We start from the raw sequence: 57,043 nt of genomic DNA, 5'->3' as shown, positions 1-57,043 counted from the left end.
TGCAGGCCGGTGCAGATGGCGTCGGCATCGCGCACGTTCTCGGGCGTGGCGGCGCCGTACAGCGCCAGCATCAGCCGGCCCACGGGGTTGGCCGAGCGCGAGCAGTAGTCCAGCAGCGTGGCGTAGTCGTCGTAGCGCTTGACCTGCACGTCCTGCTCGAAGGCGGACAGCAGGTCGAAGAACGGGGTGATGGGCAACTGGTGGCGCGCAATGGTGGCGGCCAGCGGTTCGAAGATGTGCGCCAGTTCGGGCGCGGGGCGGGTGGGCGCGCCGGGTTCGGCGCCGATGCGATGCAGTTCGGCGCGCAGCGCGCCCAGCTTGGCCAGCCGCTGCTCGTCGGAATCGTCGCCTTCGTCGGCGATGTCGTCGGCGGTGCGCGCGTAGCGGTAGATGTCCGTCACCGCGGGACGCAGGTGACGGGGCAGCAGCAGCGAGGCGACAGGAAAATTCTCGTAGTGATCGACGGCCATACGGGGGTGCGTAGCGAGGGCGTTCGGACCGCTGGAAGGCGGCCCCGCCCGACCGGGCCATTGTAAGGAATGCCGGCGCGCGGTTTGCAGGCTGTCGATACCGCTTGTGTCAGGGTTTGTGCAGATCTCCCAATCCTACTTGCGCCGTTCCGGACGGATCACCGCGCCACTGCGCGAACCCGTGCCCGTCCCCTGATGCCAGGCCAGTTCCCCGTTGACGAACACGGCGTCGATGCCCTGGGCCTGGCGCGTCGGCGACGACCAGGTGGCGGTGTCGGCCACGGTGCCGGCGTCGAAGATCACCAGGTCGGCATGGCAGCCGGCCTGCACCAGGCCGCGCCCCGGCAGCTGGAAATAGGCGGCGGTCTTGCCGCTCATCTTGTGCACGGCCTCTTCCAGCGAGAACAACTGCATGTCGCGGCAGTAATGGCCCAGCACGCGGGGGAAGGTGCCCCACAGGCGCGGATGCGGCGCGGGATCGTGCGGCATGCCGTCCGAGCCGATCATGGTGCCGGGGAAGGCCAGGATGCGTTCGACGTCCCGCTCGTCCATGATGAAGTAGATGGCGCCGGCGGGTTGCAGCCTGTCCACCGCGTCCTCTTCCGACACGCCCATGTCGCGCGCGATGTCGTCCAGGTTCCAGCCGGCGTACTGCGGATAGGGCACCGACTTGCTGACGATGACGCGGCTGGAGACGGCCAGGCGGTCCTTGCGCAGGATGGTCGAGCCGGCCACGTAGGGATAGCAGTCCAGCGCCACGGGCTGCTGCTGCATGGCGTCGGAAATGTGCGCCAGGGTCTGCACCGAGCGGCCGTGGTTGCGCGGACCGATCAGCTTGTGGTGCGACACCAGCACGGGCGCGTCGCCCGCGCGGCCCACGGCGAAGGCCTCGTCCAGCGCCTCGAAAATCTTGTCGCCCTCGTCGCGGATGTGGCTGGCGTACAGCCCGCCGAATTCGCGCAGCACCTCGGCCACCGCGATCAGCTCGTCGGTGGTCGCCGGCATGGCGGTGGGATAGGCCGTGCCGGTGGACAGCCCGATCGCGCCGCTGGCCATGGCCTCGCGCAGCAGTTCCCGCATGCGGGCGATCTCGTCTTCGCGCGCCGGCCGATCCAGGTCGTCCATGGCGGCCACGCGCAGCGAGGTGTGACCCACCAGGCAGGCCGCGTTCACGGCGGGTGGGTTGCGGTCCAGGTTTTCCAGATAAGCGCCGAACGTGGCGAACGGGAAGTTCGCCGTCTCGGTGCCCAGCAGGTTCACGGGCGCCGGCACCTCGTCGCGCCGGCCGGGCAGCCAGGGCGCCTGGCTGATGCCGCAGTTGCCCGTCACCACGGTGGTCACGCCCTGGCTCAGCTTGGCCGGCATCTCCGGGGTCTGGACGAGGTAGCGGTCGTCGTGGGTATGCGAGTCGATGAAGCCGGGGGCGACGATGCGCCCCGTGGCGTCGAAGACGCGGGCGGCATGGGCCTGCGACAGGTCGCCCACCGCGGCGATGCGGCCATCGGCCACGGCCACGTCGGCGCGCACGCGGGGCGCGCCCGAACCGTCGATGACGGTGCCGCCGCGGATGATGAAGTCATAGCTTGTCATGCCACCCTCCTCGATATCAGTCGATGTTGACCTTGGCGTCCTTGATCACCTTCGCCCACACCGGACGTTCCTTGTTGGCGCGGTCGGACAGGTCCTGGCGGGGGCCGACGTGCGGCACGTAGGCCATGGCCTTCAGCTTGTCCTGCACTTCCTGCGAGGACAGGGCCTTGTTCATGGCGCCGTTCAGGAAATCCAGGATCTTCGGATCGGTGCCGGCGGGCGCGACGTAGCCGGTCCAGGCCACGGCCTGGTAGCCCTTCAGGCCCAGTTCGTTCAGCGTCGGCAGGTTCGGCAGGATGGGGTCTCGTTCCGAGCCGGTGACGGCCAGCGGAATGACCTTCTTCTGGTCGATGAAGGACGCGATCGACGAGATGTTCTCGAACACCAGGTCGGCTTCGCCGCGCAGCACGGCCAGGTCGGCCTCGACGCCGCCCTTGTAGGGCACGTGCATCAGGTCGACGCCCGCCATGCTCATGAACATGGCCGCGCTCAGGTGGCCCGTGGTGCCGTTGCCGCCCGAGGCCACGACCAGCTTGCCCGGATCCTTCTTGGCCATGGCGATCAGTGCTTCCACGCTCTTGACGCCCAGGCCGGGACGCACGGCCAGCACGTTCTGCACCGAGCCGGTCAGCGCGACGGGCGTCAGCTGCTTGTCGGCGTCGTACGGCAGTTTCTTGTACAGCGACTGGTTGATCGCCATCGTGGCCACGTTGGCGAAGCCGATGGTGTAGCCGTCGGGGTCGGCGTTGGCGACCGAGGCGGTGCCGATCATGCCCGAGGCGCCCACGCGGTTGAGCACCACGAAGTTGCCGCCGGTGGCCTTGCCCATTTCCGCGGCCAAGAGGCGCGTGACGAGGTCGGGCGTGGTGCCGGTGTTGAAGGGCACCACGATGGTGACGGCGTGTTCGGGGTACTGGGCGTGGGCGGCCTGCGAACCGAGCAGCAGGGCGGCGGGGAGGGCGGCGCGAGACAGCAGGCGCGCAGCGTTCTTGAGCAGCGAGGACATGGTGATTTCCTTCCTTGGACTGTTATAGGAGTACTGAAGATCACGTGGGCAGGCCTGCCTGCCCACGGTACTGCATGCGTTCCGGTTCTGTGCCGGACTCGTTGTTACTGCCGTCTCTCTCGCTGGGTTGCCATGGGTAATGCGGGGCCGCGGTGGCGGCTTATTGCGGTTGCGCCAGCCGGGCCAGCAGCGGCAGGTCGATGTTGCCGCCCGACAGCACCACGACGCTGTCGCGTCCCTGGGTGTCGATGCGGCCGGCCAGCAGCGCGGCCAGCACCACCGCGCCGCCGGGCTCGACCACCAGGCGCAGTTCTTCCAGCGCGTAGCGGATCGCGGCGCCGACTTCTGTGTCGCTGACCGCCACGGCGCCGGCCAGGCAGCGGCCGTTGATGGCGTAGGGCAGTTCGGCGGGCGTGGCGGCCTGCAAGGCGTCGCACAGGGTCTTGGCGTCGGGCGCGTTCTGTTCGCGCTTGCCGCTGGCCAGCGAGCGCACCGTATCGTCGAAGCCCTCGGGCTCGGCGGCGATCAGGCGGGCCTGCGGCGCCAGCGCGCGCACGGCCAGGCTGCAGCCGGCGATCATGCCGCCGCCGCCGCACGGCGTGGCGAACAGGCCCAGGTTGGCCAGGGCGTCGGCGGGCAGGTCCAGCAGCGCTTCCACGGCCAGCGTGCCTTGCGCGGCCAGCACGTCGGGATGGTCGCCGGGCGGCACCAGCGTCGCGCCGGTTTCCGCCAGCAGGCGCATGCCGATCTCTTCGCGGCTTTCCTTGGTGCGGTCGTAGCGCACCACGCGCGCGCCGTAGCGTTCGGCCTTCTCCACCTTGTTCTGCGGCGCGTCGACCGGCATGACGATGGTGGCGGGGATGTCCAGCGTGTGCGCGGCCCAGGCGATGGCCTGGCCGTGGTTGCCCGTGGAATAGGCGACCACGCCGCGCTTGCGGGCGTCGGTGTCCAGGTTCAGCAGCGCGTTGAACGCGCCGCGCGCCTTGAACGAGCCGGTGATCTGCAGGTTCTCCAGCTTCAGCCATACGGGGCCGCCGGCCAGCGCGTCCAGGCGCGGCGAGCGCAAGAGCGGCGTGCGGCGCACATAGGGCGCGATGCGTTGCGCGGCGGCCAGCACGTCGTCGTACGTGGGTACGCGCAGGCGGCCCAGCAGTTCGTGGTCGATGGCGTCGGGCAGGGCGGTCAGGGTCGGATTCATGGCGTTCATCGGCAAGGGATCAGCGGGACGGCGTCCAGACGGCGGGCGGCACGCTGCCGGTCTGCTCGACGATGCGGCCGTAGGCTTCGGGACGGCGGTGCTTCTCGAAGTTGAAGACGGTGGTGCGGCCCAGTTCGCACAGGTCCAGGTTGCAGTCGGCGACGATCAGTTCGTCGTCCCAGGTGGCCGCCAGCGCGATGATCTCGCCCTGCGGGTTCACGATGATCGAGTGGCCGAACAGCTCGTGTCCGTCTTCTTTGCCGGCCTTGGCCACGGCCACGCCGAAGCAGGCGTTCTGGTAGCAGCCGGACTGGATCGCCAGTTGCGAATGCAGCACGCGCAGGTGATGCGCCTCGAAGCCCTTGTTGTCCTGGTTCATGGCGGGCGTGTTGTAGCCCAGCATGACCAGTTCGACCTGCTGCAGGCCCAGCACGCGCCAGGCTTCCGGCCAGCGGCGGTCGTTGCAGATCAGCATGCCCATGTTGACGGGCTGGCTGGCCGCGCCGACCGGCGCCTGCACTACCGGGAAACCCAGGTCGCCCACTTCGAAATAGCGCTTTTCCAGATGCTGCACCGCGCGGTGCGAGGCGTATTCGGCGTGGCCGGGCAGGTGCACCTTGCGGTACTTCAGCACGATCTCGCCCGACGGGGCGATGATCACCGAGGTGTTGAAGCGGCGCTTCTTCACCACGCCCTGCGCATCGGTCTCGTTGATCAGTTCGGCATAGCCCAGGTAGACCGTCAGGCCGTATTTGCGGATGGCGTCGAACAGCGGCTGCGTGGCGGGGCTGGGCAGGCTGGTCTCGTACCAGTGATCGGCCTCGTTCAGATCCTCGTGGTACCAGCGCGGGAAGAACGTGGTCAGCGCCAGTTCGGGGAACACCACGACCTCGGCGCCGCGCTGGTGGGCGCGCTCCAGCAGGCGAAGCATGCGGGGGACGACGACGTCGCGGCCCTCGGCCTTCTGGATCGGGCCAAGCTGCGCGGCGGCAACGGTGATGGTGCGGGACATGACGGCATCCTGTCAGAGGGGGATTCGATGGCTGAAGGATGCGGCGCGGGCGAGGGGAAGTAAATCGTTCCGGGCGGAATTCGGCCGTGTTTTTTCGCCTTGCGAATGTTTTTCAAGTTTTTGATTTAAATGGATATTTGTTGTTGTTGGCGGGTGGGTGCACTGTTTTGGAGCGTGCATTTAGTTATAGGCGCTATGCAAAACAGCATGGCCGGCACTATCCTTTTCGCCACACTGTCCGGCCATCATCCGGACCCCGCGCGATCCCGCCGCGTCTCCATCCGCTCCTATCGCGTTCTTCACATGGCCAGCATTTCCCCGCCCGGCGTCGGCCGGCTCAGCCTGCGGCAGATCGAAGTCTTCCACGCCATCATGGTCACCGGCTCGCTCAGCGAAGCCGGCCGCATGCTGTTCGTCACCCAGCCGGCCATCAGCCGCGTGCTGGCCTCGGCCGAGAACCGCCTGCGCTTCGCGCTGTTCGAGCGCGTCAAGGGCCGGCTGCATCCCACGCCCGAGGCGCGCCGCCTGTTCGCCGAGGCCGAATGCATCTTCGACGGCGTGCATCGCCTGAACGCGCTGGCCGCCAACCTGTCGACCGGGTCCGAGGGCATACTCAGCATCGTCTCCAGCCCCAGCTTCAGCGAATGGCTGATTCCGCTGGTCATCCAGCGTTTCCGCGAGCGCCATCCGGGCACGCAGATCCGCTACCGCCCGCTGGCCTTCGACATGCTGCTGCCGCACGTGCTGCTGGGCCATGCCGATTTCGGCATCGCCTCGATGGCGCCGCCCGCGCATGCCCACGTCGTGTCGGAAGAGATCGGCCACGGCTGGCTGGCCTGCGCCATTCCGCGCGGCCATCCGCTGGCCAGCCTGACCCGCATCCGCGCGGAAGACCTGCGCGGACACCTGCTGATCGGCTACGAGCCCGATACCCCGTTCGGCCGCCTCGCCAGCCGTTTCCTGGATTCGGGCGAGGTGCCGGTCAAGCCCGACATCGAGGTGCGCGCCACGCCCGAAGCCGTGGCGCTGGTGCGGCAGGGCGTGGGCGTGGCGCTGATCGAGTCGTTCGGCTATCACCCCGAGTCGCGCCAGCACTTCGTGCTGCGCCCCATCGAACCCCTGCTGCCGCACAAGATCCAGTTGATCCATGCCGCCAACAGCCCGCTGTCGGCGCCGGCGCGGCGCTTCGTCTCGGCCTTGCGGCACGTGCTCAAGCGCTGGCCCAAGGCGTTCACGGGGGAGCTGGGCGAACCGGCCGGCGATGCCTGAAGGCGTCCCCGAAACCCGGCCGCCCCGGTAAAATCGCGCCTTGCGTGTTTCCTGTTTCCTGGAAGTTCTGCCATGCCGCGTCCCATTTCCGCCTCGGTTTCCGTTTCCGCGCTGCGTCATAACCTGGAGGTCGTGCGCCGCCTGCTCGACCAGGACGCCGAGGGCGCGGGCGCCCCGCCCGCGTCGATCTGGGCCGTCATCAAGGCCAACGCCTATGGCCACGGCATCGAGCGCGCGGTGGCGGGGTTCTCGGCGGCGCAGGGCCTGGCCATGCTGGACCTGGACGAGGCGGTGCGCTGCCGCGAAGCCGGCTGGGGTGGCCCCATCCTGCTGCTGGAAGGCTTCTTCCAACCCGCCGACCTGGAAATCGTCGATCGCTATCACCTGACCAGCACGGTGCACACGCACGAACAGCTCGACATGCTGGCCACCGCCCGGCTGTCGCGCCGTGTCGACGTCATGGTCAAGCTCAACAGCGGCATGAACCGTCTGGGTTTCGCGCCGCACGATTACGCGCAGGCCCATGCGCGCGCCGTGCAACTGCATGCCAAAGGCGTGCTGGGTTCGGTGGGCCGCATGACCCACTTCGCCTGCGCCGATGGTCCCGAGGGCGTGGCGGGCCAGCTCGATGTCTTCGGCCAGGCCACCCGCGGCCTGGCCAACGGACCGGTCAGCGTCTGCAACTCGGCCGCCACGCTGCGCTACCCGGAGATCGCGCGGGGCGATGCCAGCACGCAGCACTGGGTGCGGCCAGGCATCTGCCTGTACGGCGCCTCGCCGTTCGACGACGCGTCCGCCGCCTCGTACGGTCTGCGGCCCGCCATGTCGCTGCGTTCAGAAGTCATCGGCGTGCAGAGCGTGCCGGCTGGCCAGGCCATCGGCTACGGCGCCACCTACCGCACCGAGCAGGCCATGCGCGTGGGCGTGGTGGCCTGCGGCTATGCCGATGGCTATCCGCGCCATGCGGGCACCGGTACGCCCATCACCGTGGCCGGCGTGCCGACGCGCCTCTTGGGCCGCGTCTCGATGGACATGCTGATGGTCGACCTGGGACCGGCCCCGTCTGCCGGCGTGGGATCGCCGGTGGCGTTGTGGGGCGAGGGCGGCCCGTCGGTCGACGACGTAGCCCGCGCGGCCGGCACCATCGGCTACGAATTGCTGTGCGCCGTGGCGCCGCGCGTGCCGCAGACCACGCGGCCCTGACCGATCCGCCTGGGCTGACAGGCCGCCGAACGTCGAGGCCGCAAGGGTCTTATTGACGCGGATTCGATGCGCGACGGGTTACTGTCCCGCGTGGTTGGTGCGCGGGATTGTCACGCAAAGAGCATGACATCCGCCCCGGGCTTGGTGTCTACTGGGCAGATGGCGTGGCGCCGCGCTGGCGCGCGCCGAGGCCGTGAATAATGATCAACGTTAAAGGGTTGCATCCATGAAGGACAAATGCGTGCTGGTGACGGGAGCCACCAAGGGTATAGGCTGGGCACTGTCGCAGCGCCTGACCGACCTGGGCTGCCACGTGGTGGGCATCGCGCGCAATACCGCCGATGTGGATTTTCCGGGCTATCTGTACGCCTGCGACCTGACTGATGCGGGCCGCACGGAAGAAGTGCTGCGCGAGATCCGCGACAAATTCCCGGTTGATGCGGTGGTGAACAACGTGGGCGTGGTGTCGCCGCAGCCGCTGGGCGAGATCGATCTGGCGACGTTGTATCGCGTGCTGGACCTGAATGTGCGTGTGGCCGTGCAGGTCACGCAGGCGTTTGTCGAGTCGATGAAGGTGCGTCGTACGGGGCGTATCGTCAACATCACCAGCCGGGCTATTCATGGTTCGCTGGATCGCACCAGTTATTCGGCCGCGAAGAATGCGTTGGTGGGCTGTACGCGGACTTGGGCGTTGGAATTGGCTGAGTATGGGGTGACGGTCAATGCGGTGGCGCCGGGGCCGATCGAGACGGAATTGTTCCGCGAGAATCATCCGGCGGGTAGTGATGCTGAGAAGCGTACGCTGAGCTCGATTCCCATGAAGCGGCTGGGCACGCCGGCGGAAGTGGCGGCGGCGGTGGCGTTCCTGTTGTCCGACGAAGCCGGCTTCATCACCGGCCAGGTGCTGGGTGTGGATGGCGGCGGGTCGCTGGGCGGGCGGTAAGCCGGAGCTTTCCGGGGCGGCAGCCCCTTTTGATGGTTGATGCGAGGGCGTGTCAGGCCGATGCCTGATGCGCCTTTGTTATTTGCGTCATTGCAGCCGTTGACTGCGTATGACCCCGCGTATGACCCCGCGTATGGCCTGATGCGAACCGCCGCTTACGAATAGCCGGTTCGCCCGTGATCCGGGATACGTTACGGGCTGCCGTCTCCTGAATCGGTTATCCTCTGGTCCGCCGGTTTGCGGCATCACTCCTATGCCCTCGCGGCCCTTCTCTGCATGATCCGGTTTCAGCAAGTCTCGCTGGCAAGAGGCGTCAAGCCCTTGCTGGAAAAAGTCGACCTCATCCTCAACCCCGGCGACAAGATCGGCTTGATCGGCGCCAATGGCGCGGGCAAGTCCAGCCTGTTCGCCCTGCTGCGCGGCGAACTGCACGCCGACCAGGGGGATCTGAGCTACCCGCCGAACTGGCGCGTGGCCTACGTGGCGCAGGAAACGCCGGCGCTGGATCGCTCGGCCATCGACTACGCGATCGACGGCGATGTGGGACTGCGCCGCCTGGAAGCCCGGCTGGCCGAGGTGGAAGCCGCTGCCGATACGCCTGAAAACGGCCTGTTGATCGGCGAGCTGTACGGCGCCCTGGCGGATGCCGACGCCTATACCGTGCGCTCGCGGGCGGAACAACTGCTGACTGGCCTGGGCTTCTCGATGGCGCAGATGGACCAGCCCCTGACCAGCTTTTCGGGTGGCTGGCGGATGCGGCTGAACCTGGCGCAAGCGCTGATGTGCCCGTCTGAACTGCTGCTGCTGGACGAGCCCACCAACCACTTGGATCTGGATGCCATCCTGTGGCTGGAGGACTGGTTGAAGCGTTATCCCGGCACGTTGCTGGTGATTTCGCATGACCGCGATTTCCTCGACGAGGTGGTCAACGTGGTGGTTCACGTGGATGAGCGCAAACTGAAGCGCTATGCGGGCAATTACTCCGCCTTCGAACGCCAGCGCGCCGCGCAACTGGAACTGGCGGCCGGCGCCATGGAAAAGCAGCTGCGCCAACGCGCGCATCTGCAATCGTTCATCAATCGCTTCAAGGCCCAGGCCTCGAAAGCGCGCCAGGCGCAAAGCCGGATCAAGGCGCTGGCGAAGATGGAAGAGTTGGCCCCGTTGCGCGCCGCGGCAGAGTTTTCCTTCGAATTCCGGGAGCCGGACCGCGCCCCCGATCCGCTGCTGCGCATGGACGCCGTCCAGGCCGGTTACCCGGCCGCGGACGAAGGCGGCGCCGACAAGATCGTCATCAGGGACATCAAGTTTTCGCTGCAGGGCGGCCAGCGTATTGGCCTGCTGGGCGTGAACGGAGCGGGCAAGTCCACCTTCATCAAGACCATCGCCGGGGAATTGCAGGCCCTGGGCGGCGAGGCAGTTTTCGGCAAGGGCCTGTCGATCGGGTATTTCGCCCAGCATCAGGTCGAGATGCTGCGCCACGATGAATCGCCCTTGTGGCACATGGTCAAGCTGGCCCCCGGCACGCGCGAACAGGAACTGCGTAATTTCCTGGGCGGTTTCAACTTCGCGGGGGCGATGGCAACCAGCAGCATCGCGCCTTTCTCAGGCGGCGAGAAAGCCCGCCTGGCCTTGGCGCTCATCGTCTGGCAACGGCCCAATCTGCTGTTGCTGGACGAACCGACCAATCACCTGGACCTGGAAACCCGCGAAGCGCTCACCATGGCCCTGGCGCAGTTCGAGGGCACCCTGGTGCTGGTGTCGCACGATCGCCACTTGCTGCGTGCCACCACCGACCAGTTCGTCATCGTGGCCGACGGCAAGGTCGAACCCTTCGACGGTGACCTCAACGACTACCGCGACTGGCTATTCAAGACCAAGCTGAACGCCAAGGCCAACGCGGCCCTGCAATAAAGCGCGTCGCCTGCGGCAATTCGTTGGTGACACACCAACTGGCCGGCTAGCCCTGTACGTGGCTGCCTCGCCGCCGAGAAGCTTCAGCGAGGCGCACCGTCGTTTGGCAGCAGGCCACGCAGATCCCGCGGAATCTCATATTCCGGCCATGCCTGTCGCAGCGCTTGCAGCGCCTGCACGGCTTCCTCGTGCTTGCCTGCCTTCAGCATGGCGCGCACGCGTTCGACCTGCTGCTCGGCGGTGGCTGCCACTTTGCGTGGGGCCAGCGACCGTGTCGTCTTGCGTTCGTCCTGGACGGCTTCGGCGCGCTGGGCATTTTCCGCCTGAGCTTTCTGCATGGCCCGCGCACGGGCGTCATCCGGCGCCTGCATGGCGCCCGCCGCGCTCGAACCGCGCATCGTAGCGGCGTCTGCCTGGGATGCGGCGGATTCCGCTTGCCGGGCGGGCGCGGGGCGAGACGGCGCTGCGGGTCGGGTCGGTTCGGCCGGCACCGCCGGCGCGTCGGGCCGAACCGACTCGGCGGCTTGGGCCGGTGCCGCCTGCCGAGGCGGCGCATAGCTTCCATACGGCGCGGGCGCCAGCGAAGGCGGCGTCAATGGCCGGAACGAGGGCGCCACGGCATCGGGCGTGATGCCCGCACCGGGCTTGGGATCGGGCCTGGGAACGGTTTCTGGTGCGGGCGGCGGCGGTGGCGCCTCACTGCGCCGCATCCGCAATTCAGCCTGCCCCTGAGGTTGCCCGCCACGCTGCAACGCCGCAGGCGGCGCCGGCGCGGGCGCAGGCACCATCTCCTGCAATTGCGGCGGCTGTGCCAGCTCGGCGTTGATTCCCGGCGCGGCAGCCTGCCCGGCCTGGTCCGCCTGCTGCGGCAGATCCGTCATCAAAATCAGCCCACTGGCCAACAACACCGATGCCGCAATCGCCCACCCCGGATGAATCCGGCGCGTCTTGTTCCGCACCCGCTGATCACCCTGCGCCGCCGCATGCGCCTGCGAACGAATACGCGCATCCAGCGCCGCAGGCGGCTCAGCCGCGGGCAGCTTGCCATACAGCGCCCGCAGGTCGCTGTCATCGTCCAGAAAATCGTCATCCGGGGGCAGTGGCGCATTCATGATTCGCTCCTGGCGTTGGCGCCCAGCGCATCGCGGATGCGGCCGACGGCGTAGCGCAGCCGTGACTTCACCGTTTCGCGCGGCGCGCCGGTGATCTGTGCGATGTCTTCCACGCTGAGGTCATGCTCCCATTTCAGCAGCAGCGCCTGGCGCTGCTCGTCGGGCAGTTGTTCGATGGCCAACTGCAGGCCGCGCCGGGCCTGGAATTGCGACACCTGCTGCTCGGGCTGTTCGTGCTCGGGCGCGGGCAGGGCCGCCAGCACCTCGTCGGCATCGTCGACCGTGGCGCGGGATGGCTGGCGGCGATAGAAGTCCACCACCAGATTGTGCGCGATCTGCAGCAGCCAGGTCGAGAAGCGGGCCTCGGGGCGGTAGCGGGCGCGCGCATCGATGACGCGGCTCCAGGTTTCCTGGAACAGATCATCCGCCACCTGGGCATTGCGCGTGCCGCGCAGCAGATAACGATACAGACCGGCGCGATGCCGTGCATACAACGTGTCGAACGCCGCCGTGTCGCCTCGGGCGCCGTAGGCGAGCATCAGCGATTCGTCGTCGGCGTGCGTCGTGTCCATGGCCGGGCAGTGTATCTCCGGATGGAAACCGGCGCATGGCGCCAGGGGCGGACAGGCGGCGGACGACAGGGACTGGACGGCGAACGACATGACGAATCCGATTTTCTTGCGCGGAGCCGTCCAGGGGCGCGAACTCCCGGACGGCTTTCCCGCGCAACCGATCAACGCACGGCCGGGGTGCCCAGCGTGCCGGCCAGTTCGACCAGGTTGGCGAACTCGGCCTGCAGGCCATACGGATCGTTGCCGCGCGCACCGCGGGCCAACGTGGCGATCTGGGCCGGCGTGTAGCCATCCAGATACTTGCCGCCGCGCAGCCACTGGGCAAAGGCCGCCGCCGACGCCGCGCGCTGCAGGCGCACGCTGGGCGCGGCGCTGGCATCGGCCGACACGGCCTGCTCGACCTGCTTGCTCTGGTCCTGGCCCGGCAGCTTGTAGCGCAGGCGCAGATACGCTACTTCCGAGGCGCCGCGCGGCTTCGCGCCGCTGCCCAGCGCCGGCATCTCGCGCCCCTGCGCCGCGCCGTAGCGCAGCGGCTCCACGCGCGATGCCTCCGCGCCCACCGGCGTGATCTCGTAGAGCGCCGTCACGCTGGCGCCCGCGCCGATCTCGCCGGCATCCACGCTGTCGTTGTTGAAGTCCTCGCGCGCCAGGGCGCGCTTCTCGTAGCCGATCAGGCGGTAGTCGGCCACGGCGGCGGGGTTGAATTCCACCTGCACCTTCACGTCGCCCGCGATGGTCAGCAGCGTCGCGCTCAGTTCGCGCGACAGCACCTTGCGCGCCTCGGTCAGGTTGTCCAGATAGTGATAGCTGCCATTGCCGGCGTCGGCCAACTGCATGGCCAGCGCGTCGTTGTAGTTGCCGCTGCCCACGCCCAGCGTGGTCAGCGCGATGCCGCGCTTGCGCTGCGCGCCGATCTTGTCCTTCAGCGCCTGCAGGTCCACCGTGCCCACGTTGAAATCGCCGTCGCTGGCCAGCAGGATGCGGTTCACGCCGTTCTTCACGAAGCCCTGCGCGGCCTGCGCATAGGCCAGGTCCAGGCCCGCCGCGCCGTTGGTCGAGCCGGCGGCGCGCAGCCCGTCGATGGCGGCCAGGATGCTGGCCTTGTCGCGCGCCGGGGTCGAGGGCAGGGCCACGCCCGCAGACCCTGCATACGTCACGATCGCCACGCGGTCCTCGGGACGCAGATTGTTCACCAACTGGCGCAACGCGGCCTTCAGCAGCGGCAGCTTGTTCTTGTCCGCCATCGAGCCCGAGGTGTCGATCAGCAGCACCAGGTTCGAGGCGGGAATGGCCTCGGGCGCCACTTTGTAGCCCTGGATGCCCACCATCAGCAACTGGCGCTTCGGGTTCCACGGCGCGGGCGCCAGTTCGGTGGTGACGGCGAATGGCTGCTCGCGCTTCTCGGGCACGGCGTAGTCATAGTCGAAGTAGTTGATGAAGGCCTCGCTGCGCACGGCATCCTGCGGCGGCAGGCGGCCTTCGTTCAAGAGGCGCCGCACGTTGGAGTACGAGCCGGTGTCCACGTCCACGCCGAAGGTCGACACGGGCTGCTCGGCGGCCAGGTGAACGGGATTGTCCGTGTAGGCGCTGTAGCGTTCGTTGTCCGGTTCGGCGGGCAGCATGTCGGGGACTGCGATGCCGCCGGCGGGGGCGTAGGCCGAGACCGCACTGTCCATCTTCATGCGTTGCGCGGCGCTGGCGGGCATGGGGCTGGGCGGCGGGGGCGCGACGGGTTCGACCAGCGGCTGCCTCGACGCGGCGGGCGAGGCCTGCCGCTCGCGCTGTTCGGGCTGCGCGCCAGCAGAGGGCGTCTGCGCAGCGCCGTGGGACGAGGCTTGCGCGGCGGGCCGCGGCGCCGAGCCCGAAGACGCGCCGCCAGAGGGCAGGCCGGACTGGTTGCAGGCGGCCAGCAGCGCGGCCATCAACGTGGTGCAGACGAAGCGTACGGAGCGGGACGAGACGGTCATGGCGGTTTCCTTTTTGGTTGGGCCGTATTCCCTTGAACGCGCGGCGGGACAAAAAGGGGTTAAGCGAAGGTGCAAGCAAACGTATCGGGCCGCCGCGGCGCGGGCAGCCGATCCCGGTAAACTGCCGCCATGGCCAAGTCACGAACCGTCTACATCTGCGCCGAATGCGGCGGCGTCTCCCCCAAATGGCTGGGACGCTGTCCTCACTGCGAAGCCTGGAACACCCTGGAAGAAACCGTCGAGAAGCCGGCCTCCGCCGCCGCGGCCTCGCACCGCTATGCGCCCTTGGCCAATTCCGCGCCGGTGCGCAGCCTGTCCGACATCGAGGCGCGCGAAACCCCGCGCCAGCCCACCGGCCTGGATGAATTCGACCGTGTGCTGGGCGGCGGCCTGGTGCCCGGGGCCGTGGTGCTCATCGGCGGCGACCCCGGCATCGGCAAGTCCACGCTGCTGCTGCAGGCCCTGGCCTCGCTGTCGGCCAGCGTGCGCGTGCTGTACGTCACCGGCGAAGAGTCCGCCGAACAGGTGGCGCTGCGCGCGCGCCGGCTCGAACTGGCCACCGGCCAGGTCGACCTGCTGGCCGAGATCCGGCTCGAGGCCATCCAGGCCGCCGTGGCCGAGCAGAAGCCTTCCGTCGCCGTCATCGACTCCATCCAGACGCTGTACAGCGGCGAACTGACCGCCGCGCCCGGCTCGGTCTCGCAGGTGCGCGAGTGCGCCGCGCAGCTCACGCGCCTGGCCAAGCAGACCGGCATCACCATCGTGATGATCGGCCACGTCACCAAGGACGGCGCGCTGGCCGGCCCGCGCGTGCTCGAGCACATCGTCGACACCGTGCTGTATTTCGAAGGCGACACGCATTCGTCGTTCCGCCTGGTGCGCGCCTTCAAGAACCGCTTCGGCGCCGTCAACGAACTGGGCGTGTTCGCCATGACCGACCGTGGCCTGCGCGGCGTGGCCAATCCCTCGGCCCTGTTCCTGTCGCAGCATGCGCAGCAGGTGGCGGGCTCGTGCGTCATGGCCACGCAAGAGGGCACGCGGCCGCTGCTGGTCGAGATCCAGGCGCTGGTCGACAGCTCGCATGCGCCCAATCCGCGCCGCCTCACCGTCGGCCTGGAAGGCAACCGGCTGGCCATGCTGCTGGCGGTGCTGCACCGGCATGCGGGCGTCTCCACCTTCGACCAGGACGTCTTCGTCAACGCGGTGGGCGGCGTGCGCATCACCGAGCCCGCGGCCGACCTGCCGGTGCTGCTGTCCATCATGTCGTCGCTGCGCGACCGGCCCTTGCCGCGCGGCCTGGTCGCCTTCGGCGAAGTGGGCCTGGCCGGCGAGATCCGGCCCGCGCCGCGCGGCCAGGAGCGGCTGCGCGAAGCCGCCAAGCTGGGCTTCGGCATCGCGCTGATCCCCAAGGCCAATGCGCCGCGCCAACCGATCGAAAGCCTTGAGATCTGGGCCGTCGACCGCCTCGAAGACGCCCTGGAAAAACTGCGATGAGCCTTGCCGTCGTCACCGCCTGCCTGGCCGGCGGCGCTTCCATCGGTTTCCTGGGCGGCGTGCTGGGCATCGGCGGCGGGCTGATCGCCATTCCGGCATTGGCCCTGCTGCTGGGCATGTCCCAGCAGGAAGCCCAGGGCACCGCGCTCATCATGGTGCTGCCCACCATCATGGTGGCGGTGCGCAAGTATCACCAGCAGGCGCGCTTCGACCTGCGCGTGGCCGCGGCGGGCGCCGCCGGGGCCGTGGCCTTCACCTGGGTCGGCGCGCGGCTGGCGCTGGGCATCCCTTCCAGCACGCTGCGGCAGAGCTTCGCGGCATTCCTGTTCTGCGTGGGCCTGTTCTATCTGTACCAGACGTGGCGTAAAGGCCGTCCCGCGCCGGCACGGGCCACGCCGCGGCCGGCGGCGCCCGAGTTCACGCCCGCGCGCGCGGCGGCGCTGGGCGTGGTCGCGGGCACATTGGGCGGTTTCTTCGGCGTGGGCGGGGCCATCCTGGCCGTGCCCATCATCACCACGGTATTCCGCCTGCCGCAGACCACCGCGCAGGCTTTGGCGCTGTCCATGGTCATCCCCGGATCCACCATCGCGCTGGTCACCTATGCCTGGGCCGGGCAGGCCGACTGGACGGTCGGCGTTCCGCTGGCGCTGGGCAGCCTGGCGCTGGTGCCGGTCGGCGTGCGGCTGGCCTATCGCCTGCCCGAACGCAGCCTGCGCGCGGCCTTCGCCATCATGCTGTTCGCCACGGTGGCGCTGCTGATCTACGAATCGTAAGTCCGCGCCACCGGCATCCGGAAAAGTCAGCGCGCTGACAGCGTCGCAACCATCCGTAAAAGTGCGGAGATTTCAGGATTTTTACGCGGCGCGCGCACTCCAACGTCATGCACACGCACCAAGGCACTTCCGCCTGCCGTGTGATTGGAGAAGGAGTTCCCACCATGACGACTCAATCGCGTATTGCCGCGTTCCTGTCCACCTCGGCGCTTTGCCTGGGCCTGGCGGCCGCGCCCTCGGCCTTCGCCGCGCCTTCGAGTGCCGACGGCGCGAGCCACGCACAGGCCAAGTCGGCCAAGCACAAGGCGCATGCCCACAAGGCCAGCGCCAAGAAGGCCACCCCGGCCGCCACCCCTGCCAAGTAACCCCCTGAACCGAACACGGCAGGCCGGCCTTCCGTCCTGCAAGACCTTCGCCGGTAGCTGTTGTATGCGGAGGGCCGGCATGCCGTGTGCCGTGCGCTGTCCCTTGGATATGCCCGCATGACCCGTGTCCAGCGGACAGCGCACGGGATACTCTCGATTGCCGCATCGCCCGATCGATGGCGACACTTCCCGAGCGGGGATCAGCGCAACGCGGTCGCCGCTGGCATCGTCCGGCGCAGCGTGCGCCAGTACCAGGCGTGCAGCAGCAGCGCCGACAATCCCAATCCCACCATCGCCATCAGCCACATCGTGCCCGCGCCTTGCGGCGAGTCCGGCATGATCGCCAGGCGCAGCCCGTCCAGCCCGCCGCGGCCCGGACCGAAGCCCAGCCACCATCCCCCCAGCAGGCCCACGATGCCCAGGGCCAGCACCTGCAGCAGCAGCGGCACCACCGCCACCTTGTAGGCGCGCAGCAGGTACGAGTTGATGCATTGCATCGAGTCGCACAGGTGGAACAGCGGAATCATGGCCAGCAGGCTGCCGGCCACCGCGGCGACCTGCGCATCGCTGGTGTAGGCGGCCAGGATGGGCTGGCGGCCGACCAGCAGCACGGCGGAGGTCAGCAGCGCGCCGATCAGGCCCAGGGCCAGTCCGGCCAGGCCCGTGCGCCGCGCTTGCACCGGATGGCCCGCGCCGATGTTCTGCGCGGCCAGCGCGCCCGTGGCCACGCCCAGCGCCATCGGCATCATGTAGCACAGCGCGGCCAGGTTCGACATGATCTGGTGGCCGCCCAGCACGTGCGTGCCTTCGCGCGCCACCAGCAGGGCCATGAACGTGAAGGCCGAGACTTCGACCAGGTACGAGCCGCCCATGGGCAGGCCCAGGCGCAGCAGTTCCTTCTGCTGCAACCAGCGCGGCCGGCCCAGCCGCAGATGGAAGCGGCGGTAATAGACGTCGTGCCGGATCACCCACAGGCCGATCATCAGGCTGGTCCAGTAGGTGATGGCGGTGGCGATGCCGGCGCCGGTGGCGCCCAGCGCGGGCAGGCCCAGCTTGCCGTAGATCAGCAGCCAGTTGCACAGCGCCTTCAGCCCGATGCCGCCCAGGTTGATGGACATGACGATCTTGGGCCGCGACACGGCCGCGCCCAGGGCATAGATGGTGCGGAACATCAGCGAAGCGGGCAGGGCCACCACCAGCGCGCGCAGGTAGGCGGCCATGCGGTTGCGCACGTCCTCATCCACCGGGCCCGACAGCGACAGCCACATGTCCGGAAACAGCATCAGCACTGCGCCCAGCACCGACAGGCCCAGCGCCAGCCAGATGCCCTGGCCCCATGCCCGGCCCACCTCGTCGTGGCGCCCGGCGCCGAAGTGCTGGGCCTGGATCGGGATCAGCGCGTGCACCACGCCCATCAGGCCGACGAACACGGTGATGTAGACCGACACCGATAGCGACATCGCCGCCAGGTCTTGCGCGCTGGCGTGGCCGGTCATGGCGGTGTCCAGCACGCCGAAGGCGATGCCGGCCCACTGGCTGACCAGCACGGGCCAGGCCTGGCGCACGATGTGGCGCATCGTGCCCCCGAAACTCATGAGGGAACTGCCGGCAGCCATGGGACGTTACCGGTTGGGCGGCACGCGCAGCAGGCGGAAGACTTCGTTGCGGTCGGCGCGGCGGCCACCGCGCCAGAGTTCCTCGACGTCCGGGTCGCTGTAGGCGGCGGTGCCGTCGCGCAGGCTGTTGTTGGTGGTCTGCTGCAGCACCAGCGTGCAACGGCCGTCGTAGGGGAAATTGACGTTGTTGAAGATCAGGAACGACGCGCGCTGGCCGGCGCCCAGGCTCAGGCCGCGCACGCATTCGCCGGGCCGCATGTTGGCTTGCAGCGCTGCCGTCAGTTCGCCCGACACGGTGCGGTAGCTGCGCGCGTAGTCGACGGCCGGCTGCCACAGCAGCACCAGCAGGATCCAGGTGGCGGTCAGGCCGCTGGCCGACAGCACGGTGCCGCGCCACAGGGCCGCCGGACGTTCGCGCAGGCGCCATTTCACCAGCAGCACCCAGGCCCCCGTGATGGCCAGCGACAGCAGCACGGCGATCCAGCCGATGGAGGGCTCGTAGCCGGTGGTCTGGCGGGCGATGTTGTGGGCGATCTTGGGCGGCCAGCCGAAGTGCAGCGCCACCCAGCCCAGCCAGGCGGTGGCCAGCGTCAGCGAAAAACACATCACGGCGAACCAGTCCAGCGTGTTGATCACGCCGCGCCGCAGCGTGGGCAGCGAGAACGCGGCCAGCGTGGCGCAGGGCACCGCCAGCAGCACGTATTCGGAATCGCTGGGTTCCTCGAGGAAGAACAGCAGCAGCAGGGCGCAGATCAGCTGCATCATCGCCAGCCAGATGTGCGGCGAGTACAGCCAGTTGCGCCAGCGCCAGACGGCCAGCAGCGCCAGCGGCCAGGCGGGCCACAGGTACCAGGGCAGGTCGCGCAGCGTGCGCATCGACAGGGCCAGGATCGGCATCGAGAACGAACTGATGTTCCAGGCCTTCCAGTTGCGGATCCAGTATTCGCTGGTGTTGGAGGCAGGAATCCACCATGCCAGGATCAGGGCGGCGGTCAGAGCGATGATGGCGGGCAGCCAGCGCACGCGCAGCCACAGCATGCTGCGTGGGTGGAAGGCCAGCAGCGCGGACAGCATGATCGGGATGGCGCCGACCCATCCGCGCGTCAGGAAACTGCCGGCCAGCGCCAGCACCAGCGTCAGAGACCCGGTGGCGGGCCGGTCGATCATGCGCGCCAGGGAATAGAACGCCATCGCGCCGCAGGCCATGATGGGGGGCACGACCGAGGTTTCGTGGATGCGCTGCAGGATGCCGACCATGGCCAGCAGCAGCAGCAGTGCGGCGTCGGCCAGCATGCGGCCATAGTCGCGCGGTTCGGGCTCGCCGCCGAACGGCAAGGCCAGCGGCTGCGCTTCGGCGCGGCGGCCCAGCAGATAGGTGCCGTACCAGATGCCGGCGGCGGTGATGCCGAACCACATCACGTTGGGCAGGCGTCCGGCGGTGATGTCGCCGACCAGCGGGCCGAACAGCCAGACCGAAATGGCCCCGACCCAGGTCAGCAGTGGACCTTCCTCGGCGTGCGCCAGATTGCCGACCTGGGGCAGCAGCCACGCCACGCCGCCCTCGCGCAGCGCGGTCAGCATGGTGGCCAGGCCCACCGCATCATCCGTCTTCCAGGGGTCGCGCATGAACAGGCCGGCCACGATATAGGCCAGCGACAGGCTCAGCAGCACCAGGCGGGGCAGCTTGGCTGCGCCCGGAATGGTCAGGCGGGCAGGGGTGGATCGCGAAATGGGAGGCACGGAGCTAAATGTAATCGACGCGAGCGGGTGTGTTGATGAAAAAAGAGGACGGACCGGGATGGCGCGGAGAAAAAAAAGCAGCCCGCCTGGGCTGCTTTTCTTGCCGGTTCGCCGCAGTGGCGCGCGGGGCGCGCCGATTGGGCGGAAATCCGGGGCCGGATGTCCGGATCAGGAAGCCGACTTGACGGTGCCAGCGGTGCGGGCGAAACGGGCGCGGAACTTCTCGACGCGGCCGGTTTCGACGATGCGGGTCTGGGCGCCCGTGTAGAAGGGGTGCGATTCGGACGTCACGTCGCACTTGAACAGCGGGTACGTCTTGCCGTCCATTTCGATGGTTTCGCGCGTGGTCACGGTCGAGCGGATGATGAACTTGCTGCCCGTTTGCAGGTCAGCGAACACCACGTCGCGGTAATTGGGGTGAATGTCGGCTTTCATGATGAAAATCCTTGGGGGTTGGTGGGTCGCCAGCCGACCCTGCCAGCGCGGTGCAAAGTGCGCATCCAATTGCGGCAGGCCAGCCACGTATCCAAAAAAGGTAACTCGGCATTCTAACAATGCCTGTGGCCAGCCTGCAAGCCCGTTACAGCTCGGTACGCAGCCGCCAGATCTCGGGGAACAGCACCACCTCGATCATCTTGCGCAGGTAATCCACGCCGGACGTGCCGCCGGTGCCCCGCTTGAAGCCGATCACCCGCTCCACCGTGGTGACGTGGCGGAAACGCCACAGCCGGAAGGCATCCTCCAGGTCCGTCAGCTTTTCCCCCAGCTGATACAGATCCCAATGGGTGTCGGGCGCGCGGTAGACCGCCAGCCAGGCCTCCTGCACCGCGGCGTCGGCTTCATAGGGGCGGGTCCAGTCGCGCTGCAGATGCGTGGCCGGCACCGGCAGGCCGCGGCGCGCCAGCAGGCGCAGCGCCTCGTCGTATAGCGAGGGCGCCTCGTAGGCCGCCTGCACCTGCGCCAGCAGGTCGGGCCGGTGCGCGTGCGGCTTGAGCATGGCCGCGTTCTTGTTGCCCAGCAGGAACTCGATCTGGCGGTACTGATAGCTCTGGAAGCCGCTGGAGCGCGCCAGGTAGGGCCGCAGCGCCGAGTACTCGGGCGGCGTCATCGTGGCCAGCACGTCCCAGGCATGTACCAACTGCTCCAGGATCTTGCTGACGCGCGCCAGCATCTTGAAGGCCGGTTGCAACTGGTCGGCGCGCACGGCGTCGATGGCCGCGCGCAGCTCGTGCAGCATCAGCTTCATCCACAGTTCGCTGGTCTGGTGCTGCACGATGAACAGCATCTCGTTGTGCTCGGGCGACAACGGATGCTGCGCGTCCAGCAGCTTGTCCAGGTGCAGGTAGTCGCCGTAGGTCATGTCGCCGGCGTAATCCAGCTTGGGGCTTTCGTGGCGCACCACGTCTTCGGAAGTCGGTCGGGTCATGGCGGCCTCCTCAGGTCACGGCGGCCTGGCGCTGGAAGCGCGCTTCGCGCCACAGCCCCTCGGCCAGCACCTGTTGCAGGCGCTCGACGGCTTCCCAGACGTCGGCGTAGCGCGTGTACAGCGGCGTGAAGCCGAAGCGCAGTACGTCGGGCGCGCGGAAGTCGCCGATCATGCCGCGTTCGATCAGCGCCTGCACGATGGCATAGGCGCCTTCCTCGCGGGCGAAGCAGACCTGGCTGCCGCGCAGCGCGGGGTCGCGCGGGCTGACCAGCGTGAGGCCGTGGCCGGCACAGCGTTCCTCGACCAATTCGATGAACAGGCCGGTCAGCGCGATCGATTTCTCGCGCAGCGCCTGCATGCCGCCCAGCGGTTCGGCCGCCAGCACGCTGTCGATGCCGCATTCCAGCGCCGTCATCGACAGCAGCGCGGGCGTGCCGCACAGGTAGCGGCCGATGCCCGGCGCGGGCTGGTAATCCGGCGTGAACTGGAAGGGCGCGGCGTGGCCCATCCAGCCCGACAGCGGCTGGCGCATGCGGTCGGCATGGCGCGCGTTCGCCCACACGAATGCCGGCGCGCCCGGGCCGCCGTTCAGATACTTGTAGCCGCAGCCCACCGCGAAGTCGGCTCCCGCGCCGTTCAGGTCCACCGGCACCGCGCCCGCCGAGTGCGCCAGGTCCCAGACGGCCAGCGCGCCGGCGTCGTGCGCCGCGCGCGTGAGGGCCGCCATGTCGAGCATGCGGCCGGTGCGGTAGTTCACGTGGGTCAGCATCAACACCGCCACGCGCTCGTCCAGCTGGTCCAGGATCTCGTCGGGTTCCAGCAGCTCCAGTGTCATGCCGTGCTGGCGCGCCAGTCCTTCGGCGATGTACAGGTCGGTGGGGAAGTTGCTGCGTTCGCTGAGAATGCGGGTGCGGCTCGGCCGGGTGCTGCCAAGCGCGTCGGCGGCCACCAGGCCCAGCGCCGCCGACATCACCTTGTACAGGTTCACCGAGGTCGAGTCGGCCACCACCAGTTCGCCGGGCGCGGCGCCCACCAGGCGGGCGATCTTGTCGCCCAGGCGTTGCGGCAGGTCGATCCAGCCGGCGTCGTTCCAACTGCGGATCAGGCCCTGGCCCCATTCCTGGACCACTGCCTGCTGCACGCGCGCCGCCGCGGCGCGCGGCAGCACGCCCAGCGAATTGCCGTCCAGGTAGATCTCGTCGTCGTTCAGTTGAAACTGCTCGCGCAATCCGCGCAGGCGATCGGCCTCGTCCTGCCGTTGGCAGGAAATCTTGTCTTGCATGCTGTCCTCGTCTTTCAGGAAGAACGGGTCAGTCCAGGGCGCGCAACACCGCGCGCACCGGACTGGCGTCGGCCTGGGCCAGCGCCAGCGGCAGGGCGATCAGTTCGTAATCGCCTTCCGGCACGTCATCGAGCAGCAGGTTTTCCAGGACGCGCATGTCGCGCCGCAGGATGACGTGGTGGCTGTCCAGGGTCTTGCTGGACGCGGGGTCGATGCTGGGGGTGTCCAGGCCGATCAGCATGACGCCGCGTTCGGCCAGCCAGTCGATCGTCTGCGGCGCGTAGGCCGAGAAGTCTTCCGTCCACCAGTGCACGGCGGCGTGCAGCGCCGTGCGCACCAGCACGCGCGGCGGCAGGCCGCCGATGGCGTGCTCGAGGTGTTCGGGCAGGATCAGCGGGCCGCAGTCGATGGCGTGGATGACGCGACAGGGCCCCAGGAAGGGTTCGAGCGACAGCGCGCCGATGGCCGGCGCGCCGTTTTCGTAGTGCAGCGGCGCATCGGCGTGGGCGCCGATGTGCGGAGACATCGTGATCTCGCTGACGTTGACCGGGCATTGCGGCGTCAACGTCCATTTCCATTGCTGGCGATACGGCGTGTCGCCGGGAAATACCGGCGAGTCGGCCGAAACCTGCGGCGAAATGTCCCAGAGGCGTTTCATGGAAACCGGGGCGGGCGGATGTCTGTTCGTAGGGATCAGTCCAGGCTGATCGAGGCCCGCCTGCCGATGTCGCCGAAGACCTGCAATTCTTCGGTGACCTGCTTGCGGTAGGCCTCGGGGCCCATCGAGACCGGCTCCAGCGCCATCGCGGCGAAGGCCTTCCGGATCTCGTCATCCTGCATGATACCGGCAACGGCCTGCTCCAGGGTAGCGAGCGCCGGGGCGGGGGTTTTCGCGGGCGCCACCAGGGCGTACCAGCCGACCATCGACACCGAGGGCATGCCGGCCTCGGCGAACGTGGGCGTGCCGGGCAGTTGCGGCGAGCGATGCGCGCCGGTCACGGCGATGGCGCGCACCTTGCCCGCCGCCACGTGCGGCGCGGCCGACGACGCGGTGTCGATACCCATGTCGATCTCGCCGCCGATCAGCGCCGTGACCAGCTGGGCGCTGCCCTTGTACGGCACGGGCGTCAGCGTGGCCCGCGCGGCCTGCGCGAACATCTCGCCGGCCAGGTGCGGAGCCGAGCCCGATCCGAAGGTGCCGTACATCAGTCCGGTCTTGCCCGTGCGCTTGCGCGCGAGCTCGGCCAGTTCGGCGGCGTTGCGCGCCGGCAGCCCGTTCTTGGCCAGCAGCACGACCGGCGCCATGGCCACGATGGCGATCGGCGCGAAGCTGGTCAGCGGATCGTAGGGCAACTGCTTTTTCAGGGCCGGCAGCACGGTGTAGGTGCTGGAGCCCGACAACATCAGCGTATAGCCGTCCGGCGCGGCGTCGGCCACGGCCTGCGCGCCGATGACCGTGGCGGCGCCCGGCCGGTTCTCGACGATGACGGGCTGGCCCAGCCGTGTCGACAGCTTGTTGGCCAGTTGCCGCGCCACGGCATCGGTCGCGCCGCCGGGCGTGAACGGCACGACGATCTTGACGGGATGGTTGGGATACTGCTGCTGGGCCTGCGCGGTCGCGGCCAGCGCACAGATCAGGGCGGCGGCGAGGCCGGCGATGCGTTTCATGGAGGTTCCCCTTGTTCTGGTTTGGGTATCGAATGATTTGTCAGCGGTGGCGTCGCGCGATCGGCGCCGCGCTCTCGCCCAGGTCCCAGTACAGGCCGGCCATGATGGCCAGGCCCTGCCGGGCCACGCTGCCCAGCAGGTGTTCATTGGGCGCATGCTGCGCACAGGCCGGGTACGAATGCGGCACCCAGATCGTCGGCAGGCCCAACTGGTCGGCGAAGATGTCGTTGGGCAGCGAGCCGCCCAGGTTGGGCAGCAGCGCGGGATCCTCGCCCGTGGTCTGGCGCAGCGAGTCCGCGGCCCATTGCACCCAGGCATCGTCGGGCAACAGGCGGGTGGGGCCGGCCTGGGCGCCGATGCGCACGTCGATCATCGGGAATCCATGCCGGTCCAGGTGCTCGCGCACGTGCTGGCGCAGGTTGCGCCAGTCGGTGCCGACCACGCAGCGCAACTGGCACCAGGCGCTGGCTTGCGGCTGGATGGCGTTGACGGGCTTGGCGGGGTCGCCCGTCACCATCGTCAGCACGTCCAGGCTGTTCCAGGCGAAGACTTGTTCGGCGCGGGTCAGCCCCGGCTCGCCCCAGTGTTCGTCGATCTGGGGATCGTCCGCGCCGCCGCCCACGCGCAAGCCCTCCAGCACGCGGCGCACCTGTTCCGGCACGGCGGGCGGACGCAGCGCTTCGATGGTGATGCGTCCGCGGGTGTCGACCAGCGAAGCGATCGCGTGCGTCAGCAGCACGGCGGGATTGGCCAGCAGGCCGCCCCAGTTGCCCGAGTGATAGGCGCGTTCGCGCAGCTTCACCGACAGTTCGAAATTGATGGCGCCGCGCGAGCCCATGAACAGCGTGGGGCAGTCCGCTGCCAATCGCGGTCCGTCGCTGGCCAGGAACAGGTCGGCGGCCAGCGCCTGGCGCTGCGCGTCGCAGAATTCGGCCAGGCCGGGCGAGCCGGCTTCCTCGCCGGTCTCGATCAGCAGCTTGGCGTTGAAGCCCAGCTTGCCTTCACGCACGGCCAGCACCTGCTCCAGCGCGGTCAGGTTGACGGAGTGCTGTCCCTTGTTGTCCGCCGTGCCGCGGCCATACCAGCGGTCGCCCTCGACCCGCAGGCGCCAGGGCTCCAGCCCCTCGCGCCATTTGGCGGCATTGCCGCGCACCACGTCGGCATGGCCGTACATCAACACCGTGGGCAGGCCGGGATGCTCGATGCGCTGCGCGACCAACAGGGGCAGATCGATGCCGGCCGGGTTGGCGTGGATCTGCACCGAGAAACCCAGGCCGCGCAGCAGCGGCGTCAGTTCGTCGCGCAGGTAGGCGTGCTGGGCGTGCGCCTGGCCGGTCTCTTCGCTTTCGGTCTCGAAGGCGACGCGGCGCGTCAGCGTATCCAGGAAATGGCCGTCGTCGTACTGCCGGACGGCGGAGGTGATGGCGAGGGTGCGGGTCACGGAGAGGGGCCGTCTCGGGCGGTCGGGTGGAAAAAACGTACGGTAGTACAGCAATATGGATGCAACAATTAGAACTTTGGCATAGCATCATTGCCTTTAAGACAACGCAAGCCATCAAAAGAGGTAGCCCGTGATTTCCACGGCAATGCGGCATTTCCTGGAAGTCGTGCGAACCGGCTCCATCGCCCAGGCGGCGCAGCAACTGCACGTGGCGCCGTCGGCGGTCAGCCGGCAGATCGCCAAGCTGGAATCGATGGTGGGCTCGCCCCTGTTCGAGCGCTTGCCGCGCGGCATGCGCCTGAGCGACGCGGGGCGGCAACTGTCGGCCTATGCCAGCGCCAGCGCGCTGGAGGCCGAACGCGTGCTCACCTCCATCCGCCAGCGCAGCGTGCTGGGCGACGTGACCGTGCGCATCGCCAGCACCGAGGGGTTCTCGCAGCAGTTCCTGTCCGAGTCCATGGCGCGTTTCAAGCGCCTGCATCCCGAGGTGCGGTTCCACATGCACGTGGGCCATGGCCAGGAGGTGGGACGGCGGGTGGCCGAGGGCGTGTCCCATATCGGCATCCGCTACAGCATCGCCGTCGACCAGCGGCTGCATACGCGCACCCTGTGCGCCGCGCCGGTGTACGCCATCATGTGCCGCAAGCACCCGCTGGCCGGGCGCAAGTCGGTGGATGTGCGCCAACTGGTCGAGTATCCGCTGGCGCTGGGCGACACCGACACCACCGTGCGCCAGTTGTTCGACACCTGCTGCGCCAACGCCGGCCTGCATATCGAGCCGTCTTACGTGTCGAACTATTCGGTGGCTTTCCTGCCGCTGTTGCCGGGCAATTCCATCGTGGCGCTGTCGGGCTACTTGGTGGTGCGCGGGCTGCCGTATGCCCGGCAGCTTGCGGCGGTGCCGTTCTCCAATCCCGAGATGCAGCATCGCACCATCCAGATGCTGACGCTGCAGGGGCATGTCCTGTCGCCGCTGGCGCAGGCCTTCCTCGAGTTCGTCAGCGCCGAGCTGGCCGACGCTGCGGGGCCACCGCGCGAGGGTGGAGCGGCGAAACCCTCGGCGCGTGCCAGCGGGCGGCGCGCGGGGCCGGCGGTGGAGGGCTGAGCCAGGCATGCGGCGCGCATTGCCTGGCCGATGCCGCGCGCCTGCGATACCGATACGCCAGGCCCTCGCAGGCAGGGGCAGGAAGGGGCGCCTCTGGACGGCGGGCGCCTCGGCACGGGCGGTTCCCCGTCTACATCTGCCCCAACTGCGCCATCGACACCACCTGGTCCGCCGCCACGATCAGGTGATCCACCAGCCGCACGTCGACCAGCGCAAGCGCCTGGCGCAGCCTGCGCGTCAGTTCGCGGTCAGCGGCGCTGGGCTGGGCCAGGCCCGAAGGGTGGTTATGCGCCAGGATCAGCGCGGCGGCGTGATGGCGCAGGGCCTCGCGCACCACTTCGCGCGGGTACACCGAGGCCTGCGCCAGCGTGCCGCGCGCCACCTCGCCGACCGCGATCAGGTTCAACTGGTTGTCCAGGTACAGGGCGATGCAGTGCTCGACGGTGCGGTGGCTCAGGGCGGTGCGGCAATACAGCTTCACGTTGTCGGGATGATTCATCGACGGCCGGCCGACCAGGTCTTCCTCGATGGCGCGCCGCGCCAGTTCCAGCACCGCCGCCAGCGCGCAGGCCTTGGCCGCGCCCAGGCCGGGCTCCCGGCACAGTTCGGCGGGCGTTGCTGCGAACAGCCCGCGCAGGCCGCCGAAGCGCCCCATCAGGCGGCGGCCCAGTTCCACGGCGTTCACTCCGGGCGCTCCGGTGCGCAAGGCCACCGCCAACAGCTCGGAATCGTGCAGCGAGGCGGCCCCCTGGCGCAGCAGGCGCTCCCTGGGACGTTCGTGTTCGGGCATGCTCTCGGACAGTTTCATGCGAAGGCTCTAAAATCAATGTTTTACGATTGCCCATACGGTGGCAGATCTTGAACGCCGCATCTTCCGAAGTGAATGTTTTGATCCGTCCGGACTCCTACCTCACCCTCCATTACCGCATCGTCCTGGCCTCGGGCCCGGCCGAGGGCTCGGTGTTCGCAGACACCTTCGACGGCCGGCCCGCCACGCTGCAGATGGGCAGCGGCCAGTGGGCCCCCGGCCTGGAGGCCGCGCTGCTGGGCCACGCCGAAGGCGAAAGCTTCAGCGTCACCCTGGCGCCCGCCGATGCCTATGGCGAGCGCAACCCCGAGCTCATCCAGCGTGTCACGCGCGGCATGCTGGCCGAGCACGCGGGCCCCGATGCCACCTTCGATCCGGGCGACCTGGTCGAATTCGCCGCGCCCAACGGCGGCCGCTACTCCGGCATCCTGAAGGAAATCAACGACGACTGGGCGCTGTTCGACTTCAACCATCCCATGGCGGGCGCCGCCCTGCGGATCGACGTCTCCATCCTGGGAGTCCTCTGACATGCAGTCCGTTGCCGTTACCCGTCCCGACGCCGAGGTCCTGCTGGCCCAACCGCGCGGCTTCTGCGCGGGCGTCGATCGCGCCATCGACATCGTCGAGCGCGCGCTCGAGCTGCATGGCGCGCCCATCTACGTGCGCCACGAGATCGTGCACAACCGCTACGTGGTGGCGGACCTGCGTGCCAAGGGCGCCATCTTCATCGATGAGCTCGAAGACGCCCCATCCGGCGCCATCGTCGTGTTCTCCGCGCATGGCGTACCCAAGGCGGTGCGCGCCGAGGCGGAGGCGCGCGGCCAGCGCGTGTTCGACGCCACCTGCCCCCTGGTCACCAAGGTGCACATCGAGGTCGCGCGCATGCGCGCCGCCGGCCGCGAGATCATCATGATCGGCCACAAGGGCCACCCCGAGGTCGAGGGCACGCTGGGCCAGGCCGAGGGCGGCGGCATGTACCTGGTCGAAACCGTCGAGGACGTCGAGGCCCTGCAGGTGCAGAATCCCGACAACATGGCCTACGTCACCCAGACCACGCTGTCGGTGGACGACGCGGCGGTGGTGGCGGCGGCCCTGAAGGCGCGTTTCCCCACCATCGCCGAGCCCAAGAAAAGCGACATCTGCTACGCCACGCAGAACCGCCAGGACGCGGTCAAGGTCATGGCGCCCGAATGCGACCTGGTGCTGGTGGTGGGCAGCCCCAACAGTTCGAACTCCAACCGCCTGCGCGAAGTGGCGCAGCGGCTGGGCGCCGCGGCCTATCTGGTCGATGGCGCCGAGGCCATCGACGCCGCCTGGCTCGAAGGCCGCCAGCGCATCGGCATCACCGCGGGCGCGTCGGCGCCGGAAGTACTGGTGCAGCAGGTGATCGAGCGCGTGAAGGAACTGGGCGCTGTATCCGTGCGCACCATGCAGGGCCTGGAAGAAAACGTGGCCTTCCCGCTACCCAAGGAACTGTCGCGCAAGACGACGGCCGTCGGCCAGTAAGGGATGGCGTTCCGGGGGGCATCGCGCCCGGAATGGATCGCCCCGCCGCGTCTGGTGCGCGGCGGCGCAGGACATGCAAGCCAATCGCGCCGCCTGCCGCGCGGCGCATCGAGGAGACGACACTTCATGCAGCTGTACAGCTATTTCCGCAGCTCGGCCGCCTACCGCGTCCGCATCGCCCTGAACTTGAAGGGGCTGCCCTACGAGACCGTGCCCGTGCATCTGGTCAAGGGTGGAGGGCAGCAACTGGCGCCGGCCTATCGGCAGGTCAATCCCAACGCGCTGGTGCCGACGCTGGTCGATGGCGACCTGACGCTGGGCCAGTCGCTGGCCATCATCGAGTACCTGGACGAAACGCATCCGCAGCCCGCCCTGTTGCCGGCGGACGCCGCGGGCCGTGCGCGCGTGCGCGCCATCGCGTTGACGCTGGCGTGCGACATCCATCCGTTGAACAACCTGCGCGTGCTGAAGTACCTGAAGCACGACCTGAAGGTGGACGAGGAAGCCAAGAACGGCTGGTATCGCCACTGGATCGACGTGGGCCTGGGCGGGCTCGAGCAGATGCTGGCGGGCTCCCCGCAGACGGGCCGTTTCTGCCATGGCGATACGCCCACCTTGGCGGATCTGTGCCTGGTGCCGCAGATATTCAATGCGCGGCGTTTCGATTGCGATCTGTCGGCGTTTCCCACGCTGGTGCGCATCGACGCGGCCTGCCAGGCGCTGAAGGCGTTCCAGGATGCGGCGCCTGAGCGGCAGCCGGACGCGGAGTAGGGCGTCCGCTTACCACTGGCGTGGATGCCGGCCGGTTCATGCCAGCAGGCAGCCGGCTTCGGCCCGAGGGCGAATGAAAGAGGGGCGGCTTTCCGACGAGCCGCCTTTTTTGCGGCGCTTTTTCGTGGCGTATTGCGCGCGAACGCGGCGCAAAGCAAAAGGGCAGCCCTTGTGGGGGCTGCCCTTTTTTTGGTGCCGGAGATAGGAGTCGAACCTACGACCTTCGCATTACGAATGCGCTGCTCTACCAACTGAGCTACACCGGCAAAAACCGAAATCTTTATCGCTTTCTTCAAGTGGTTATTTAAAACCGTCTTGGCTAGCGAAGACCGCAATCTTACCACAATTTTTTTGTGCGAGTAAAGAAGCGTTGCGATGAAAGTGATGATGGCTTTGCGTAGGCATGCGCCTCGCTCGCCAAGCCGTCGGGTTGTAATTGCCCCAACTTGCGTGATCGTAAAAAACTGTGCATAATCTCGTTTCTCTGGTCCCCGATAGCTCAGTCGGTAGAGCGACGGACTGTTAATCCGCAGGTCACTGGTTCGAATCCAGTTCGGGGAGCCAAGCATTGCAGGGCCACGTTGTTCGCAGCGTGGCCCTTTTGGTTTTCCGGGGCCTGCCGTAAAGGCTTCATCATGGACGAAGTGCTCCGCCGCACGAGCCGCTTCGCGACGCTTCGGATCGGGAAGCCGGCCACGCAGAAAAGCCGCCGTCTCCCGATTCTCGACACGCCAGGCAATGGCGCCAGGCATCCATCGTGGATGCCCCTCCAGGTCTCGCGCGTTGTGCGGGCATGCCGCCGCTGGGGCGCGCCATTCGTCGATCCATGCGCATCAGTTATTTCTTGGGTGTCATAACGGCCGAGCTTTCGCCAGCAGTTCCTGCTACGCTGCGCGAAAGACACATCCCTGGCGGCGATTGCCGCCGGCGTGTGCGGGCTCGGGAGGGCTGGGCGTTCACAGGACGCCGCGCGGACCGCATGGGCGGTCCGTTCGTTTGAGGAGAAGGGCGGCGTCCATGGCTGATCGGCGCATCGCTTTGACGGTACTGACGGGATTCCTGGGCAGCGGCAAGACCACGCTGCTCAATCGGTTGGTGCGCGAGCCGGCTTATGCGGGCGCCGCGGTCATCGTCAATGAATTCGGCGATATCGGGGTCGACCACCATCTGGTGCGCGCCGTCGATGGCCGTATCGTGCTGCTCGAAGGCGGCTGCATCTGCTGCTCCGCCAGCGGCGGCCTGGCCGATACCTTGCGGGATCTCTTCATGCTGGCCTTGCGCCGGCAGATACGGCCGTTTTCCCACGTCCTGGTCGAGACCACCGGTCTGGCCAGCCCCGCGGCCATCATGTTCACCGTGCGCCACGACGCCTTCCTGGCCGAGCGCTTCGTCTACCAGGGATCGATCGCCGTGGCCGACGTGCAGCACGTCGGCGACCAGTTGCGCCGCCAGCCCGAGGCCGCGCAGCAGATTGCCCTGGCCGACGTCGTGGCGCTCAGCAAGGCGGATCTGTGCGCCCCGGGGCAAGTCGAGGTGGCGCGCCATGAGGTCGAGGCGGCCAACCCCGGCGTGCCCATTTGCGTGCTGCGTCGCGATGGTCCGTTGGATGAGCTGCTGCTGCATGTCCGGCCGGTCGAACGGGGCGAGCAGGCAATGCGCATGGGGCGGTGGCTTGGGGCGTTCGGCGCATCCCGGCTCGAGCGGCATCCTGGCCTGTCGCATTTTTCGATGACCTTGTCATCGCCCATCAGTCGAGGCGCCTTCCTGGCCGGCATGCACGATGTGCAGGCCGCCTACGATCAGGGCCTGCTGCGCATGAAGGGCCTGATCTGCTTCGAGGGCGAGGCGCTGCCGTGTGCGGTGCATGGCGTGCATCGCCAGTTGTACCCGCTCGAGATGCTGCCGGAGTGGCCGGGCGACAGTCGGGCTTCCTGCCTGGTCTTCCTGATGCGCGGCCACGAGCGCGATGCGGTGCTGGAAACGGTGCGCAAGGCCTTGCATCAATCCGCGCCCTGAGCGAAGGCGGCCGATCCCGGTTGCCGCCGTGCCGGGTAAGCCTGCTTGCTTTCGCCGCGTACGTGATGGGGGTATAATCGTAACGTCTGATGCCTGTTTGGGCTGTGGCGGATCGCCGCAGCCGGGCCCGATAGGCCCAACCAGTCCCCGTACGCCAAACCGATTCCCGCCTTTGCAATGCCGGGGTGCCATCGGGTTTGCCGCAGTGCCCGGGCTGGCCGATCAAACCGGCGATGCCGATTCCGTTGCCTGCAAGACAGGCGTTGGCTCCAACCGAGTCCGCGGAAAAACGGCGCTTGTCGTCCTGAAAACTACTAAGAATCGCCAAGGCAAGCCCGCGCCATCGAGTGCGTGCAAGGTCAGGCCTCATCCGGGCCATGCGTGTCATGCCTTGGGGCATGGGCCGGTCGAACCCGCTTGGCAGGGTCTCGCGGCGATTCAGTTCATTGCAGTTGTTTTGCCTGCCTCCCTGGGTGTTCTGCTTCGTGCCGGGCTTTCAGGGCGCGGGCAATGCACGGCATTCAGGCGGGTGCGCGGCCATCATGCCGCGTCGCCGCAGGCGTGGGGGCGCGAGATTCGCGCAACATCAACAACAGGAAGCTCGTGATCGTTACGTCCTTCGGTGCCGCAGGGTATGCCATTGCAGCAACGCATCCAAGCCGGGTGGCGGGCGTGCGCGTGGCTGGCTCTGGCGTGTTGGGTCCTGGGGTGGAGGTGGCGACGCGGCTGGTGTTGCGGTGCGCCTTGTCCGCGTGGGGCTTGGGTGCGCAGTCGGCTGCTGGCGCCGTCGTGTCGCGGCGAGCGCTACACCGGTCTGAGGCGTGCGTCGCGGATTCGGCGGGCAGGCGCATCGTGGCCGGGCCGCATGTCGCCGCGATGCGGCGCGTGGCGCCGGCTCGGGCTGTAGCGCGGGCTGTATTCGGCGGCCCGCTGCCCGGCTGTTCGATGTCCGGCCATCCGATGGGGGGCTTCGTCCTGGTCTGTGCCGAGATTGCCCGGGCGCGAGCCCAAACGAAAAAGGCCCGGCGCGATGGCCAGGCCTTGAATCGAGATTTGGTTGCGGGGGCAGGATTTGAACCTACGACCTTCGGGTTATGAGCCCGACGAGCTGCCAGACTGCTCCACCCCGCGTCTGAAGAACAGAATATTAAACATGTTTCGAAATTCTTGCAAGTTGGCCCCATTTCAATACTGAGTATCGATGAACGAGAATGAGGCAATTCTGGTGCTGGAAACCGCACTGTTGTGCGCGTCCCAGCCCATGCAGCCGGCCGAGCTGCGCAAGCTGTTCGGCGAAGGCTCGGATGTCGACAATGCCAAGCTGAAACTCTGGCTGGAAACCTTGCAGGGGCAGTGGGTCGATCGCGGCCTGGAGCTGGTGCAACTGGCCTCGGGCTGGCGTTTCCAGAGCCGCCCCGGCATGCAGCGCTATCTCGAGCGGCTCAATCCCGAGAAGCCGCCCAAGTATTCGCGTGCCGTGCTCGAAACGCTGGCCATCGTGGCGTGGCGCCAGCCGGTGACGCGCGGCGACATCGAGGATATCCGTGGCGTCACGGTGTCGTCGCAGATCGTGAAGGTGCTGGAAGATCGTGGCTGGATCGAGGTGATCGGCCATCGTGACGCGCCTGGCCGTCCGGCGTTGTTTGCCACGACGCGGCACTTCCTGGATGATCTCGGTTTGCGCGCCCTGGATGAGCTGCCGGCGCTGGAGTCCACGGATGCGGTTGCCGCGCTGGCGGGCCTCGATCTGGGCGGGGCCACGCTCGAGATCGGCGGCGCCGGTTCCGCAAGCGCCTCGCCAGAGGGTATGATGCCCGACGCCGGTATGCCGGCAGCGGCGCCCGCCGACGCGGATGCGCCCCTAGTGCCGGATGCGGGCATGGGGGATGCTGCAGGCGATGCTGCCCATGACGACGGTGTCGGCCAATCCGATGCCGGCTTGCGCGAAGCCGCCGAGGCGGATGTCCCTGACAACAACATCGATGCCGGCAACGATGCCGGCGCCGAAGCGGACGCATCCGGTGAATCCGCCGATGCCGAACCCGATGAGTCCCGGCTGCAGGCCGCGGGCGGCATGACGCCCGAGCCTTTGCCTGACCTGCCCGAGGTGATGCCGATCCAGGGCGACCATGTCGAACGGATCCTGGGCGATCACATCACCCCGCCCAATGCTTCTCCGGAAATACAGCCGGACCCGCGTCAACCTGAATTCACGTCGCCCGGTCTCGAGCCCGAGATCGTGCCGCCCAAGCCGGACAGCGTCCCCGCGACGCCGTCCGACCCCGACCAAGATGATGTGCCTGCCGTCGGCAGGCCCCCCAAAGTTTGACATTCGGAGCTGTCTCAGTGACAACGGATACCAATACAACACAAGAAGACACTTCCTTCCCGCGTGAAGGGGCCCCGGCCGCCGATAACGCGTCGACGCAAAATGCGGATGGCGCGCCGCGCGAGGCCGGTGCCGAAGGGGCCGAGGCCGGCGAGAACCGCGCCCGGGGCCGCAAGCTGCGCACGCCGTTCCGCCGTCGCCGTGGCGACGCCGCCGCCGCGCCCGGTGCGGCCAGCGAGGCAGGAGAAACTGGCGGCGGCGAGCCCGTGGCCGCCGACGCGCAGGCTGCTGCTTCCAAGCCTCCCAGGGCGCCCAGGGCGCCGAAGGCCGCCAAGGCTGCCGCTGCGCCCAAAGCCCCGAGAGCGCCTCGCGCTCCTCGCGCGCCCAAGCCCCAGGCCGATGTCGCGCCAGGCGTCGAAGAGGCCGGCGCCGACGGCGTGGCGGAAGAAGTGGTGGTGTCCGATGCGGATCTGCGTGTGATCGAGCGCGAGACCGAACAGGCGCTGTCCTACCTGGACGCCGATGCGCGCACCGAGCAGCGTCTGGGCAAGTACCTGAACAGCGATGCGGTCATGCCCAAGCTGCACAAGGTCCTGGCCGATGCCGGCGTCGGTTCGCGCCGGGAAATGGAAGAGTTGATCGTCGCCGGCCGTGTATCGGTCAATGGCGAGCCGGCCCACATCGGCCAGCGCGTCGCGCCCAACGACCAGGTCCGCGTCAACGGCAAGCCGATCATGCGCACCAACACCAAGAAGCCGCCGCGCGTGATCCTGTATCACAAGCCGGCCGGCGAGATCGTCAGCCACGACGATCCCGGTGGCCGGGCCAGCGTGTTCGCGCGCCTGCCCAAGCTGCGCACCGGCAAGTGGCTGTCGGTCGGCCGTCTCGACCTGAACACCGAGGGTCTGCTGATCTTCACGACCTCGGGCGACATGGCCAATCGCATCATGCATCCCCGTTACGGCACCGAGCGCGAGTACGCCGTGCGCGTGCTGGGCGAGATGGACGAAGCCACGCGCAAGTCGCTGGTCGAGGGCATCGAGCTGGAAGACGGCACGGCCGCCTTCGGCGCGCTGGACTATATCGGCGGCGACGGCAGCAACCGCTGGTACCGCGTCACCCTGCAGGAAGGCCGCAACCGCGAGGTGCGCCGCATGTTCGAGTCGGTGGGCGTCACCGTCAGCCGACTGATCCGCACCCGTTTCGGCGACGTCGTGCTGCCGCGCAATCTGCGCCGCGGCCGCTGGGAAGAAGTGGATGCGCAAGTCGTCAGCGCGCTGATGGTGCAGTTGGGCCTGCTGCGTGACGGCGACGACGGCGATGGCCGCCGCCGCTCGAAGCAGCCGCAATCCCATGACAGCGCCTTGCCTCCGGGCTTCGGCACGATGGAGCGCAACGGCATGAACGGCGCGCGTATCGGCCGCCGCGGCAAGCTGCAGGGCGGTCGTCCCGGCGGGGCCGGCGCGGCGGGCGGCCAGGCCTATCCCTCGGATCCGTTCGGCACCGGCCTGATGTTCACGGGCGGCTATGCCAATGGCCACCCGATGGGCAACGAAGGCGGCGGCGCGCGCGGTAACAAGGCGGGCGGCGGCAAGGCGGGCGGCCCCCGGGCGGGCGGTGGCAACAGGACCGGTGGCGCCAAGGCAGGCGGCGCCCGGCGTGGCGCGGGCGGCGGCAATGGCGGCGCCAACGGCAACCATGCCGGCTTCGGCGCTCAGGCGAGCACCGAAGCGGATCAGCGCGTGGTCAGGTCCAAGCCGGGCGGCGGCAAGTCGCGTGGCGGCCAGGGCGCGGCGCGCAAGCAGGCGGGTGGTGGGCAGCCCAACGGCCAGGGGCAGGGCGGCCGCGCCGGCGGCCCGAAGGCCTCGGCTCCGCGGGGGCCCAAGCAGGAAGGGGCGGCGCGTGGCAATGGCACGCCCGGTAACAAGGCGCCAGGCAAGCCGCGCGGTCGCAAGCCTGGCGGCGGCGGCGGTGGTGGCAACGGGGGAGGCCGTGGCGGCGATGACTGGCAGCCGCGCGGCGCGGCTGCCCACGAGTCCCGCCTGGGCTTCCTGGGCGGCCGTGGCCGGGACCGCTGAGCAGCTTTCTTCGCGTAAACCCTGTTCAGGCCAGGCAATTAGCCGGTTTATCTGGTAAAATCAATGGTTTCATGGCGATTGCATTGGTCGCCGGTATTGGTCTGAACCCGGAGCCGAACCCAGCTTCTGTCCGGGTCTGGGTCTGAATGTACCGGCAGGGTGTGACATAAGCGGCGAGACGTAAGCAGCAAAGACGTAAGCAGCAAGGTCACGCGCCGCAATCGCCGTAGCAAGGTAGACACTAGCCCAAGCCTGGCGCCGCGCCTACGCAAGTCGGTGCCGCCGGGCTTTCGAGCAGGGCTGCTGGAATCACGGTGGGCTGGGTATGCAGCCCATTTTTTTTGGCCGCTGGGTCGGCCCGAGGCAACAGGCGCCTGTCAGGGCGGCCGCGGGCCGAAGGGTGCGGCACGGGGCAATTTTTAGAGCGTATGGCTGATTTATTCGCATTGACCGAAGAGGCACTGGCCGGTATCGACGTCGAACTCGTTGACGTCGAGCGCGCGGCCATGGGCCTTTTGCGCGTCACGATCGACAAGGTCGATGGCGTACGCATCGAAGACTGTGAACAGGTCTCGAAGCATCTGTCACGGGTCTACGAGGTCGAGAACATCGACTACAAGCGGCTCGAGGTCGGCTCGCCCGGCGTCGATCGTCCGCTGCGTACCCGGGCCGAGTTCCTGCGCTTCGCGGGCGAACGCATCGAGATCAAGCTGCGCGAAGCGGTCGATGGCCGCAAGGTGTTCAACGGCACCCTGCGCGTGCCCGATGAGGCCCCCGCCGACGCGCCGGCCGATGCCTCGCGCGCCACTTCCATCACATTCGCACTCGAATTCGAGGCAAAAAAGAACGATATCCAAGTTCTGAGCTTCACGCTCGATGACATCGAGCGCGCCAAGCTGGATCCCGTTCTGGATTTCAAGGGCAAAAAGCGATGAGTCGCGAAATTCTTCTGTTGGTCGATGCACTGGCGCGTGAAAAGAACGTCACGCGCGACACCGTGTTCGGTGCGCTGGAAAGCGCGCTGGCCTCGGCCATGAAAAAGCGCTTCAAGGAAGACGCCGAGATCCGCGTCAGCATCGACCGTGAAACCGGCAGCCATGAAGGCTTCCGCCGTTGGCTGGTCGTGCCCGACGAGGCTGGCCTGCAAGAGCCGGACAAGCAGGAAATGCTGACCGATGCACGCGAACTGCTGCCCAACATCGAAGTCGGCGAATACATCGAGGAACCGCTCGAGCCGGTCGAATTCGGCCGTATCGGCGCGCAGGCCGCCAAGCAGGCCATCCTGCAGAAGATCCGCGACGCCGAGCGCGAGCAAGTCCTGAACGACTTCCTCGACCGCGGTGAAACCATCGTGTCCGGCACCATCAAGCGCATGGACAAGGGGGATTGCATCATCGAGACGGGCAAGATCGAAGCCCGCCTGCCGCGTACCGAGATGATCCCGAAGGAAAACCTGCGCATCGGCGACCGCGTCCGCGCCTTCGTGCTGCGTGTCGATCACGCCGCCCGCGGCCAGCAGGTCATCCTGTCGCGCACCTCGCCCGAATTCATCCGCCAGCTCTTCGAGAACGAAGTGCCGGAAATCGAACAGGGCCTGCTCGAGATCAAGGCCGCCGCCCGGGATGCCGGCGTGCGCGCCAAGATCGCCGTCATCGCCTACGACAAGCGCATCGATCCCATCGGCACCTGCGTCGGCATGCGCGGTTCGCGCGTCACCGCCGTGCGCAACGAGCTGGGCGGCGAACAGGTCGACATCGTGCTGTGGTCCGAGGACCCGGCGCAGTTCGTCATCGGCGCGCTGGCGCCCGCCAACGTCGAATCCATCGTGGTGGACGAAGACAAGCACGCCATGGACGTCGTCGTCGACGAGGAAAACCTGCCCAAGGCCATCGGCTCCAAGGGCCAGAACGTGCGCCTGGCGTCCGAACTGACCGGCTGGCAGATCAACATCATGACGCCGGAAGAAAGCCTCAGCCGCCAGGAAACCGAGCGTGTCGGCCTGCGCGTCACCTTCATGAGCAAGCTGGACGTGGACGAGGAAGTCGCCGACATCCTCATCGACGAAGGCTTCACCGGCATCGAGGAAATCGCCTACGTGCCCATGCAGGAACTGCTGGAAATCGAGGCCTTCGACGAAGACACCATCAACGAACTGCGCGCCCGTGCCCGCAATGCGTTGCTGACCGAAGCCATCGCCCAGGAAGAACGCCTGGAGACGGCGCAGGACCTGCTGGAACTGGAAGGCATGACGCCCGAGCTGGCCGCCAAGCTGGCCGAGCGCAAGGTGCACACCCGTGACGATCTGGCCGAGCTGGCCACCGACGAACTCGCCGAGATCGCCGGTCTGGACGAGCAGCAGGCCAGCGACCTGATCATGCGTGCCCGGGCCCACTGGTTCAACGAAGAATGAACATGTACCTGAGCGCCCGTCAACACCGTCGCGCATCTTGCACATCACATAGATAGAAGCAAATAGGGAAGAGAGCCTAATGTCGAGTAATACCGTCGCGCAGTTCGCCACAGAGTTGAAAATGCCCGCCAATGTGCTGCTGGAGCAGCTGCGTTCGGCTGGCGTCGAGCTCAAGTCGGTGGACGACGCGGTCACTGACAGCGACAAGGCGAAGTTGCTCGATTCGCTGCGCCGCGCCCATGGCGGCGCCAGCGAGGGCAAGAAGATCACGCTGACTCGCCGCCAGACCTCCGAGATCCGCCAGGCCGATGCCACGGGCCGCTCGCGTACGATCCAGGTCGAGGTGCGCAAGAAGCGCGTGTTCGTCAAGCGCGATCCGTCCGAACTGGCCGCCGAGCAGGCTGCCGCCCGTGAAGACGAAGCCGCCGTTCAGGCTGAAGCCCAGGCCGATACCGCCGCCGTCGTGGCCGAAGCGGTTGTCGACGCGCCCGAGGCGCCGGTGCAAGCGCCCGTGGTGGCGCAGCAGCCCGAACCCGTGGCCGAAGCGGCGTCCGCCGAGCCGGCCGAGCGTGAGCCGGCTGCGTCCGCCGAACCGGCTACGCCGGTCGAGCCGCCCGTGGCCGAGCCGGTTGCCGAACCCACTCCGGCGCCCGAGGCGCCCGCCAGCGAGCCCGAAGCTGTTGCCCCCGTGGCGGCAGCAGAGCCCGTTCCGGCGGCACCGGTCGAGCCCGAATCGAAGACGCCCGCCGAGGCGACCTCAGACACGCCGGCTCCCACCGACGCTCCGAATGAACCCGCTGCCGAGCCTGCCGCTGAAAAGGCTGAGCCGGAACCCGTTGTGCACGCCCAGACAGAAAAGACTCCCAAGGCTCCGGCGACTGCCGCCCAGCCCGCTCCCGCTTCGCAGGGCAAGCCTGCTCCTGCCGCGCCCGCCAAGGTGGACGCGCCCAAGGCCGACGCCCCCCGCCGTCCCGACCTGCGCCGTGGGCCGCCCGCGGTCGCCGCTTCGGTGCTGGCTGCCGCGTCCGACCGTGGCCGCGATGAGGCACGTAAGAAAGCCGAGGCCGAGGCCGCCGCGCTGCGCGACATGCTGAACCGCCCGCGCAAGGTGCTGCGCGCGCCCGAGCCCGAGCCGTCCGCCGCCTTGTCCGGCACGCTGCACAAGCCCGCCGCCAAGCAGGCCGCGCCCGGCGCGCCCGCCGCGGCCAAGAAGGACGCCGGCAAGCCCGGCGCACCCGGCGCCAAGAAAATCATCAAGACGGCTGAAGTGTCGTCCACGTGGTCCGACGACGCCTCGCGCAAGAAGCCTGCCGACAAGCCCGCCGCGCCGTCGCGCGACGGCTGGCGCGCCGGCGGCAAGGGCGGCGGCAAGAACTCCCGTGGCGGCCGCAACCAGCAGTCGGACCGCCGCAACGAGCCCGTGGCGCAAGAGTTCATCGCCCGCGAGATCCACGTGCCGGAAACGGTCACCGTGGGCGACCTGGCGCACAAGATGTCCGTCAAGGCCGCCGAGGTCATCAAGCATTTGATGAAGCTGGGCCAGATGGTCACCATCAACCAGGTGCTGGACCAGGAAACGGCCATGATCGTGGTCGAGGAACTGGGCCACAAGGCCATCGCGGCCAAGCTGGACGATCCGGAAGCCTTCCTGGACGAGGCGCCCGCCAGCGCCGAGGCCGCCGAAGTGGTGCCCCGCGCGCCGGTCGTCACCGTCATGGGCCACGTCGACCACGGCAAGACCTCGCTGCTGGACTACATCCGCCGCGCCAAGGTCGCCGCGGGCGAAGCCGGCGGCATCACGCAGCACATCGGCGCCTATCACGTCGAAACCGAGCGTGGCATGGTCACCTTCCTGGACACCCCGGGCCACGAGGCGTTCACCGCCATGCGTGCCCGTGGCGCCAAGGCGACCGACATCGTCATCCTGGTGGTGGCCGCCGACGACGGCGTGATGCCCCAGACGCGTGAAGCCATCCACCATGCCAAGGCGGGCGGCGTGCCGCTGGTCGTCGCGGTCAACAAGATCGACAAACCCGACGCCAATCCCGAGCGCGTCAAGCAGGAATTGGTGGCAGAAGAGGTCCTGCCGGAAGAGTACGGCGGCGACGTGCCGTTCGTGCCCGTCTCCGCCAAGACCGGCGCCGGCATCGACGATCTGCTGGAAAACGTGCTGCTGCAGGCGGAAATCCTGGAACTGAAGGCGCCCGTCGAAGCCCCGGCCAAGGGCCTGGTCATCGAAGCCCGCCTGGACAAGGGCCGTGGCCCGGTCGCCACGATCCTGGTGCAGAGCGGCACGCTCAAGCGCGGCGACGTGGTGCTGGCCGGCGCCAGCCATGGCCGCGTGCGCGCCATGCTGGACGAGAACGGCAAGCCCATCCAGACGGCCGGTCCGTCCATCCCCGTCGAGATCCAGGGCCTGACCGAAGTGCCGGCCGCCGGTGACGAACTGATGGTGCTGACCGACGAGCGCAAGGCGCGCGAAATCGCGCTGTTCCGCCAGGGCAAGTTCCGCGACGTCAAGCTGGCCCGCCAGCAGGCCGCCAAGCTCGAATCCTTGTTCGACAACCTGGGCGAAGGCACGCAGACGCTGCCCCTCATCGTCAAGACCGACGTGCAGGGTTCGCAGGAAGCGCTGGTCACCTCGCTCACCAAGCTGTCCACCGACGAAGTGCGCGTGCAGGTCGTGCACGCTGCCGTCGGCGGCATCTCGGAAAGCGACGTCAACCTGGCCATTGCCTCGAACGCGGTCGTCATCGGCTTCAACGTACGCGCCGACCAGAGCGTGCGCAAGCTGGCCGAAGCCAACGGCGTCGACCTGCGCTACTACAACATCATCTACGACGCCGTGGATGAGGTGAAGGCGGCCATGTCGGGCATGCTGGCTCCCGAGAAGCGCGAAGAGATCGTCGGCCTGGTCGAGATCCGCGAGGTCTACAGCATCTCGCGTATCGGCAACATCGCCGGTTGTATGGTGCTGGACGGTATCGTTCGCCGCGACTCGCAGGTTCGCCTGCTGCGCAACAACGTGGTTCAATGGACCGGTCAGCTCGATTCGCTGCGCCGCTTCAAGGACGACGTGCGCGAGGTCAAGTCGGGCTTCGATTGCGGTCTGACGCTGCGCAACAACAACGACATCCAGGTGGGCGACCAGCTGGAAGTGTTCGAGATCAAGGAGATCGCGCGCACGCTGTAATCCGGCGTACGCTGTCTTTCCATGAGCCGTCACAAGTCCAAATCCATCCCCGGCCGCAACCTGCGGCTGGCCGACCAGATCCAGAAGGATCTGGCCGGCCTGATCCAGCGCGAGGTCGATGTGTCCCGCGCCGGATTGATCACGTTGTCCGGGGTGGAACTCTCTACCGACTACGCCCACGCCAAGGTGCATTTCACCGTGCTGGGTGCCGAGCCGGAAACCGCCGCCGCCGTTCTCAACGAGAAGGCCGGCTGGCTGCACTCGCAGCTGTACAAGCTGCTGCATATCCATACCGTACCGACGCTGCGCTTCTACCACGATCCCCAGATCGAACGCGGCATCGAGATGTCCACGCTGATCGACCGCGCTAACCGCAGCGGTCCGGTGCTGGACGAACCCGACGAGCCTGAAGACAAGCCCTGAGGGGCTGTCGTCGCTTTTTCCCGGATTCTGACGATGGCCAAACGACGCGGGCTCGCGCTCGACGGTGTGCTGCTGCTCGACAAACCTGTGGGTCTGTCGAGCAACCACGCCCTGCAGCGAGCCAAACGCACGATGGACGCGGCCAAGGCCGGCCATACGGGCACCCTCGACCCCTTCGCCACCGGCCTGCTGATCTGCTGCATGGGCCGTGCGACCAAGATTTCCGGCGCCATGCTGGATGCCGACAAGACCTATCTCGCCACCGTGCAGTTCGGCGAGGAAACCGATTCCGGCGACCTGACCGGCATCGTGACCGCCCAGGCCGGCCCCGAATTCACGGGGGTGGACGAGATGGCCTTGCGCGACGTACTGTCACGATTCAAGGGCACCATCGAGCAGATTCCGCCGATGTACTCCGCCCTGAAGCGCGATGGCAAGCCGCTGTACGAATATGCGCGCGCCGGCATCGAGCTCGAGCGGCCGCCGCGCCAGATCACGATCCACCGGATCGAATTGCTTGAATTCACGGGCCGGCAGGCCCTGATCGAGGTGGCCTGCAGCAAGGGCACCTACATCCGGACGCTGGCCCAGGACATCGGGCGCGCGCTGGGTTGCTTTGCCCACCTGGCGGCGCTGCGGCGCACGCACGCCGGGCCATTCTCCCTGGACCGCGCCGTGACGCTGGAGGCCCTGCAAGGCCTGCCGGATCCCAAGCAGGCTCTGCTTGGCATGAACGAATTGCCGGCGGGCCTGCTGCCCGCCACAAACTTAAAGGACTCTCTATGACTCGCGCCTTGCGCAACGTCGCCATCATTGCCCACGTGGACCACGGCAAGACCACGCTGGTCGACCAACTGCTGCGCCAGTCGGGCACCTTCCGCGAAAACCAGTCGGTGGCCGAACGGGTCATGGACTCGAACGACCTGGAAAAGGAACGCGGCATCACGATTCTGGCCAAGAATTGCGCTGTCGAGTACGAAGGCACCCACATCAACATCGTCGACACCCCGGGACACGCGGACTTCGGCGGTGAAGTCGAGCGCGTGCTGTCGATGGTCGACGGCGTGCTGCTGCTGGTCGACGCGGTCGAAGGCCCCATGCCCCAGACCATCTTCGTGACCCGCAAGGCGCTGGCCCTGGGCCTCAAGCCCATCGTCGTGGTCAACAAGATCGACCGTCCGGGCGCCCGCCCCGACTTCGTCATCAACGCCACGTTCGAACTGTTCGACAAGCTGGGCGCCACCGAAGAGCAGCTCGATTTCCCGGTGATCTACGCATCGGGCCTGTCGGGCTACGCCGGCCTGACCGACGACGTGCGCTCGGGCGACATGCGTCCGCTGTTCGAAGCCATCCTGCAGCACGTGCCGCAGCGCGAAGACGATCCCAACGGTCCGCTGCAGATGCAGATCATCTCGCTGGACTACAACAGCTACGTCGGCAAGATCGGCGTGGGCCGCATCAACCGTGGCCGCATGCGTCCGCTGATGGACGTGGCCTTCCGTTTCGGTCCCGACGCGCCCGTCCAGCGCGGCCGCATCAACCAGGTGCTGAAGTTCAGCGGCCTGGAGCGCGTGGTGGTCGATGAAGCCGAAGCCGGCGACATCGTGCTGATCAACGGTATCGAAGACCTGAGCATCGGCACCACGGTGACCGACGTGGCCACGCCGGAAGCGCTGCCCGTGCTGCGCATCGACGAGCCCACGCTGACCATGAACTTCATGGTCAACACCTCGCCCCTGGCCGGCCGCGAAGGCAAGTTCGTCACCAGCCGCCAACTGCGCGACCGCCTGGACCGCGAACTGAAGGCCAACGTGGCGCTGCGCGTGCGCGACACCGGCGACGACACCGTGTTCGAAGTGGCGGGCCGTGGCGAACTGCACCTGACCATCCTGCTGGAAACGATGCGCCGCGAAGGCTACGAGCTGGCCGTGTCGCGTCCGCGCGTGGTGTTCAAGGAAATCGACGGCGTGAAGTGCGAGCCGTTCGAAGCGCTGACCGTGGACGTCGAAGACGGCCACCAGGGCGGCGTGATGGAAGAACTGGGCCGCCGCAAGGGCGACCTGCAGGACATGCAGCCGGACGGCCGTGGCCGGACCCGCCTGGAATACATCATTCCGGCGCGTGGCCTGATCGGCTTCCAGAACGAGTTCCTGACGCTGACGCGCGGCACCGGTCTGATGAGCCATATCTTCCACGAATACGGTCCGCTGCGGGACGGCTCGGTGGGCGAACGCCGCAACGGCGTGCTGATCAGCCAGGACAACGGCGATGCCGTGGCCTACGCGCTGTGGAAGCTGCAGGATCGCGGCCGCATGTTCGTGAATCCGGGCGAAGCCCTGTACGAAGGCATGATCATCGGCATCCACAGCCGCGACAACGACCTGGTGGTCAACCCCATCAAGGGCAAGCAGTTGACCAACGTGCGCGCGTCGGGTACCGACGAGGCCGTGCGCCTGGTGCCGCCCATCCAGATCACGCTGGAATATGCCGTGGAATTCATCGACGACGACGAACTGGTGGAAATCACCCCGAAGTCGATCCGCCTGCGCAAGCGTCACCTGCAGGAACACGAGCGCCGCAAGGCTTCCCGCGAAGGCGCATGATCGCGCTTTGGCGCATCGGCCCGGAAACGGCCGGCCCTGTGATGGGGCCGGCCGTTTTTTCTGGGTGCGCTCTCATGGCCGAGAGGCGTTGGAAATGAAGCGGGGCGGCGCCATGCCGCCCCGTTTGCCTGCCTGGCCACGGATGACGTGGCGCGGGCGAGCGCGAGACCCGCTCAGGCGGGCAGCGACGGCGCGTACTGGGCGTCGTCCAGGTGCTTGCGGTGGAATTCGACGATGCGGGCCACGACCTGTTCGGGATCGTCCTCGACGATGAACAGGTTCAGGTCGTGTGCGCCGATCATGCCGTTGCCCAGCAATTGTTCGCTCATCCAGCCGACCAGGCCGCGCCAGTATGCGCTGCCCACCAGCACGATGGGGGCAGGAGGCACCTTGCCGGTCTGCACCAGCGTCAGCGCCTCGAACAGTTCGTCCAGCGTGCCGAAGCCGCCTGGCAGCGACACGTAGGCCATGCTGTGCATGAAGAACGTGGCCTTGCGCGAGTAGAAGTACTCGAACGACAGGCTGATGGTCTGGTAGGCGTTGTTGTGGGCCTCGTGCGGCAGGCTGATGTTCAGGCCGATGCTGGTGCCGCCGGCTTCGTAGGCGCCCTTGTTGGCCGCTTCCATGATGCCGGGGCCGCCGCCCGCGATGACGGCGAATCCTGCGCGGGCCAGCGCCGCGGCGATCTCGATACTGGTCTGGTAATAGGGCGAATCCCGGCTGGTGCGCGCACTGCCGAACAGGCTGACGGCCGGTCCGATATCGGCCAGCTTCTCAGCCGCCGCCGTTATCTCTGACATAATCACCGGAACTTGTTTGCCGGCGGGGGTGCTCAACTCTGCCTTTTTGACCATGAAGAAAACCTTATTGCTGGTAGACGGATCGAGCTACCTTTATCGCGCCTTTCACGCCATGCCGGACCTGCGCAATGCGCAGGGCGAACCCACGGGTGCGTTGTACGGCGTCGTGAACATGCTGCGCAAGCTCGTTGCGGATCATAAGGCAGAGTATGCCGCATGCATCTTCGATGCGCGTGGCAAGACATTCCGCGACGACTTGTATCCGGAATACAAGTCGCACCGTCCCCCCATGCCCGACGATCTGGCCGTGCAGATCGAGCCCATCCACCGCGTGGTGCGCGCGCTGGGCTGGCCGGTGCTGGCCATCGAGGGCGTCGAAGCCGACGACATCATCGGCACGCTGGCGCATTGGGCGGCCGGGCAGGGCGTGGACACCATCGTGTCCACCGGCGACAAGGACCTGGCGCAACTGGTCACGGATCAAGTCACCCTGGTCAACACCATGACCAGCGAGGTGCTGACGCCGCCGGGCGTGATGGCCAAGTTCGGCGTGCCGCCCGATCGCATCGTCGATTACCTGATGCTGGTGGGCGATACGGTCGACAACGTGCCCGGCGTCACCAAGGTCGGCCCCAAGACGGCCGCCAAGTGGCTGGCCGAGCACGGCTCCATCGACCAACTGATCGAAGCCGCGCCGTCCATCAAGGGCGTGGCCGGTGAGAACCTGCGTGCCGCCATCGCCCAGTTCCCGCTGACGCGCCAACTGCTGACCGTGAAGTGCGACTGCGACCTGACTGGCCACATCGCCGGCCTGGCGGATCTCGAACCCGCCACGCCCGACATGGCCACGCTGGTCGAGGCTTATGACCGCTATGGCTTCCGCACCTGGCTGCGCGAACTGAGCGGCGACGAGGAACGCCTGCCCGCGGGCGATGCGCGCGCCGCCGTCGGCGTGCCCGCCGCGCCCGCCGAACAGGATTACCGCGTCATCACCGACTGGTCCGCCTTCGACGCCTGGATGGCGCGGGTGCAGGATGCGCCGCTGGTGGCGCTGGATACCGAAACCACCTCGCTGTCCGAAATGCAGGCCCGGCTGGTCGGCATTTCGATGGGCGTGGCGCCGGGCGTGGCCTGCTACATCCCCGTGGCGCATCGCGGCCCCGAGGCCGGCGAGCAACTGCCCAAGGCCGAGGTGCTGGAACGCCTGCGCGGCTGGCTGGAAGACGCCTCGCACGCCAAGCTGCTGCATCACGCCAAGTACGACACGCACGTGTTCGCCAATGAAGGCATCCGCTTGGGCGGTATTTCCGACGACACCATGCTCGAAGCCTACGTGCTCGAATCGCACCGTGGCGTGGGCCTGTCCGAACTGTCGCAACGCTTCCTGGGCCGCAGCGGCATCTCGTACGAAGACCTGTGCGGCAAGGGCGCCAAGCAGATCGGCTTCGACGAAGTCGCGGTCGAGCGTGCCGGCCACTACGCCTGCGAGGACGCCGACTTCACCATCCAGCTGCACCAGGTGCTGCGCCCGCGCGTGGCCGCTGAAAAAGGCCTGGAGTTCATCTATCGGCTCGAGATGCAGGTCTCGGGCGTGCTGACGGTGATCGAGCGCAACGGCGTGCGCGTCGATGCCGCCGAACTGGGCCGCCAGAGCCACAAGCTGGGCCAGGAAATGCTGCAGCTGGAGCAGCGCGCCTACGACCTGGCCGGCCAGCCCTTCAACTTGAACTCGCCCAAGCAACTGGGCGAGATCCTGTTCGGCAAGATGCAGTTGCCGGTGGTGCGCAAGACCCCCAGCGGCGTGCCGTCCACCGACGAAGAGGTGCTGACGCGCCTGGCGCAGGACTACCCGCTGCCGCAGGCGCTGCTGGAATACCGCGGCCTGTCCAAGCTGAAGTCGACCTACACCGACAAGCTGCCGCGCATGATCAACCCGGACACGGGCCGCGTGCACACGCACTATTCGCAGGCCGCGGTCATCACGGGCCGCCTGGCCTCGTCCGATCCCAACCTGCAGAACATCCCGGTGCGCACCGAGGCGGGCCGCCGCGTGCGCGAGGCCTTCATCGCGGAAAGCGGCACGCTGCTGTCCGCCGACTATTCGCAGATCGAGCTGCGCATCATGGCGCACGTCTCCGACGACGCCAATCTGCAGAAGGCCTTCGCCGCCGGCGAGGACATCCACCGCGCCACCGCGTCCGAAGTGTTCGGCGTGGCGCTCGATGCGGTGGCCTCCGAGCAGCGCCGCGCCGCCAAGGCCATCAACTTCGGCCTGATCTACGGCATGGGCGTGTTCGGCCTGGCCTCGAACCTGGGCATCACGCGCGATGCCGCGCAGGCCTACATCGACCGCTATTTCGCGCGCTATCCGGGCGTGGCCAGCTACATGGACATGACGCGCCAGATGGCCCGCGAGCAGGGCTATGTGGAAACCGTGTTCGGCCGCCGCCTGCAGATGCCCGACATCCGCGCGGCCTCGGGCCCACGCCGCCAGGGCGCCGAGCGCGCGGCGATCAACGCGCCGATGCAGGGCACGGCCGCCGACCTGATCAAGATGGCGATGGTGGCGGTGCAGCAGTGGCTGGAAACGGAAAAACTGCGCACGCGCATGATCATGCAGGTGCACGATGAACTGGTGCTGGAAGCGCCGGACGACGAGCTCGAAATCGTCCGCGAGGCCTTGCCGAGGTTGATGTGCGGTGTGGCCACTCTGAAGGTGCCGCTGGTGGCGGAAGTGGGCGCGGGCAAGAACTGGGAACAGGCGCACTGACGTTGGACCCGCCGTCCGCGCTTGCCGCGGACGGCGCTGTCAGCGCGTCATTGCGGCACGATCTTCGCGATCTGCACGTAGGTCGTCCACTTGCGCGTCTCGTCATCGACGAAACGCTTGGTTTGCGCGACGTCGTAGTCCTTCAACTCGAGCCCCTGCGACTCCAGGTGCTCGGCCACCGAAGCCGTCTTCACGGCGGAGCGGATGGCCTGGTTGTACTTCTGCACGATCTCCGCGGGCGTGGCCGACGGCAGCGAGATCGTCACGTAGCCCGTCATCTCAAAACCCGGATAGAACTCCGCGATGGCGGGCACGCTGGGCCATAGCTTGGTGCGCGTGGCTTGCGTCACGCCCAGCGCGCTGAGCTTGCCGCCCGCCACGTGCGGCGCCGCGGCTACATAATCCATGAAGAACACCTGCACCTGGCCGCTCATCAGGTCCGTGATGGCGCGGCCGGTTTCCTTGTACGACACCCCTTGCATGGCCACGCCCGCCGCGGCATTCAGCATCTCGGCGGGCACCTGCGACGAGGTGTTGGTGTAGGCGTAGAACAGCTCGCCCGGATGCGCTTTGCCATAGGCCACGAGTTCCGGAATCGACTGGTAGGGCGCGTCCTTGCGCACCAGCGCCACCGAGCCGTAGATGCCCAGTACGCCAGCCTCGACCAGATCGGTGCGCGGATCGTAGGGCAGGTTCTTGAAGAGCATGGGCGCGGCGGACACGGTCGTGTTGGATGACATCAGAATCGTGTAGCCGTCGGGCCGCGAGGCGCTGACGTAACGCGAGCCGATGATGCCCGAGGCGCCGGCGCGGTTCTCGACCACGGCATTGGCCTTCCAGACCTCGGACAGGTGCATGGCCAGCGCGCGGCCCGTGTAGTCGCCCAGGCCGCCTGGGCCGTACGGCACGATGACGCTGATGGGTTTGCTAGGAAAGCCGGCGCCCTCGGCCCACGCGGGCGCGCTCATCGTGGCGCCCGCCGCCAGGGCCACCATGGATTTCAGAAAATCTCGACGTGCCAAGCTGTTCATTACGCGCCCCTCCAAGGCCATGGATCGTGATGGATTGACTCTAAGAAAATCGAGGGTGGCCGGCCAATAATTTGTCTGTGTCACGGGTATTACGGAACGGCATGCCCGATGCACGGAAATAGGGATGCGTCATGAGACGTCCTGGTGCATCGCGCGAGGGCCCGTCGGCGTGCCCAGTGCGCAAGCGCGTCGGCCGAATCGCGTGCCGCACGCTTCGGGTGCAAGCTGTATGCGCGGCAGCGATGCGGGTCTCTCTTTTGCAAGGATGGCCCGAGACGCTGCGCGCTGAAAACGTCGAGCTGTCAGGAGTGTCTGTTGCATGCAGGCATCGTTTTCTGTCGATCCAAGGCGCGATCCGTTCAGGCATGCCGCTGCGCCGTCCGAATGCAATAACGCCGTATGGCAGTCTTGTCTGCCATACGGCGCTCGAAGGATGGTGCGCGATATCGTCAGTCCAGCGCGACTAGATCCTGCGTCATGGATTTCCAATTGGCGACGTACTTCACGGCCGCCAGGGTCAGCCGGGCCGCGGCCTCGGGCTCCAGCGTGCGCATGACCTTGGCCGGCGCGCCGACGATTAGCGAGTGCGGGGGAAACGCCTTGCCCTCGGTCACGACCGCGCCCGCGGCCACGATGCTGCCCGCGCCGATGTGGGCGCCATTCATCACGATGGCGCCCATGCCCACGATCACGCCGTCGTCCACCGTGCAGCCATGCAGAATGGCGTTGTGGCCGATGGTGCAGTGCTTGCCCACCTGGATCGGAAAACCCGGGTCCACGTGCAGCACGGCGTTTTCCTGCACGTTGCTGCCTTCGCCAATCGCGATAGGTTCGTGGTCGGCGCGGGCCGAGACGCCGAACCACAGGCTGGCCTCGCGCGCCAGGCTGACGTTGCCGATCACCGTGGCGTTGGGCGCGACCCAGTATTCGCCGGGCGGCGGCAGTTGGGGCGACACACCCTTCAATGCATAGATGGTCATGAAGACTCCTGTTCAGATCTTGCGTTCCAGGTCCTGCCAGAAATGCGCGCGCACGTCCTTGCGCAGCACCTTGCCGGCGGGACTCTTGGGCAGCGTGTCCCAGACCAGCACACGCTTGGGCGACTTCACGCCGCTGAGTCGCGTTCTGCAATGGACCATGAGCTCGTCGGGATCCAGCGCGCTGCCGGGCTTGAGTTCGATCACGGCGGTGACGGCCTCTCCCCATTTGTCATCGGGGGCGCCCACCACCGCGCAGTCCTTCACGGCGGGATGCTGGAACACCACCTGTTCGACTTCGCCCGGGTAGACGTTGAACCCCCCCGAGATGATCACGTCCTTCAGGCGGTCGACGATGTACAGATAGCCTTCCTCGTCCTGGTAACCGATGTCGCCCGTACGCAGCCAGCCGTGCTGCACGGCCTGTTCCGTGGCGCCGGGATTGGCGAAATAGCCGCTCATCACTTCGTACGAGGCGCAGGCCACCTCACCCAGTTCGCCCGCCTGTGCGGTGCCGCCATCGGGCCGGACGATGCGGATGCGGTAGTTGGCCGAGCCTCGGCCGCAACTGGACAAGCGCTGTGGCCGGTGGGCCAGGGCGTGCGCATGCTCGCGCGGCGTCATGATCGAGATGGTGCTGCTGGCTTCCGTCATGCCGTAGACCTGCGTCAGCACGGGGCCGAACAGCTCCCAGGCCTCGCGTAGTTTCTGCTGGGACATCGGTGCGGAGCCGTAGATCAGGTACTTCAGCGAGGACAGGTCGACGCCGCGGGCGCCGGGATGGACCAGCAGGTTGTAGATCATCGTGGGCGGCATGAACACGGTCGTGATGCGGTGCCGTTCGATGCTGGCCAGGATGTCGCCGGCCGCGGTGGAGTTCAGGATGTAGTGCGTGCCGCCCAGTTCGAAGACTGGCGTCGCGGACGAGCCCGCGGCATGCGACAGCGGCGTCAGCACCAGATTGCGCGGTGGTTCGTCATAGGGTAGGGCAGCCAGGTAGTCTGCGACCTGCAGCACCTGGCAGAGATGCGTGCGCATCACGCCCTTGGGCTTGCCGGTCGATCCGCCCGTGGTGCGCAGCACCGCCGTGCCAAACGCCCCGACGGGCACGCCGGGATCATCGGATGAGGCCTGTGCAATCCATTCATCGAGAAAGGGCGCACCCTCCAGCGCGCGATCCACGCAGATAACGCCGCGTAGCGTGGGCACCCTCGTGCGCAGGGCCCGCACATCCACGTCCAGGCTGCTGTGAACGAACAGCCACTGCGCCGAGAAGTCGTTCATGATGTCCACCGCCTCGTCCAGCGACGACTTGTAGTTCAGCGGCAGCCACGCATGCGGCGTGCGGTCGATCCCGAACTGGCAGGCGAACGCGGCGGGATGATTGACCATGTACGTGGCGATGCGCGCGCCCGGCTCCAGGTCCAGCGCCAGCAGCTGGTGCGCGATGCGGCAACTGTCCGCGCGCAGGGTTTCGTAGGTGATGCCGCGTTCCTCGAACACCACCGCATCGCGTTGTGGCCAGGCTTGTGCCGACCTGTCCAGAAAGCCGTGGATGCCGCCCGTCATGTTGTCGCTCCGTCGAGGTGGCGCCGTGACTGACCTTTCGAGGGGCTGCCGCCCACGTAGCGCACGAACGATTCCAAGGGTTCCTTGCGCGCCCGGACGGCGTTGGCCGGCGCGTCGCTGTCGCCATAGCCCATCGACATGCCGCAGACGATGATGTGGTCGTCGGCGATGGCCAGTTCGTCGCGGATGACGTCGTGATAGCGGGCCCATGCGCCTTGCGCGCAGGTGTCCACGCCGTAGTGGCGTGCGGCCAGCATCACCGATTGCAGGAAGATACCCAGGTCGATCCAGCTGCCTTTCTCCAGTGCGCGGTCCAGCGTGAAAATCAGGCCGACGGGCGCGTCGAAGAAGCGGTAGTTGCGCGCGGCCACCTCCCAACTGGCCGCGCGGTCGCCGCGCTGCACGCCCATCGAGCGGTACATGTCCCAGCCGACTTCGCGGCGGCGCGACAGATAGGGCTCGGTCATGGGATCGGCGTAGTAGCGGTATTCGCCGTATTGCGCCGAGCGTTCGCGTTCGGGCTCCCGCTGCCGGGTGTCCAGCACCCGCTGGCACAGCCGTTGGCGGGCCTCGTCGCTGACCACCACGACATGCCAGGGTTGCGTGTTGGTGCCGCTGGGGGCGTGCCTGGCGGCGTCCAGGATGCGGGCGACGATGTCCAGGTCCAGCGGCTGGTCCTTGTAGGCCCGCATCGACTGGCGGTCCCGCAGCGCGGTCAGTACATCGGGGGCGCTCTCCCCTTGCAAGCTTGAGATTGACATTCGTGTTCGGCTTAGATCAAATCGGTGAAAGGTATGTTAGTTGGTAATAAAACAGACCCTCCAATAACAAATATGCGCTGTGCGGATAACCAATCGGCATGGCAGCAAGGGGTAATTGATATGGAATTGCGGCAATTGCGCGCCGTGCTGGCCATTGCCCAGACGGGCAGCGTCACCAAGGCGGCCGAACTGCTGCACGTGGTGCAGCCCGCCATCTCGCGCCAGCTCCGGCAGATCGAACAGGACCTGGGCAAGCCTTTGTTCCAGCGCGTGCACAACGGCATGGAGCCCACGCCGGAAGGCCTGCTGCTGATCGATCATGCGCGGCGAGCGCTGTTGTCCCTGGATAAGGCGGTCGCCGAGATCAAGCCGTCGCGCGGCGAGGTGGCCGGGCTGGTCTCCATCGGCCTGCTGCCCAGCGTCTGTGATCTGCTGGCGGTGGACCTGCTGAAGGCGGTGCAATGCGCCTATCCCCAGATCCACCTGCGCTTGTCCACGGGTTACCCGGGCCAGTTGCAGCAGTTGATGGAAGAGGGCTCGCTGGACATGGCGCTGCTGTACCACCCCAGGCCCATCGCCAGCGTGGACATGCTGCCCTTGCTGGATGAACCGCTGCACCTGGTCGGCCTGCCGGACAGCGGCATGGACTGGTCCACAGGCGCCAAGCCCTTGTCGGTGCTGCGCAACCTGCCCTTGATCCTGCCCAGCAGCGTGCATACCGTGCGCGGCATCCTGGAGCACATCTGCGCGATCCAGCGTATTCCGCTGAACATCGTGGCCGAGGTCGACGCCACGCAGCTCACACGGCTGTTCCTGGCGGCGGGCGTGGCCTATACCGTGCTGCCGGGCGTGGCCATCGCCGACTTTCTGGCGCGCGGTGATCTGGCGATCGCGCCCTTGGATCATCCGGCGCTGCAGCGCCGTATCTCGCTGGCCACCACCGTGACGCGGCGCAACTCGGTGGCGGTGCGCCACGTGTGCGATCTGCTGCGCGAGAACGTGCAGAAACTGGTGCGCGCGGGCCGCTGGCCGGGGGCGAGATTGGTGGACTTCGCGCCATAGCGTGTCACGCTAAGGAGTTTCACCGGACGCGTCGATTCGTGAAACAATATAATGTTTCGAAAATAACAGAATCGTTCTGCGCCCCCGTCTATGTTGCTCCTCTGGATTCTCCTGGCCACCCTTGCCGGCGGCCTGATCGCCATTTCCATCGCCAGCTGGCTGGCCTACCGTGTGTTCGCGAAGTACCTGCATCACATGGTCAGCCTGTCGGTCGGCGTGCTGCTGTCCGTGGCGCTGCTGCACCTGATGCCCGAGGCGTTCGAATCCGCGCAGGCCGATGCGCATACCTTGTTCGGCCTGCTGCTGGTCTCGCTGATCGCGTTCTTCGCGCTCGAGAAGATCTCGCTCTTGCGGCACAGCCATCATCACGAAGGCGATGGGCATCACCACCATCATGGGCACGACCGGCACGAGGCCGGGCGGGGCGGGCGCTTCATCCTCATCGGCAGTTCGTTGCACAACCTGTGCGACGGCGTGCTGGTGGCCGGCGCTTTCCTGACGGATCCCTTGCTGGGCGTGCTGACGGCCGCATCCATCATCGTGCATGAAGTGCCGCACAAGCTGGGGGATTTCGTGGTGCTCATCAACGCGGGCATCCCGCGCCGGCGCGCCGTGATGCTGATCCTGCTCAGCAGCCTGTGCACGGCGGCGGGCGGCGGTGTAGGATATTTCGTGTTGCAGGAAGCGCAGGCCTGGACGCCCTACATCCTCGTGATCGCGGCCAGCAGCTTCCTGTATATCTCGGTTGCCGACCTGATGCCGCAGATGCACGAGCGCGTCTCCTTGTCCGACGCGATTCCGCAACTGCTGCTGGTGGGCGTCGGTGTGGTCCTCATCTACGGCGTCACGTCCCTCATGCACCACGAGCACGATCACGGTCATGAGCACGGCGCCTCCCATGGCGAGGCCGTGCACGGCGAACATACGCACGGATCCGCCACGGCGCATCCGTAGCGCGGGTGCGGCGGCCGGGTTCCTCCGCTTTCCTCACCAGGAGTCCGCCATGAGTTTCGCTGCCGCCGCCGGTACGCCCGCATCCACCACCATCCACACCGATACCCAGGGCCTGGCCCACGGCGATTTCAAGCTGCCGACCGCCAACGGCACGATCAGCGCCTACTACGCCGCGCCCGAAGGCAAGCAAGACCTGCCCATCGTGCTGGTGGTGCAGGAAATCTTCGGCGTGCACGAGCACATCAAGGATCTCTGCCGCCGTTTCGCCAAGCAAGGCTACGTGGCCGTAGCCGCCAATCTGTACGAACGCCAGGGCGACGCCTCGCAATACACCGACATCCCGAAGCTGATCTCCGAGCTGGTGTCGAAGGTGTCCGATGAACAGGTCTACGGCGACCTGGACGCCAGCGTCGCCTGGGCCGCGGAACACGGCGGCGATCCCACCCGCGTGGGCATCACGGGCTTCTGCTGGGGCGGCCGCCTGACCTGGATGTACGCCGCGCAGAATCCGCGCGTGAAGGCCGGCGTGGCCTGGTACGGCAAGCTGGCGTCGGGCCATGGTCCGTTGATCAAGCAATACGTGGTGGACGTGGCCGGGCAATTGCATGGCCCCGTGCTGGGCTTGTACGGGGCCAAGGACGAGAGCATCCCGCTGGCCGACATCGAGAAGACCCGCGCGGTGCTGGCCCAGGGCAACGAGAACTCGCGCGCGTCCGAGTTCGTGGTGTACCCGAATTCGGGCCACGCGTTCATGGCCGACTATCGCGCGTCGTACGTGAAGGCCGACGCCGAAGACGGCTGGAAGCGCACGCTGAACTGGTTCGACCGGTATCTCTGATGCCTGGCAAGACGGCCGCGAGCGCGGCCGTCCTCATATGCAGGCGAAGCAGGGCGCACGGCCCCGCGGGTCACGAGTCGCCGCTGATGATCTCTTCGCGGCCGTAGAACTTCACGCCGATGTGGATGCGTTCGCGGCCCTGCGAACGGCGGTGGCGGTTGGTGTCGCGCAGCGAGTACACGCAGCCGCAGTATTCCTGCTGGTAGAAATTCTCGCGCTTGCTGATCTCGATCATGCGTGACGAACCGCCGCCCTTGCGCCAGTTGTAGGTCCAGTACACCAGATCGTCGTAGCGCCCCGCGGCCCGTTCGCCGCAGCCGTTGATCTGGTTCATGTCCTTCCAGCGCGAGATGCCCAGCGAGCTGGTGATCGTGTCGAACCCGTGCTCGTGCGCGTACAGGGCCGTGCGCTCGAAGCGCATGTCGAAGCACACCGTGCACCGTTCGCCGCGCTCGGGCGTATCTTCCAGCCCCTTCACACGGTCGAACCAGTTGTCCATGTCGTAATCCGCATCGATGAACTCGATGCCGTGCTGCTCGGCGAAGCGGATGTTCTCCTGCTTGCGGATCTCGTACTCCTTCACCGGATGGATGTTCGGGTTGTAGAAGTAGATGGCGTAGTCGATGCCCGAGGCCGTCATGGCTTCCATGACTTCACCGGAACAGGGCGCGCAGCAGGAATGCATCAGCACTTTCTTGCGGCCAGGGGGCAGATCGAGCTTGGGACGGACGAATTCGGACATGGCGGTTGTCGCCGCCGCATCAGGGAGAGTTCCTGGCGGCGGCGATTCGGATAAACACGGGGCAAGCCGCTAGTTTACTGCGTTGCCCCGGCCTTGCCTTATTCTTGCGCAAATACCGGGGCGGAATGCCTCCTGCTCATTCCCCGAGCACCGCTTGCCAGAGCGCCCCGACGGCCGCGCGCTCGTCCGCCACCTTCTCGACGGGCACGCGAGCCTTCTCCACCCCCTGCAGCCGCAGC

At 67.4% G+C, this 57,043-nt stretch carries 48 protein-coding genes and 3 tRNA genes (1 of these 51 running past the window's edge); 25 read left to right on the top strand and 26 right to left on the bottom strand.

Going from position 1 to position 57,043, the window contains the following annotated elements:
* From hpnC to A7W11_RS24755, 5 genes are all read right to left on the bottom strand, one after another.
* Positions 1-470 carry the 5' portion of a squalene synthase HpnC gene (hpnC, locus tag A7W11_RS24775; protein ID WP_066420437.1) on the bottom strand. 358 nt of this gene lie to the left of the window's left edge, so the window shows 470 of its 828 coding nt (coding positions 1-470); its start codon is at positions 468-470; its stop codon lies off the left edge, out of view.
* A 135-nt stretch (positions 471-605) separates the two neighbouring features.
* Positions 606-2,060, bottom strand: coding sequence for an N-acyl-D-amino-acid deacylase family protein (locus tag A7W11_RS24770; protein WP_066420436.1), 1,455 nt, complete (start codon positions 2,058-2,060; stop codon positions 606-608).
* A gap of 16 nt (positions 2,061-2,076) precedes the next feature.
* Positions 2,077-3,066, bottom strand: a complete 990-nt coding sequence (locus tag A7W11_RS24765) for a Bug family tripartite tricarboxylate transporter substrate binding protein (RefSeq protein ID WP_066420434.1) — start codon at positions 3,064-3,066, stop codon at positions 2,077-2,079.
* Between the two features lie 160 nt (positions 3,067-3,226).
* On the bottom strand, positions 3,227-4,264 hold the full coding sequence (locus tag A7W11_RS24760; protein WP_066421775.1) for a threonine ammonia-lyase: 1,038 nt from the start codon (positions 4,262-4,264) through the stop codon (positions 3,227-3,229).
* 19 nt (positions 4,265-4,283) lie between these two features.
* Complete coding sequence (locus A7W11_RS24755; protein WP_066420432.1) at positions 4,284-5,276, bottom strand: N-carbamoyl-D-amino-acid hydrolase; 993 nt, start codon at positions 5,274-5,276, stop codon at positions 4,284-4,286.
* Between the two features lie 303 nt (positions 5,277-5,579).
* Here A7W11_RS24755 and A7W11_RS24750 point away from each other — a divergent pair, with 303 nt between their 5' ends.
* The 4 genes from A7W11_RS24750 to A7W11_RS24735 all read left to right on the top strand — a co-directional run bounded on the left by A7W11_RS24750 (position 5,580) and on the right by A7W11_RS24735 (position 10,602).
* Positions 5,580-6,545, top strand: a complete 966-nt coding sequence (locus A7W11_RS24750) for a LysR family transcriptional regulator (RefSeq protein ID WP_066421771.1) — start codon at positions 5,580-5,582, stop codon at positions 6,543-6,545.
* 72 nt (positions 6,546-6,617) lie between these two features.
* The gene (gene alr / locus A7W11_RS24745; protein ID WP_066420431.1) at positions 6,618-7,748 is read left to right on the top strand and encodes an alanine racemase; all 1,131 of its coding nucleotides are present in this window, start codon (positions 6,618-6,620) and stop codon (positions 7,746-7,748) included.
* A gap of 226 nt (positions 7,749-7,974) precedes the next feature.
* On the top strand, positions 7,975-8,691 hold the full coding sequence (locus tag A7W11_RS24740) for an SDR family oxidoreductase (RefSeq protein ID WP_066420430.1): 717 nt from the start codon (positions 7,975-7,977) through the stop codon (positions 8,689-8,691).
* A 276-nt stretch (positions 8,692-8,967) separates the two neighbouring features.
* Positions 8,968-10,602 carry an ABC-F family ATP-binding cassette domain-containing protein gene (locus A7W11_RS24735; RefSeq protein WP_066420429.1) on the top strand — a complete coding sequence of 545 codons (1,635 nt, stop codon included), beginning with the start codon at positions 8,968-8,970 and terminating at the stop codon, positions 10,600-10,602.
* Between the two features lie 83 nt (positions 10,603-10,685).
* On the opposite strand, the gene A7W11_RS24730 is transcribed toward A7W11_RS24735, so the two are convergent.
* The 3 genes from A7W11_RS24730 to A7W11_RS24720 form a co-directional block, all read right to left on the bottom strand.
* Positions 10,686-11,714, bottom strand: a complete 1,029-nt coding sequence (locus tag A7W11_RS24730; RefSeq protein ID WP_066420427.1) for a hypothetical protein — start codon at positions 11,712-11,714, stop codon at positions 10,686-10,688.
* Complete coding sequence (locus A7W11_RS24725; protein WP_235816965.1) at positions 11,711-12,376, bottom strand: RNA polymerase sigma factor; 666 nt, start codon at positions 12,374-12,376, stop codon at positions 11,711-11,713. The genes A7W11_RS24730 and A7W11_RS24725 overlap by 4 nt, the downstream gene beginning before the upstream one ends.
* A gap of 71 nt (positions 12,377-12,447) precedes the next feature.
* Positions 12,448-14,253: a vWA domain-containing protein gene (locus A7W11_RS24720; RefSeq protein WP_066420426.1), complete on the bottom strand. Its 1,806-nt coding sequence runs from the start codon at positions 14,251-14,253 to the stop codon at positions 12,448-12,450.
* A 129-nt stretch (positions 14,254-14,382) separates the two neighbouring features.
* On the opposite strand from A7W11_RS24720, the gene radA reads away from it, so the two are divergent.
* From radA to A7W11_RS24705, 3 genes are all read left to right on the top strand, one after another.
* Positions 14,383-15,747, top strand: a complete 1,365-nt coding sequence (radA, locus tag A7W11_RS24715) for a DNA repair protein RadA (RefSeq protein WP_066420425.1) — start codon at positions 14,383-14,385, stop codon at positions 15,745-15,747.
* Positions 15,744-16,520 (top strand): sulfite exporter TauE/SafE family protein, encoded by a 777-nt coding sequence (locus A7W11_RS24710; RefSeq protein WP_066420424.1) that lies wholly within the window; start codon positions 15,744-15,746, stop codon positions 16,518-16,520. Before radA ends, A7W11_RS24710 begins: the two co-directional genes overlap by 4 nt.
* 164 nt (positions 16,521-16,684) lie before the next feature.
* Complete coding sequence (locus A7W11_RS24705) at positions 16,685-16,885, top strand: hypothetical protein (RefSeq protein ID WP_066420422.1); 201 nt, start codon at positions 16,685-16,687, stop codon at positions 16,883-16,885.
* 200 nt (positions 16,886-17,085) lie between these two features.
* On the opposite strand, the gene A7W11_RS24700 is transcribed toward A7W11_RS24705, so the two are convergent.
* The 8 genes from A7W11_RS24700 to A7W11_RS24665 form a co-directional block, all read right to left on the bottom strand.
* Positions 17,086-18,501, bottom strand: coding sequence for an MATE family efflux transporter (locus A7W11_RS24700; RefSeq protein ID WP_066420419.1), 1,416 nt, complete (start codon positions 18,499-18,501; stop codon positions 17,086-17,088).
* Positions 18,502-18,507: 6 nt separating this feature from the next.
* A complete protein-coding gene (locus A7W11_RS24695) occupies positions 18,508-20,241 on the bottom strand; it encodes an ArnT family glycosyltransferase (protein WP_066420418.1) in 1,734 nt (577 codons plus the stop codon).
* A 168-nt stretch (positions 20,242-20,409) separates the two neighbouring features.
* Positions 20,410-20,676, bottom strand: a complete 267-nt coding sequence (locus A7W11_RS24690) for a type B 50S ribosomal protein L31 (protein WP_066130824.1) — start codon at positions 20,674-20,676, stop codon at positions 20,410-20,412.
* 145 nt (positions 20,677-20,821) lie between these two features.
* Positions 20,822-21,667, bottom strand: coding sequence for a tryptophan 2,3-dioxygenase (gene kynA, locus A7W11_RS24685; protein WP_066420416.1), 846 nt, complete (start codon positions 21,665-21,667; stop codon positions 20,822-20,824).
* Between the two features lie 10 nt (positions 21,668-21,677).
* Entirely contained in the window at positions 21,678-22,949 is a 1,272-nt protein-coding gene (gene kynU / locus A7W11_RS24680) for a kynureninase (protein ID WP_066420414.1), read from the bottom strand.
* A gap of 28 nt (positions 22,950-22,977) precedes the next feature.
* Entirely contained in the window at positions 22,978-23,607 is a 630-nt protein-coding gene (kynB, locus tag A7W11_RS24675; RefSeq protein ID WP_066420411.1) for an arylformamidase, read from the bottom strand.
* 35 nt (positions 23,608-23,642) lie between these two features.
* Positions 23,643-24,617, bottom strand: coding sequence for a Bug family tripartite tricarboxylate transporter substrate binding protein (locus A7W11_RS24670; RefSeq protein WP_066420409.1), 975 nt, complete (start codon positions 24,615-24,617; stop codon positions 23,643-23,645).
* Positions 24,618-24,657: 40 nt separating this feature from the next.
* Complete coding sequence (locus tag A7W11_RS24665; RefSeq protein WP_066420407.1) at positions 24,658-26,058, bottom strand: M20 family metallopeptidase; 1,401 nt, start codon at positions 26,056-26,058, stop codon at positions 24,658-24,660.
* A gap of 130 nt (positions 26,059-26,188) precedes the next feature.
* On the opposite strand from A7W11_RS24665, the gene A7W11_RS24660 reads away from it, so the two are divergent.
* Positions 26,189-27,163 (top strand): LysR family transcriptional regulator, encoded by a 975-nt coding sequence (locus A7W11_RS24660; protein ID WP_082887469.1) that lies wholly within the window; start codon positions 26,189-26,191, stop codon positions 27,161-27,163.
* 130 nt (positions 27,164-27,293) lie between these two features.
* Here A7W11_RS24660 and radC read toward each other — a convergent pair whose 3' ends face one another.
* Entirely contained in the window at positions 27,294-27,971 is a 678-nt protein-coding gene (gene radC, locus A7W11_RS24655; RefSeq protein ID WP_066420400.1) for a RadC family protein, read from the bottom strand.
* A gap of 50 nt (positions 27,972-28,021) precedes the next feature.
* Here radC and A7W11_RS24650 point away from each other — a divergent pair, with 50 nt between their 5' ends.
* From A7W11_RS24650 to maiA, 3 genes are all read left to right on the top strand, one after another.
* Entirely contained in the window at positions 28,022-28,498 is a 477-nt protein-coding gene (locus tag A7W11_RS24650) for an FKBP-type peptidyl-prolyl cis-trans isomerase (protein WP_156513453.1), read from the top strand.
* A gap of 1 nt (position 28,499) precedes the next feature.
* Entirely contained in the window at positions 28,500-29,477 is a 978-nt protein-coding gene (ispH, locus tag A7W11_RS24645; protein WP_066420395.1) for a 4-hydroxy-3-methylbut-2-enyl diphosphate reductase, read from the top strand.
* Between the two features lie 126 nt (positions 29,478-29,603).
* Positions 29,604-30,248, top strand: a complete 645-nt coding sequence (gene maiA, locus A7W11_RS24640) for a maleylacetoacetate isomerase (RefSeq protein ID WP_066420394.1) — start codon at positions 29,604-29,606, stop codon at positions 30,246-30,248.
* Positions 30,249-30,438: 190 nt separating this feature from the next.
* Here the strand turns inward: maiA and A7W11_RS24635 are convergent.
* Positions 30,439-30,514, bottom strand: a tRNA-Thr gene (locus tag A7W11_RS24635).
* 222 nt (positions 30,515-30,736) lie between these two features.
* Here A7W11_RS24635 and A7W11_RS24630 point away from each other — a divergent pair.
* Together A7W11_RS24630 and A7W11_RS24625 are read left to right on the top strand one after the other, a co-directional pair.
* Positions 30,737-30,812, top strand: a tRNA-Asn gene (locus A7W11_RS24630).
* Between the two features lie 453 nt (positions 30,813-31,265).
* A complete protein-coding gene (locus A7W11_RS24625) occupies positions 31,266-32,264 on the top strand; it encodes a CobW family GTP-binding protein (RefSeq protein ID WP_066420393.1) in 999 nt (332 codons plus the stop codon).
* A gap of 1,054 nt (positions 32,265-33,318) precedes the next feature.
* Here the strand turns inward: A7W11_RS24625 and A7W11_RS24620 are convergent.
* Positions 33,319-33,395 (bottom strand) — tRNA-Met (locus tag A7W11_RS24620).
* Positions 33,396-33,465: 70 nt separating this feature from the next.
* Between A7W11_RS24620 and scpB the strand changes: the two genes are divergently transcribed.
* The 8 genes from scpB (at position 33,466) to typA (ending at position 45,300) form a co-directional block, all read left to right on the top strand.
* Positions 33,466-34,593, top strand: coding sequence for an SMC-Scp complex subunit ScpB (scpB, locus tag A7W11_RS24615; RefSeq protein WP_066420392.1), 1,128 nt, complete (start codon positions 33,466-33,468; stop codon positions 34,591-34,593).
* Between the two features lie 17 nt (positions 34,594-34,610).
* A complete protein-coding gene (locus A7W11_RS24610; RefSeq protein WP_082887468.1) occupies positions 34,611-36,671 on the top strand; it encodes a pseudouridine synthase in 2,061 nt (686 codons plus the stop codon).
* A 428-nt stretch (positions 36,672-37,099) separates the two neighbouring features.
* Complete coding sequence (gene rimP, locus A7W11_RS24605) at positions 37,100-37,606, top strand: ribosome maturation factor RimP (protein ID WP_066420390.1); 507 nt, start codon at positions 37,100-37,102, stop codon at positions 37,604-37,606.
* Positions 37,603-39,081, top strand: a complete 1,479-nt coding sequence (gene nusA / locus A7W11_RS24600; protein WP_066420388.1) for a transcription termination factor NusA — start codon at positions 37,603-37,605, stop codon at positions 39,079-39,081. Before rimP ends, nusA begins: the two co-directional genes overlap by 4 nt.
* 79 nt (positions 39,082-39,160) lie before the next feature.
* Positions 39,161-42,274 carry a translation initiation factor IF-2 gene (infB, locus tag A7W11_RS24595; protein ID WP_066420385.1) on the top strand — a complete coding sequence of 1,038 codons (3,114 nt, stop codon included), beginning with the start codon at positions 39,161-39,163 and terminating at the stop codon, positions 42,272-42,274.
* 21 nt (positions 42,275-42,295) lie between these two features.
* Positions 42,296-42,697: a 30S ribosome-binding factor RbfA gene (rbfA, locus tag A7W11_RS24590; protein ID WP_066420383.1), complete on the top strand. Its 402-nt coding sequence runs from the start codon at positions 42,296-42,298 to the stop codon at positions 42,695-42,697.
* A gap of 33 nt (positions 42,698-42,730) precedes the next feature.
* Positions 42,731-43,483, top strand: coding sequence for a tRNA pseudouridine(55) synthase TruB (gene truB, locus A7W11_RS24585; RefSeq protein ID WP_066420382.1), 753 nt, complete (start codon positions 42,731-42,733; stop codon positions 43,481-43,483).
* A complete protein-coding gene (gene typA, locus A7W11_RS24580; protein ID WP_066420381.1) occupies positions 43,480-45,300 on the top strand; it encodes a translational GTPase TypA in 1,821 nt (606 codons plus the stop codon). Before truB ends, typA begins: the two co-directional genes overlap by 4 nt.
* 173 nt (positions 45,301-45,473) lie before the next feature.
* Here typA and A7W11_RS24575 read toward each other — a convergent pair whose 3' ends face one another.
* A complete protein-coding gene (locus tag A7W11_RS24575; protein WP_459562138.1) occupies positions 45,474-46,154 on the bottom strand; it encodes an LOG family protein in 681 nt (226 codons plus the stop codon).
* Between A7W11_RS24575 and polA the strand changes: the two genes are divergently transcribed.
* Positions 46,153-48,870, top strand: coding sequence for a DNA polymerase I (gene polA / locus A7W11_RS24570; protein ID WP_066421765.1), 2,718 nt, complete (start codon positions 46,153-46,155; stop codon positions 48,868-48,870). The two genes, A7W11_RS24575 and polA, sit on opposite strands and share 2 nt — an antisense overlap.
* A gap of 47 nt (positions 48,871-48,917) precedes the next feature.
* On the opposite strand, the gene A7W11_RS24565 is transcribed toward polA, so the two are convergent.
* The 4 genes from A7W11_RS24565 to A7W11_RS24550 all read right to left on the bottom strand — a co-directional run bounded on the left by A7W11_RS24565 (position 48,918) and on the right by A7W11_RS24550 (position 53,208).
* Complete coding sequence (locus A7W11_RS24565) at positions 48,918-49,901, bottom strand: Bug family tripartite tricarboxylate transporter substrate binding protein (RefSeq protein WP_066420376.1); 984 nt, start codon at positions 49,899-49,901, stop codon at positions 48,918-48,920.
* A 449-nt stretch (positions 49,902-50,350) separates the two neighbouring features.
* Positions 50,351-50,881 (bottom strand): gamma carbonic anhydrase family protein, encoded by a 531-nt coding sequence (locus A7W11_RS24560; protein ID WP_066420373.1) that lies wholly within the window; start codon positions 50,879-50,881, stop codon positions 50,351-50,353.
* A 12-nt stretch (positions 50,882-50,893) separates the two neighbouring features.
* The gene (locus tag A7W11_RS24555) at positions 50,894-52,447 is read right to left on the bottom strand and encodes a class I adenylate-forming enzyme family protein (protein WP_066420370.1); all 1,554 of its coding nucleotides are present in this window, start codon (positions 52,445-52,447) and stop codon (positions 50,894-50,896) included.
* The gene (locus A7W11_RS24550) at positions 52,444-53,208 is read right to left on the bottom strand and encodes a nitroreductase (protein ID WP_066420369.1); all 765 of its coding nucleotides are present in this window, start codon (positions 53,206-53,208) and stop codon (positions 52,444-52,446) included. The genes A7W11_RS24555 and A7W11_RS24550 overlap by 4 nt, the downstream gene beginning before the upstream one ends.
* Positions 53,209-53,328: 120 nt before the next feature.
* On the opposite strand from A7W11_RS24550, the gene A7W11_RS24545 reads away from it, so the two are divergent.
* The 3 genes from A7W11_RS24545 (at position 53,329) to A7W11_RS24535 (ending at position 56,062) form a co-directional block, all read left to right on the top strand.
* Positions 53,329-54,270, top strand: coding sequence for a LysR family transcriptional regulator (locus tag A7W11_RS24545; protein WP_066420368.1), 942 nt, complete (start codon positions 53,329-53,331; stop codon positions 54,268-54,270).
* A 90-nt stretch (positions 54,271-54,360) separates the two neighbouring features.
* On the top strand, positions 54,361-55,224 hold the full coding sequence (locus tag A7W11_RS24540) for a ZIP family metal transporter (RefSeq protein WP_066420367.1): 864 nt from the start codon (positions 54,361-54,363) through the stop codon (positions 55,222-55,224).
* Between the two features lie 49 nt (positions 55,225-55,273).
* On the top strand, positions 55,274-56,062 hold the full coding sequence (locus tag A7W11_RS24535) for a dienelactone hydrolase family protein (RefSeq protein ID WP_066420366.1): 789 nt from the start codon (positions 55,274-55,276) through the stop codon (positions 56,060-56,062).
* A 70-nt stretch (positions 56,063-56,132) separates the two neighbouring features.
* Here A7W11_RS24535 and A7W11_RS24530 read toward each other — a convergent pair whose 3' ends face one another.
* The gene (locus A7W11_RS24530) at positions 56,133-56,804 is read right to left on the bottom strand and encodes an epoxyqueuosine reductase QueH (RefSeq protein WP_066420364.1); all 672 of its coding nucleotides are present in this window, start codon (positions 56,802-56,804) and stop codon (positions 56,133-56,135) included.
* A 136-nt stretch (positions 56,805-56,940) separates the two neighbouring features.
* A partial coding sequence (locus A7W11_RS28925) for a hypothetical protein (RefSeq protein ID WP_235816989.1) occupies positions 56,941-57,043 on the bottom strand: 103 nt, incomplete at its 5' end.

The organism is Bordetella ansorpii (assembly GCF_900078315.1).
Taxonomy (GTDB): Bacteria; Pseudomonadota; Gammaproteobacteria; order Burkholderiales; family Burkholderiaceae_B; genus Bordetella; species Bordetella ansorpii.
This window is presented reverse-complemented; position numbering and strand designations above follow the sequence as displayed.

Excerpts from the sequence above, each read along its gene's own strand:
- A7W11_RS24540 (WP_066420367.1), top strand. The coding sequence starts at position 54,361 with ATGTTGCTCCTCTGGATTCTCCTGGCCACCCTTGCCGGCGGCCTGATC.
- kynA (WP_066420416.1), bottom strand. The coding sequence starts at position 21,667 with ATGACCCGACCGACTTCCGAAGACGTGGTGCGCCACGAAAGCCCCAAG.
- A7W11_RS24765 (WP_066420434.1), bottom strand. The coding sequence starts at position 3,066 with ATGTCCTCGCTGCTCAAGAACGCTGCGCGCCTGCTGTCTCGCGCCGCC.
- kynU (WP_066420414.1), bottom strand. The coding sequence starts at position 22,949 with ATGCAAGACAAGATTTCCTGCCAACGGCAGGACGAGGCCGATCGCCTG.
- A7W11_RS24565 (WP_066420376.1), bottom strand. The coding sequence starts at position 49,901 with ATGAACAGCTTGGCACGTCGAGATTTTCTGAAATCCATGGTGGCCCTG.
- A7W11_RS24700 (WP_066420419.1), bottom strand. The coding sequence starts at position 18,501 with ATGGCTGCCGGCAGTTCCCTCATGAGTTTCGGGGGCACGATGCGCCAC.
- ispH (WP_066420395.1), top strand. The coding sequence starts at position 28,500 with ATGCAGTCCGTTGCCGTTACCCGTCCCGACGCCGAGGTCCTGCTGGCC.
- radC (WP_066420400.1), bottom strand. The coding sequence starts at position 27,971 with ATGAAACTGTCCGAGAGCATGCCCGAACACGAACGTCCCAGGGAGCGC.
- scpB (WP_066420392.1), top strand. The coding sequence starts at position 33,466 with ATGAACGAGAATGAGGCAATTCTGGTGCTGGAAACCGCACTGTTGTGC.
- A7W11_RS24720 (WP_066420426.1), bottom strand. The coding sequence starts at position 14,253 with ATGACCGTCTCGTCCCGCTCCGTACGCTTCGTCTGCACCACGTTGATG.
- A7W11_RS24755 (WP_066420432.1), bottom strand. The coding sequence starts at position 5,276 with ATGTCCCGCACCATCACCGTTGCCGCCGCGCAGCTTGGCCCGATCCAG.
- rimP (WP_066420390.1), top strand. The coding sequence starts at position 37,100 with ATGGCTGATTTATTCGCATTGACCGAAGAGGCACTGGCCGGTATCGAC.
- A7W11_RS24535 (WP_066420366.1), top strand. The coding sequence starts at position 55,274 with ATGAGTTTCGCTGCCGCCGCCGGTACGCCCGCATCCACCACCATCCAC.
- A7W11_RS24770 (WP_066420436.1), bottom strand. The coding sequence starts at position 2,060 with ATGACAAGCTATGACTTCATCATCCGCGGCGGCACCGTCATCGACGGT.
- A7W11_RS24575 (WP_459562138.1), bottom strand. The coding sequence starts at position 46,154 with ATGGTCAAAAAGGCAGAGTTGAGCACCCCCGCCGGCAAACAAGTTCCG.
- A7W11_RS24670 (WP_066420409.1), bottom strand. The coding sequence starts at position 24,617 with ATGAAACGCATCGCCGGCCTCGCCGCCGCCCTGATCTGTGCGCTGGCC.
- A7W11_RS24760 (WP_066421775.1), bottom strand. The coding sequence starts at position 4,264 with ATGAATCCGACCCTGACCGCCCTGCCCGACGCCATCGACCACGAACTG.
- A7W11_RS24740 (WP_066420430.1), top strand. The coding sequence starts at position 7,975 with ATGAAGGACAAATGCGTGCTGGTGACGGGAGCCACCAAGGGTATAGGC.
- alr (WP_066420431.1), top strand. The coding sequence starts at position 6,618 with ATGCCGCGTCCCATTTCCGCCTCGGTTTCCGTTTCCGCGCTGCGTCAT.
- rbfA (WP_066420383.1), top strand. The coding sequence starts at position 42,296 with ATGAGCCGTCACAAGTCCAAATCCATCCCCGGCCGCAACCTGCGGCTG.
- A7W11_RS24545 (WP_066420368.1), top strand. The coding sequence starts at position 53,329 with ATGGAATTGCGGCAATTGCGCGCCGTGCTGGCCATTGCCCAGACGGGC.
- infB (WP_066420385.1), top strand. The coding sequence starts at position 39,161 with ATGTCGAGTAATACCGTCGCGCAGTTCGCCACAGAGTTGAAAATGCCC.
- A7W11_RS24735 (WP_066420429.1), top strand. The coding sequence starts at position 8,968 with ATGATCCGGTTTCAGCAAGTCTCGCTGGCAAGAGGCGTCAAGCCCTTG.
- A7W11_RS24690 (WP_066130824.1), bottom strand. The coding sequence starts at position 20,676 with ATGAAAGCCGACATTCACCCCAATTACCGCGACGTGGTGTTCGCTGAC.
- truB (WP_066420382.1), top strand. The coding sequence starts at position 42,731 with ATGGCCAAACGACGCGGGCTCGCGCTCGACGGTGTGCTGCTGCTCGAC.
- A7W11_RS24710 (WP_066420424.1), top strand. The coding sequence starts at position 15,744 with ATGAGCCTTGCCGTCGTCACCGCCTGCCTGGCCGGCGGCGCTTCCATC.
- A7W11_RS24560 (WP_066420373.1), bottom strand. The coding sequence starts at position 50,881 with ATGACCATCTATGCATTGAAGGGTGTGTCGCCCCAACTGCCGCCGCCC.
- A7W11_RS24705 (WP_066420422.1), top strand. The coding sequence starts at position 16,685 with ATGACGACTCAATCGCGTATTGCCGCGTTCCTGTCCACCTCGGCGCTT.
- polA (WP_066421765.1), top strand. The coding sequence starts at position 46,153 with ATGAAGAAAACCTTATTGCTGGTAGACGGATCGAGCTACCTTTATCGC.
- A7W11_RS24730 (WP_066420427.1), bottom strand. The coding sequence starts at position 11,714 with ATGAATGCGCCACTGCCCCCGGATGACGATTTTCTGGACGATGACAGC.
- nusA (WP_066420388.1), top strand. The coding sequence starts at position 37,603 with ATGAGTCGCGAAATTCTTCTGTTGGTCGATGCACTGGCGCGTGAAAAG.
- maiA (WP_066420394.1), top strand. The coding sequence starts at position 29,604 with ATGCAGCTGTACAGCTATTTCCGCAGCTCGGCCGCCTACCGCGTCCGC.
- A7W11_RS24725 (WP_235816965.1), bottom strand. The coding sequence starts at position 12,376 with ATGTCGTTCGCCGTCCAGTCCCTGTCGTCCGCCGCCTGTCCGCCCCTG.
- A7W11_RS24530 (WP_066420364.1), bottom strand. The coding sequence starts at position 56,804 with ATGTCCGAATTCGTCCGTCCCAAGCTCGATCTGCCCCCTGGCCGCAAG.
- A7W11_RS24625 (WP_066420393.1), top strand. The coding sequence starts at position 31,266 with ATGGCTGATCGGCGCATCGCTTTGACGGTACTGACGGGATTCCTGGGC.
- A7W11_RS24750 (WP_066421771.1), top strand. The coding sequence starts at position 5,580 with ATGGCCAGCATTTCCCCGCCCGGCGTCGGCCGGCTCAGCCTGCGGCAG.
- A7W11_RS24550 (WP_066420369.1), bottom strand. The coding sequence starts at position 53,208 with ATGTCAATCTCAAGCTTGCAAGGGGAGAGCGCCCCCGATGTACTGACC.
- A7W11_RS24555 (WP_066420370.1), bottom strand. The coding sequence starts at position 52,447 with ATGACGGGCGGCATCCACGGCTTTCTGGACAGGTCGGCACAAGCCTGG.
- typA (WP_066420381.1), top strand. The coding sequence starts at position 43,480 with ATGACTCGCGCCTTGCGCAACGTCGCCATCATTGCCCACGTGGACCAC.
- kynB (WP_066420411.1), bottom strand. The coding sequence starts at position 23,607 with ATGAAACGCCTCTGGGACATTTCGCCGCAGGTTTCGGCCGACTCGCCG.
- radA (WP_066420425.1), top strand. The coding sequence starts at position 14,383 with ATGGCCAAGTCACGAACCGTCTACATCTGCGCCGAATGCGGCGGCGTC.